General features: G+C 60.3%; 52 protein-coding genes, 3 pseudogenes and 1 other annotated feature. Of the genes and pseudogenes, 18 read left to right on the top strand and 37 right to left on the bottom strand.

From position 1 onward, the window contains the following. From DUT91_RS22150 to DUT91_RS25595, 3 genes and pseudogenes are all read right to left on the bottom strand, one after another. Positions 1–278: pseudogene (locus DUT91_RS22150) on the bottom strand (transposase); the annotation flags it as partial. Beyond that, the gene (locus DUT91_RS25600; protein WP_147272237.1) at positions 242–457 is read right to left on the bottom strand and encodes a hypothetical protein; all 216 of its coding nucleotides are present in this window, start codon (positions 455–457) and stop codon (positions 242–244) included. The pseudogene DUT91_RS22150 and the gene DUT91_RS25600, both read right to left, overlap by 37 nt. Before the next feature lie 313 nt (positions 458–770). Continuing rightward, the gene (locus tag DUT91_RS25595) at positions 771–1,139 is read right to left on the bottom strand and encodes a hypothetical protein (RefSeq protein WP_147272236.1); all 369 of its coding nucleotides are present in this window, start codon (positions 1,137–1,139) and stop codon (positions 771–773) included. 20 nt (positions 1,140–1,159) lie between these two features. Here DUT91_RS25595 and DUT91_RS26270 point away from each other — a divergent pair, with 20 nt between their 5' ends. Continuing rightward, the gene (locus DUT91_RS26270) at positions 1,160–1,549 is read left to right on the top strand and encodes a hypothetical protein (protein WP_200835056.1); all 390 of its coding nucleotides are present in this window, start codon (positions 1,160–1,162) and stop codon (positions 1,547–1,549) included. Further along, positions 1,524–1,973, top strand: a complete 450-nt coding sequence (locus DUT91_RS22145) for a hypothetical protein (RefSeq protein WP_200835055.1) — start codon at positions 1,524–1,526, stop codon at positions 1,971–1,973. The genes DUT91_RS26270 and DUT91_RS22145 overlap by 26 nt, the downstream gene beginning before the upstream one ends. 281 nt (positions 1,974–2,254) lie before the next feature. Here the strand turns inward: DUT91_RS22145 and DUT91_RS22140 are convergent, their stop codons facing one another. From DUT91_RS22140 to DUT91_RS22085, 12 genes are all read right to left on the bottom strand, one after another. Further along, positions 2,255–3,619, bottom strand: coding sequence for an amidase (locus DUT91_RS22140; RefSeq protein ID WP_114442642.1), 1,365 nt, complete (start codon positions 3,617–3,619; stop codon positions 2,255–2,257). Between the two features lie 12 nt (positions 3,620–3,631). Then, positions 3,632–4,849: an ABC transporter substrate-binding protein gene (locus DUT91_RS22135; RefSeq protein ID WP_114442641.1), complete on the bottom strand. Its 1,218-nt coding sequence runs from the start codon at positions 4,847–4,849 to the stop codon at positions 3,632–3,634. Between the two features lie 57 nt (positions 4,850–4,906). After that, positions 4,907–5,953: a CobW family GTP-binding protein gene (locus tag DUT91_RS22130; protein WP_114442640.1), complete on the bottom strand. Its 1,047-nt coding sequence runs from the start codon at positions 5,951–5,953 to the stop codon at positions 4,907–4,909. After that, the gene (locus DUT91_RS22125) at positions 5,946–6,278 is read right to left on the bottom strand and encodes a hypothetical protein (protein WP_114442639.1); all 333 of its coding nucleotides are present in this window, start codon (positions 6,276–6,278) and stop codon (positions 5,946–5,948) included. Before DUT91_RS22125 ends, DUT91_RS22130 begins: the two co-directional genes overlap by 8 nt. 65 nt (positions 6,279–6,343) lie before the next feature. After that, on the bottom strand, positions 6,344–7,222 hold the full coding sequence (locus tag DUT91_RS22120) for a polysaccharide deacetylase family protein (RefSeq protein WP_114442638.1): 879 nt from the start codon (positions 7,220–7,222) through the stop codon (positions 6,344–6,346). A gap of 29 nt (positions 7,223–7,251) precedes the next feature. Beyond that, complete coding sequence (locus DUT91_RS22115) at positions 7,252–8,370, bottom strand: ABC transporter ATP-binding protein (RefSeq protein ID WP_114442637.1); 1,119 nt, start codon at positions 8,368–8,370, stop codon at positions 7,252–7,254. Between the two features lie 73 nt (positions 8,371–8,443). Then, a complete protein-coding gene (locus DUT91_RS22110) occupies positions 8,444–9,676 on the bottom strand; it encodes an ABC transporter substrate-binding protein (protein ID WP_114442636.1) in 1,233 nt (410 codons plus the stop codon). Positions 9,677–9,786: 110 nt separating this feature from the next. Next, positions 9,787–10,554 carry an SDR family NAD(P)-dependent oxidoreductase gene (locus tag DUT91_RS22105; RefSeq protein ID WP_114442635.1) on the bottom strand — a complete coding sequence of 256 codons (768 nt, stop codon included), beginning with the start codon at positions 10,552–10,554 and terminating at the stop codon, positions 9,787–9,789. Positions 10,555–10,570: 16 nt separating this feature from the next. Continuing rightward, entirely contained in the window at positions 10,571–11,308 is a 738-nt protein-coding gene (locus DUT91_RS22100) for an SDR family NAD(P)-dependent oxidoreductase (RefSeq protein ID WP_114442634.1), read from the bottom strand. After that, on the bottom strand, positions 11,308–12,153 hold the full coding sequence (locus DUT91_RS22095) for an ABC transporter permease (protein ID WP_114442633.1): 846 nt from the start codon (positions 12,151–12,153) through the stop codon (positions 11,308–11,310). The genes DUT91_RS22100 and DUT91_RS22095 overlap by 1 nt, the downstream gene beginning before the upstream one ends. Positions 12,154–12,156: 3 nt before the next feature. Then, positions 12,157–13,050 carry an ABC transporter permease gene (locus tag DUT91_RS22090; protein WP_425373835.1) on the bottom strand — a complete coding sequence of 298 codons (894 nt, stop codon included), beginning with the start codon at positions 13,048–13,050 and terminating at the stop codon, positions 12,157–12,159. Between the two features lie 75 nt (positions 13,051–13,125). After that, entirely contained in the window at positions 13,126–14,199 is a 1,074-nt protein-coding gene (locus DUT91_RS22085; protein WP_114442648.1) for an ABC transporter ATP-binding protein, read from the bottom strand. A 606-nt stretch (positions 14,200–14,805) separates the two neighbouring features. On the opposite strand from DUT91_RS22085, the gene DUT91_RS22080 reads away from it, so the two are divergent. Next, complete coding sequence (locus DUT91_RS22080; RefSeq protein WP_114442632.1) at positions 14,806–15,816, top strand: GntR family transcriptional regulator; 1,011 nt, start codon at positions 14,806–14,808, stop codon at positions 15,814–15,816. Between the two features lie 41 nt (positions 15,817–15,857). Here the strand turns inward: DUT91_RS22080 and DUT91_RS22075 are convergent, their stop codons facing one another. The 5 genes and pseudogenes from DUT91_RS22075 to DUT91_RS22055 form a co-directional block, all read right to left on the bottom strand. Continuing rightward, the gene (locus tag DUT91_RS22075; protein ID WP_114442631.1) at positions 15,858–16,853 is read right to left on the bottom strand and encodes a 5-oxoprolinase subunit C family protein; all 996 of its coding nucleotides are present in this window, start codon (positions 16,851–16,853) and stop codon (positions 15,858–15,860) included. Then, the gene (locus tag DUT91_RS22070) at positions 16,843–17,718 is read right to left on the bottom strand and encodes a 5-oxoprolinase subunit B family protein (RefSeq protein ID WP_114442630.1); all 876 of its coding nucleotides are present in this window, start codon (positions 17,716–17,718) and stop codon (positions 16,843–16,845) included. The genes DUT91_RS22075 and DUT91_RS22070 overlap by 11 nt, the downstream gene beginning before the upstream one ends. Further along, positions 17,718–19,117: pseudogene (locus DUT91_RS22065) on the bottom strand (acetyl-CoA carboxylase biotin carboxylase subunit). The gene DUT91_RS22070 and the pseudogene DUT91_RS22065 overlap by 1 nt, the downstream one beginning before the upstream one ends. Next, positions 19,114–19,356 (bottom strand): acetyl-CoA carboxylase, encoded by a 243-nt coding sequence (locus DUT91_RS22060; RefSeq protein WP_114442629.1) that lies wholly within the window; start codon positions 19,354–19,356, stop codon positions 19,114–19,116. The pseudogene DUT91_RS22065 and the gene DUT91_RS22060 overlap by 4 nt, the downstream one beginning before the upstream one ends. Positions 19,357–19,390: 34 nt before the next feature. Further along, on the bottom strand, positions 19,391–20,167 hold the full coding sequence (locus DUT91_RS22055; protein ID WP_114442628.1) for a 5-oxoprolinase subunit PxpA: 777 nt from the start codon (positions 20,165–20,167) through the stop codon (positions 19,391–19,393). 275 nt (positions 20,168–20,442) lie between these two features. On the opposite strand from DUT91_RS22055, the gene DUT91_RS22050 reads away from it, so the two are divergent. Further along, positions 20,443–21,351 (top strand): LysR family transcriptional regulator, encoded by a 909-nt coding sequence (locus tag DUT91_RS22050; RefSeq protein ID WP_114442627.1) that lies wholly within the window; start codon positions 20,443–20,445, stop codon positions 21,349–21,351. A 91-nt stretch (positions 21,352–21,442) separates the two neighbouring features. Here DUT91_RS22050 and DUT91_RS22045 read toward each other — a convergent pair whose 3' ends face one another. Further along, positions 21,443–22,414, bottom strand: a complete 972-nt coding sequence (locus tag DUT91_RS22045) for a LysR family transcriptional regulator (RefSeq protein ID WP_114442647.1) — start codon at positions 22,412–22,414, stop codon at positions 21,443–21,445. An 89-nt stretch (positions 22,415–22,503) separates the two neighbouring features. Between DUT91_RS22045 and DUT91_RS22040 the strand changes: the two genes are divergently transcribed. Continuing rightward, positions 22,504–23,475, top strand: coding sequence for an MBL fold metallo-hydrolase (locus DUT91_RS22040; protein WP_114442626.1), 972 nt, complete (start codon positions 22,504–22,506; stop codon positions 23,473–23,475). 207 nt (positions 23,476–23,682) lie between these two features. Here DUT91_RS22040 and DUT91_RS22035 read toward each other — a convergent pair. From DUT91_RS22035 to DUT91_RS22015, 5 genes and pseudogenes are all read right to left on the bottom strand, one after another. Beyond that, positions 23,683–24,233, bottom strand: a pseudogene (locus DUT91_RS22035) (aldehyde dehydrogenase family protein); the annotation flags it as partial. Between the two features lie 70 nt (positions 24,234–24,303). Next, the gene (locus DUT91_RS22030) at positions 24,304–24,747 is read right to left on the bottom strand and encodes an SRPBCC family protein (protein WP_114442646.1); all 444 of its coding nucleotides are present in this window, start codon (positions 24,745–24,747) and stop codon (positions 24,304–24,306) included. Positions 24,748–24,790: 43 nt separating this feature from the next. After that, the gene (locus DUT91_RS22025) at positions 24,791–25,270 is read right to left on the bottom strand and encodes a VOC family protein (protein WP_114442625.1); all 480 of its coding nucleotides are present in this window, start codon (positions 25,268–25,270) and stop codon (positions 24,791–24,793) included. Between the two features lie 337 nt (positions 25,271–25,607). Next, complete coding sequence (locus tag DUT91_RS22020; RefSeq protein WP_114442624.1) at positions 25,608–26,219, bottom strand: dihydrofolate reductase family protein; 612 nt, start codon at positions 26,217–26,219, stop codon at positions 25,608–25,610. 262 nt (positions 26,220–26,481) lie between these two features. Then, on the bottom strand, positions 26,482–27,462 hold the full coding sequence (locus tag DUT91_RS22015) for a nucleoside recognition protein (RefSeq protein WP_114442623.1): 981 nt from the start codon (positions 27,460–27,462) through the stop codon (positions 26,482–26,484). Between the two features lie 119 nt (positions 27,463–27,581). On the opposite strand from DUT91_RS22015, the gene DUT91_RS22010 reads away from it, so the two are divergent. From DUT91_RS22010 to DUT91_RS21970, 9 genes are all read left to right on the top strand, one after another. Then, positions 27,582–28,034, top strand: a complete 453-nt coding sequence (locus DUT91_RS22010) for an Lrp/AsnC family transcriptional regulator (RefSeq protein ID WP_114442622.1) — start codon at positions 27,582–27,584, stop codon at positions 28,032–28,034. 195 nt (positions 28,035–28,229) lie between these two features. Continuing rightward, entirely contained in the window at positions 28,230–28,688 is a 459-nt protein-coding gene (locus DUT91_RS22005; RefSeq protein ID WP_114442621.1) for a metallophosphoesterase family protein, read from the top strand. A gap of 445 nt (positions 28,689–29,133) precedes the next feature. After that, on the top strand, positions 29,134–29,565 hold the full coding sequence (locus DUT91_RS22000; RefSeq protein ID WP_114442620.1) for a ParB N-terminal domain-containing protein: 432 nt from the start codon (positions 29,134–29,136) through the stop codon (positions 29,563–29,565). Then, positions 29,562–30,935: a Y4yA family PLP-dependent enzyme gene (locus tag DUT91_RS21995; protein WP_114442619.1), complete on the top strand. Its 1,374-nt coding sequence runs from the start codon at positions 29,562–29,564 to the stop codon at positions 30,933–30,935. Before DUT91_RS22000 ends, DUT91_RS21995 begins: the two co-directional genes overlap by 4 nt. After that, positions 30,936–31,946: a PLP-dependent cysteine synthase family protein gene (locus DUT91_RS21990; protein ID WP_114442618.1), complete on the top strand. Its 1,011-nt coding sequence runs from the start codon at positions 30,936–30,938 to the stop codon at positions 31,944–31,946. Then, complete coding sequence (locus DUT91_RS21985; protein ID WP_114442617.1) at positions 31,943–33,082, top strand: NAD/NADP octopine/nopaline dehydrogenase family protein; 1,140 nt, start codon at positions 31,943–31,945, stop codon at positions 33,080–33,082. The genes DUT91_RS21990 and DUT91_RS21985 overlap by 4 nt, the downstream gene beginning before the upstream one ends. Next, positions 33,082–34,968 carry an IucA/IucC family protein gene (locus DUT91_RS21980; protein WP_114442616.1) on the top strand — a complete coding sequence of 629 codons (1,887 nt, stop codon included), beginning with the start codon at positions 33,082–33,084 and terminating at the stop codon, positions 34,966–34,968. Before DUT91_RS21985 ends, DUT91_RS21980 begins: the two co-directional genes overlap by 1 nt. Further along, positions 34,965–36,194 carry an MFS transporter gene (locus DUT91_RS21975; protein WP_114442615.1) on the top strand — a complete coding sequence of 410 codons (1,230 nt, stop codon included), beginning with the start codon at positions 34,965–34,967 and terminating at the stop codon, positions 36,192–36,194. The genes DUT91_RS21980 and DUT91_RS21975 overlap by 4 nt, the downstream gene beginning before the upstream one ends. 14 nt (positions 36,195–36,208) lie before the next feature. Then, entirely contained in the window at positions 36,209–37,357 is a 1,149-nt protein-coding gene (locus tag DUT91_RS21970; protein WP_114442614.1) for an ABC transporter substrate-binding protein, read from the top strand. An 83-nt stretch (positions 37,358–37,440) separates the two neighbouring features. Here the strand turns inward: DUT91_RS21970 and DUT91_RS21965 are convergent, their stop codons facing one another. Both DUT91_RS21965 and DUT91_RS21960 read right to left on the bottom strand, forming a co-directional pair. Beyond that, positions 37,441–39,579 (bottom strand): TonB-dependent receptor, encoded by a 2,139-nt coding sequence (locus DUT91_RS21965; RefSeq protein WP_114442613.1) that lies wholly within the window; start codon positions 39,577–39,579, stop codon positions 37,441–37,443. Between the two features lie 436 nt (positions 39,580–40,015). Further along, positions 40,016–40,486, bottom strand: a complete 471-nt coding sequence (locus DUT91_RS21960) for a MarR family winged helix-turn-helix transcriptional regulator (RefSeq protein WP_114442612.1) — start codon at positions 40,484–40,486, stop codon at positions 40,016–40,018. Positions 40,487–40,627: 141 nt separating this feature from the next. On the opposite strand from DUT91_RS21960, the gene DUT91_RS21955 reads away from it, so the two are divergent. Both DUT91_RS21955 and DUT91_RS21950 read left to right on the top strand, forming a co-directional pair. Further along, a complete protein-coding gene (locus DUT91_RS21955; protein ID WP_114442611.1) occupies positions 40,628–41,053 on the top strand; it encodes an organic hydroperoxide resistance protein in 426 nt (141 codons plus the stop codon). 222 nt (positions 41,054–41,275) lie between these two features. Further along, positions 41,276–42,514 carry a winged helix-turn-helix domain-containing protein gene (locus DUT91_RS21950; RefSeq protein ID WP_114442645.1) on the top strand — a complete coding sequence of 413 codons (1,239 nt, stop codon included), beginning with the start codon at positions 41,276–41,278 and terminating at the stop codon, positions 42,512–42,514. A gap of 206 nt (positions 42,515–42,720) precedes the next feature. On the opposite strand, the gene DUT91_RS21945 is transcribed toward DUT91_RS21950, so the two are convergent. Then, positions 42,721–43,470, bottom strand: a complete 750-nt coding sequence (locus DUT91_RS21945; RefSeq protein WP_200835053.1) for a sulfite exporter TauE/SafE family protein — start codon at positions 43,468–43,470, stop codon at positions 42,721–42,723. A 79-nt stretch (positions 43,471–43,549) separates the two neighbouring features. On the opposite strand from DUT91_RS21945, the gene DUT91_RS21940 reads away from it, so the two are divergent. Next, the gene (locus tag DUT91_RS21940) at positions 43,550–44,461 is read left to right on the top strand and encodes a LysR family transcriptional regulator (protein WP_483466846.1); all 912 of its coding nucleotides are present in this window, start codon (positions 43,550–43,552) and stop codon (positions 44,459–44,461) included. Between the two features lie 334 nt (positions 44,462–44,795). Here the strand turns inward: DUT91_RS21940 and DUT91_RS21930 are convergent, their stop codons facing one another. The 3 genes from DUT91_RS21930 to DUT91_RS21920 form a co-directional block, all read right to left on the bottom strand. Continuing rightward, positions 44,796–45,344, bottom strand: coding sequence for a dihydrofolate reductase family protein (locus DUT91_RS21930; RefSeq protein ID WP_114442609.1), 549 nt, complete (start codon positions 45,342–45,344; stop codon positions 44,796–44,798). Between the two features lie 222 nt (positions 45,345–45,566). Further along, on the bottom strand, positions 45,567–46,493 hold the full coding sequence (locus tag DUT91_RS21925; protein ID WP_114442608.1) for an SRPBCC family protein: 927 nt from the start codon (positions 46,491–46,493) through the stop codon (positions 45,567–45,569). Next, on the bottom strand, positions 46,490–46,831 hold the full coding sequence (locus tag DUT91_RS21920; protein WP_200835052.1) for an ArsR/SmtB family transcription factor: 342 nt from the start codon (positions 46,829–46,831) through the stop codon (positions 46,490–46,492). The genes DUT91_RS21925 and DUT91_RS21920 overlap by 4 nt, the downstream gene beginning before the upstream one ends. Before the next feature lie 194 nt (positions 46,832–47,025). Next, positions 47,026–47,081: a sequence feature (sul1 is cis-regulatory element that is thought to sense ions involved in sulfur or methionine metabolism; They are found in Alphaproteobacteria), on the top strand. A 65-nt stretch (positions 47,082–47,146) separates the two neighbouring features. Between DUT91_RS21920 and DUT91_RS21915 the strand changes: the two genes are divergently transcribed. Next, on the top strand, positions 47,147–48,631 hold the full coding sequence (locus tag DUT91_RS21915; RefSeq protein WP_114442643.1) for a SulP family inorganic anion transporter: 1,485 nt from the start codon (positions 47,147–47,149) through the stop codon (positions 48,629–48,631). 141 nt (positions 48,632–48,772) lie between these two features. Here DUT91_RS21915 and DUT91_RS21910 read toward each other — a convergent pair whose 3' ends face one another. From DUT91_RS21910 to DUT91_RS21890, 5 genes are all read right to left on the bottom strand, one after another. Further along, entirely contained in the window at positions 48,773–50,200 is a 1,428-nt protein-coding gene (locus tag DUT91_RS21910; RefSeq protein WP_114442606.1) for an ABC transporter ATP-binding protein, read from the bottom strand. Next, positions 50,197–51,015: an ABC transporter permease gene (locus DUT91_RS21905; protein WP_114442605.1), complete on the bottom strand. Its 819-nt coding sequence runs from the start codon at positions 51,013–51,015 to the stop codon at positions 50,197–50,199. The genes DUT91_RS21910 and DUT91_RS21905 overlap by 4 nt, the downstream gene beginning before the upstream one ends. Beyond that, positions 51,012–51,947: an ABC transporter permease gene (locus DUT91_RS21900; protein ID WP_114442604.1), complete on the bottom strand. Its 936-nt coding sequence runs from the start codon at positions 51,945–51,947 to the stop codon at positions 51,012–51,014. Before DUT91_RS21900 ends, DUT91_RS21905 begins: the two co-directional genes overlap by 4 nt. Continuing rightward, positions 51,944–53,464 (bottom strand): ABC transporter substrate-binding protein, encoded by a 1,521-nt coding sequence (locus DUT91_RS21895; protein WP_114442603.1) that lies wholly within the window; start codon positions 53,462–53,464, stop codon positions 51,944–51,946. The genes DUT91_RS21900 and DUT91_RS21895 overlap by 4 nt, the downstream gene beginning before the upstream one ends. Before the next feature lie 295 nt (positions 53,465–53,759). Next, positions 53,760–54,028: transposase (locus DUT91_RS21890; RefSeq protein ID WP_200835051.1), on the bottom strand; the 269-nt coding region annotated here is incomplete at its 5' end.

The following is a 54,028-nucleotide window of genomic DNA, read 5'->3' as shown; positions in this document are numbered from 1 at the left end:
TCGCCCTCGATCGGCCGGTTCCGCCATTCCTCGATCTTCGCGTAGATCTTCTTGTTCAGGTTTGAAACCGTGCCAGGGCTGACCCGCGTGCCCCACAGCGCCTCGGTGATGTCCTCAACGCGCCGCATCGAGACACCGGCCAGATACATCTCGATCAAGGCCTCTTCGACCGAGCTCTCCCGCCGTCGGTAACGCTCGATGATGGCCCTCTCGAAGGTCTGGCGGCGCAACTTCGGCACCTTCAAAAGGACACGATGAAGCCAAGAGCGCCTGTAGTGATTCGGATCATCCATTGCCAATTCTCGGACATACCAGCTTCAATAGTGTAACCGCCAACAACAGTGGCGAGGAAACCAAGCAGAAAGCCAACAATGGAACCGGCAATAAACCAAGCCTCGGCTTCACGGACTCCAAATACGAATAATTCCCTCTGGCATTCGGTGATAAATTCCGCCAAAGCGACACGGTTTCGTTGCTAAAATCGAAATCCAAAGAACCAGCGGGGAAGGCCAATATAACGACCAATTGAAGTATTATCGCCGACGCATATAGTATCAAAAGCGTTTTGTGCAGACGGAACAGTCGGATGCTATCTGACCTGGAGATGATCATGTCATCCTGATGCCCGCGCCTTATTCTTTTCCAAGTCTCAAGCGTAGAAGCTAGCCAGGTCACGATCATCCCTTCTGGGAAAGGCTGCAATTACCACATCAGGCAAGCAGAATACCAATTAATTGGGGTGCGGAAAAAGGGGGGCCATCACCCCTATTTTAGGTCAGTAAACCCAGCCGTCCTTGGATTATCCCCGTAAAGACGCCTGGCGCTCTTCCTCCCCAGCCGACCGATGCACAGCCCCGCCAGATGAGTCCATTGGCATAACCGGTGCTTTCCGAACCACGGCCGCCATTGCCGGTGCCGCGACTGCGGCCGCCACCGCGACTGCCCGAATAGCCCGACTTGCCGCCGCTAAGTCCAACGCCATTGCGCGACGAGGAACCGGAGCCCTGTGAAAGCCCCGGGTTCTGGGCTAGGCCATGCACCGATGGCGGCGCAGGCGGCGTCGGCAATGCGGAAGCGGGCGGCGACCCGCCGAACATCGGCGGCTCAATCACCGCCGACCAGGACGCTGCTGTCGGCACGCGGTCCGCACCAGCGCCTGATGGAAGGAATGCTTGCGGCCGGCCCGATCGCCGATCTCAACGAAGACCCGATGTGGGTTGAGTGGGTGGCTGCCTATCGCAAGCCCTTCCCGGATGATTTCGACTTGCCCTCGATCCACGCCTTCAACTACTACACCAACACCAAGGCCGTGCTTCTGGACGAACCCTCCGAAGGGCTCGCACCTGTCATCGTCGATCATCTCATCAAGACTTTCCGCCAGGGGGCCGCCACGCGCCTCGACCACGTGCTCAGCCCCCGCATTCGAATTGACGTGATGCGGCGGCCAGGCGGAGGCGTTCGCAAGTGCGATGACCGAAACGCTGCGTGGCAGCGGCCTGCGGTACAACGATTTGGTGTCCGCATTGGCGCCACGGATCAGCCCGCGTGAACTGCTGGGAGCCGTCGACAATAACGATTTCGACCTGATCGCAACCAGGGGTTCGATGACCATCGACCGGGCGGCCAAAGTCGTCGTCGCGCTCAAGGATGCGGACCTTGGTAGCATCGCGACCGTTCGCGACCTGCTGGTGTCGGCCCTGACCAGCCAGGGTGTGGACGAAGCCGAGGTCCGCGAAGAGTGCGTCATCGGTGACCTGATGCGCCTCGGTTATTTCCGTAGCCAGCTGTGGGTGGCGGCCGAGGTGACCGGTCGGTCATTTGCCGACATGAAAAATGTGTCGATGAACCTGATCCCGAGCTTCGCGATTGAGGAGGCGATCCAGGCGCATCGTCAGCCGAGGGAGAAGCTGCCGGGCAGCGACCTGCACGATCGTCATCTGGCGGTGCTCGCCGCCTATTGCGACGTGCTGTAAGTAGATAGGCGGACGTCTGAAGACCTGCTGCGGGTCCGGAGGAAGGAGCCCATCCTCGACGCCTTGATGGGCGAGGTCCGCAAGGCGGCCGATTTCGAAGCGCTACTGGAGAAGCAGTGAACGCCTGCACGACATGAACGAACGTCGGTTTTTGGAATCAGCCACGTGATGTCTGTATGACCGAGAGGCCGGCGCTAAGTCGCCGTTCTATAATGTAATGACCCACCCTTGCGACTAATCATCTCTCGCCTCGATGAGATCGATCCGATGATCCATACGAGTCAGCTGCCAAGCAACTGTTCCACGGCGAGCGACGCGCCAAGCACCGGTTCGTCGCGATTGGGCAGGCCTGATAGCAGAAGCCCGATCGGCATCCCCGCAATTCCAGGGCCAATGGGCAGAGAAACACCACACCAGTCGAGGAAATTGCCGATCAATGTGTTGCGCAGCGTCTTGGCGTTCATTGCAAAGAAGGCATCGTCACTTTCAAGCAACGGAGCAACATGCGGTGCAACATGCGGCACCGTCGGCGAGAGCAGCAGTTCGTCGCTTGCGATCTCCTGCTCCATCCGGGAGATCATGCGGCGGCGGGTCGCCAGCGTGGTGACATAGTCGACCATCGAGATCTTTTCACCGAGCCGTGCACGGGCAACGACACGGTGATCCATTCGGCGCGAGGCCTCGCCCTTCAGGCGCTCTTCGTGAAGCGCATAGGCTTCCGCGGTGACGAGTGCGCCGCGCTTTGCCATCATGGCGAAAAGCTCGTCAAATTGCGGGAAAGCCTGCCGGCGGACCCTCGCACCCGCCTTGACGAGGCGAGCGACGACAGCCTCGAAGCTTGCGATGACCTCCGGCCCCGCATCGTCGAAAAAGATGGTCTCGGGAATGACGAAGCGAAGGTCACTGATCGCAGCCCTCCTCACCTGGGGCGCGGTGAAGCCGCGCATGGCGGCATCGACCCAGACGGCGTCCTGCACGGTGCGGCAGAGGGGACCAAGCGAATCGAGGCTGGTAGCGAGCGGATAGACGCCCTCCATGCTGTAGCGCCCGCGCGTCGCCTTGTAGCCGACGATGCCATTGAAGGCAGCGGGAATGCGGATCGAGCCACCCGTATCGCTGCCGATCGAGACAGGCACGAGGCCTGCCGCGACGGCGACGCCCGAACCGGAGGACGAGCCGCCCGGCAGGCGATGGCCATCGGTGCTGTTCGGGTTTTTCGGGGTGCCATAATGCGGGTTGATGCCGAGGCCGGAAAAGGCGAATTCGCTCATGTTGAGCCGGCCGATTGCTATCATGCCGGCCGCCTTCAGCGCCGCCACGACAGCGGCATCGGCCCTGGCCGGAGCGTTATCTGATAACACGACGGAGCCGGCGGTGGTGACCGTGCCTTCGATATCGAACAAGTCCTTCCAGGCAATCGGGATGCCGTCGAGCAGGCCGAGCGAGCGCCCGGCTTTCAGCCGAGCGGCGGCGGCGCGCGCTTCTACATAGGCGCGTTCTTCCGTGAGGCTGACGAAAATGGCCGGATCGTCATGGGCGCGGATCGCCGCGAAGGTTTCCTCGGCCAGCATGACCGGATCAATAGCGCCGGATTGCAGGCCAGGCGCCAGCGAAGCGATGGAATGGCCACGGATAGGGATGGACATCTGCATTCTCCTTCACGACCGCCCAACGAGCTTCATCCAGCGCCGGACGAGATAATTGTGTTCATCCATGGTGGTGTTCCAGACGGCTATGTTGTTGGCCCGCTGCCAATAGGAGCCACCGCTGCGCACCCAACCCTTCTTGATGCGGATCGAGCCGTCGGGGCCAGGGAGATCGGCCCAGGCCGGCAAACCGCAATACCAGTAATCCCACTCCTCCGCCGTCATAAAAGCGCGGGAGCGCTCCGGCGTCGAGATGTAATAGCCTTGACGGGCCACCACGGCGCCGGGCCAGCCGGAGATCCACCAGTTGAGATACTCATAGGCGACATCCATCATGCGGCCGTCGAGATGGCGGGACAGACAGAGGCCGCCATGCCAGGCGCGATAACCTTCCGCCGGCACGGCCTGCTCCACCGGCACACCTTGCCCGGAGAGGATGTTGATGCCGGTCGACCACATGCTTTGGATATCGGTCTGGCCCTGCACCATCAGCTTGGCGGCATCCTCGGCGGTGCGCCAGAAGCTGCGGAAGAAGCCGGCTCGCTTGTGCTCTTCGAGAATGTCGATCAGACGATCGATCTCATCGACGGTCATGTTGCCGAGATTGCGGAAACTCATGAGGCCGGCGGCGCGGGCGGCGAGCGCCGCATCGAAGATGCCGATCGCCGGCTCGTCGACGAGGGCCGCACGCCCAGCCCATTTCTCGTCCAGCAGGCTCGCCCAACTCGACATCTCCGCCGCGTTGGAAACGGCATCGGTGCGATAGGCGAAACTGTCAAAATTATGAGTGGTCGGCAGCATCGAGATCATACCGGTCGGCTGGTCGCCGAGCGCAAGATTGGGCTGCACGAACAGCTTCTTCACTGGTACATCGCCCTGCCCCATGCGTGGGTTCGGGCCGATATGGCCGGCCTTGGTCAGGTCATTGACCTCGCCCCACAGGGTTATGCGGCGCAGGTCGATCGGCTGCACGGCACGCCAATACCAGACGATATCGAGATTATGGAAGCACTGGTCGTAGATATCGTAGCTCGCCGGGTCCTGCGCCGCCTTATGCTGGGTGGTGAGGAAATCGTTATTATCGAAAACGACATCAATGCCGAGATCGGCCTGCGAGCGCAGGCGCAGCTCCTCGAGCAGCGAAATGGCGGTGCCGAGCACGCGCAGGACCGGACGGCCCTTGGTGTTCAGCGCCGGTGCGGCAAGCTCTGACCGGGAATGCTTGTTCATTGCGGAGTATCATTGTCCTTGATCAGCAGCTGCGCGCCTGTCATCTCGCCGAGGCGCTCATGCGACTTCAGCCGCGCGGCGCGCGACGGCGAAGGCTTCGAAAGATCGTTTCAGCAAATTGCCATCGAGCCCGTCAACAATAAAGACGATCTTCGACCTGCGATCGTCGCCCGGCCAGGCCTGCATGTGCACCGGCGTATGGACAAGATGCTGGACACCATGGATAGCGACGGGCGTTTCCTCGCCCTCGATATTGAGGATGCCCTTGACGCGGATCACCTTGTCGCCATGGCGGTTGAGCAGCATCGTCATCCACAGACCGAAGGCCGTCCAGTCGACCGGCTGATCGACAATGATGAACAGCGAGCGGAAATCGGCGCTGTGGGCGCGGCCGGCGGCGGGGAGCGACTGCTGCGCATCGCAGTAGAAGCCCGAGGATGACTGCAGGGTAGCCGCGCGCGGCACGTCATCCTCGATGACCAAGGCGGCGAGATCGAGCGCGCCATCGCAGGCATCGACGACTGGCGCATCGGGGTTCAACACCGCGAGCCGTGCGATAAGATCGCTGCATGCATCCTCGCCGGCGAGGTCGATCTTGGTGATCACCAGCCGGTCGGCAATCGCCGCCTGCCTGTTCGATTCCACGTAGGTGTCGAACTGGCTGAGGCCGTTTACCGCATCGACGGTGGTGATGACATTGCCGGGGCGGAAATGATGGCGCAGGACCGGATCGGCCTTGATGGTGGAGAGCACCGGAAAGGGGTCGGCAAGGCCCGTGCTCTCGACGACGATGCGGCGGAAGGGCGGGATCTCCCCTCGCTCACGCCTGGCATGCAGGTCGCGGATGGCGTCGGCCAGTTCGCCGCGCACCGTACAGCAAAGACAGCCCGATTGCAGCAGCACCATATTGTCATCCAGCCGCTCAACGAGATGATGATCGAGCCCGACTTCACCGAATTCGTTGATCAGCACCGCGGCATCGCCGAGCGCGGGGTCCTTCAGCAGGCGGGAGAGCAGCGTCGTCTTGCCGGAGCCGAGAAAGCCTGTGAGCAGGTTGACGGGCGTAAAGGCGGGAATCGCGACGGCATCGAACAGATCAGCCATGTCGCAGGCCCTCCATGCGTTCGATTAGAGCTTCGTCCAGCGGATCGCAGCCACGGCCGATCATCGCCTCAGCAGCCGGCCAGAGATGGCCGAGCTCCTCGATGACATCGGTCTTGCCTGTGCGCGAGGAGAGCAGGAAGGCAGCGCCCTGCCAGTCAGAAAGCTGCAGGGCGAAGGAGGCGAGAATGATATTGGCCGCGCTGACGCGACGGGCCCGCTCGCGACGGCGATCGACCCGCTCATGGTTGCGCGTATAGACACCCGGACGCGCCACGGCGTCGGCCCAATGTTCGTTGCCGCCGAGAATACCGCAGAGGGAGCACATGATTCCGCCTTTCCAGGAGCCGGTCGGAGCGCGGCCAATACCGGCATGCGCCCTGACCGGGAGTGTCACTTGCGTGGGAGGCGCGCATTGAAGTCGTCGGCGATCTCGTTCATCGTCGCGAACTTCACGCCGGGATGTTTGATCATATAGCCGTAGAGTCGTTCGAGCATCATCAAAACCTGCGGACGACCGGCGACATCAGGGTGGATGGTGATTGGAAACACCGCATAGTCCATTTCACGATAGACCCAATCGAACTGGTCTCGCCACATTTGTTCTATGTCATGCGGGTTCACGAAGCCGTGGCTGTTCGGCGCCTTCTTGATGAACATCATCGGCGGCAGATCGTCGAGATACCAGGAGGCGGGGATTTCGATGAGATCGGTTTCCCGTCCCCGCTTCAATGGCACCATCCATTCCGAGGGCTTCCTAGAATAGTCGATCTTGGTCCAGCGGTCGCCGACCCGCACGCGATAGGGCGTGAAGTCATTGTGCATCAGCGAGTGGTCGTATTTGATGCCGCGTTCGAGCAGCAGCTCGTTGGTGACATTCGAGAATTCCCACCACGGCGCCACGTAGCCGGTCGGGCGCTTGCCGGAGAGCTTGGTGACGAGATCGATGCATTTGTCGAGAACTTCGGTTTCCTGTTCGCGAGTCATCGCGATCGGATTTTCATGAGTATAGCCATGAATGCCGATTTCGTGACCGGCATCGGCGACAGCCTGCATCTGCTCGGGGAAGGTCTCGATCGAGTGGCCGGGAATGAACCAGGTCGTCTTGATGCCGAAGCGTTGGAACAGCTTCAACAGGCGCGGGCTGCCGACTTCACCGGCAAACAGGCCGCGCGAGATATCGTCCGGCGAATCCTCGCCGCCATAGGAGCCGAGCCAGCCGGCGACGGCATCGACGTCGATGCCGAAACTGCAGAAGATTTCCTTTGCCATGGTGCAATGTCTCCGTTTGTGAATGAGGATCAGGGGGCCGGGATAACCGTGGCTTCGGTCGGGTTCCACGACAGGACGATGCGGGACCCGACAGCGAAGCGTCCGGGCTGGTATTTGTCGATATGCGCCTCGAGCGACACCTGCCGACCGTCGTCGAGCGTGGCGGTGAGATGCGAGACATGGCCGACGACGGCGAAGCCGGTGAGCTTCGCATCGATGAGGTTGCCGTCATATCTGAGGGCGATCTCCTCACGGGCGGTACCCTCGCCAGCATGCACTTCGATTGCTTCCGCCGGGACGACGAGATTGACCCTGCCGCCCCGGATGCAACCGCCGCCCTGGCCATTCCAGCGACCGCAGAGCGTGCCGGCCAGGGTCGAGATCCGCGCCACATCGCCCTGACGGTCATCGATGGCGCCTGAGAAGATCGTGTTGCGGCCAATGAACTGGGCAACGAAGGGCGTGTCCGGCCGTGTATAGAGCTGGTGCGGCGGGCTGATCTGCTCGACGCGGCCCTGGTTCATCACCACCACACGATCGGAAAGCGCTAGCGCTTCCGATTGGGCATGGGTGACGAAGATAAAGGTAACGTTGAGCGTCTTTTGCAGGAGCTTGAGTTCGCTCTGGATCGCCTTGCGCAAATTGGCGTCGAGCGCGCCGAGCGGCTCGTCGAGGAGCAGGATATCCGGCTCCACCACGAGGCCGCGGGCGAGCGCGATGCGCTGGCGCTGTCCACCGGAGAGCTTTTCCGGCTTGCGTTCGGCAATGTCCTCGAGCCCGAGGGTGGCGATGATGCGGTCCACCTTGGCGTCGCGCTCGGCTTTGGACATGCCCTTCACCTCCAGCCCGTAGCCGATATTGCGGCGTACGCTCATATGCGGGAACAGGGCGTAGTTCTGGAAAATCGTCGAAGTCGGGCGATGCTGGGGAGGAATGTCGTTCATCCGCACGCCCTTGATCATCATGTCGCCGGAGGTGATGCTCTCGAAACCGGCGATCATGCGCAGCGTCGTCGTCTTCCCGCAGCCGGAAGGTCCAAGGAAGGCGATGAACTCGCCCCTGGTGATGGCGAGGCTGAATTCGCTGACGGCAGTGGTGCCATTGTCATAGACCTTGCCGACATCGATCAGTTCGAGGTCGTAGCTCATGGATTCTTGTCTCCGGTCGGGCGGTCGTAAGGCATCCGGGTCGCCCGAAGACAGCCCGGATGAAGGCTTTCGATCAGGCGTTCAGGAATTCGTCCCACTTCTGGATGAGGTGGTCGTATTCAACCGGCCACTGATGCCAGTAGGCGACGTTCTTGGCGCGGTCTTCCAGCGAGCCGCCATCGCGCAGATCGCCTTCCTTGATGCCGCGCTCCTCCGCGCCGACCCATGGCTTGCCTTCGTACCAGAAGGCGTATTTTTCCGGGGCCATGACATTCTGGATGTTGGTCGACGGCGAGTAGTAGCCCTGCTCCGACACCGTGATGCCCGGCTCGCCCGAAAGCCAGTAGTCGGCATAGGCGATAACGGCATCCTTGTTGGTGGTGCCCGCGATCATCGACGGACCGATGGCCCAGCCGCGATAGCCTTCTTTCGGTACGGCATATTTGCAGGGCTTGCCCTGCGCCTTGACGGCCATGACGGCCGGTTGCCAGGCGTCGCAGACCACCATTTCGCCCGAGGCCATCAGATTGACGAGTTCACCGAAATCGCCCCAGAGTGCACGGAACTGGCCTTCCTTCTTCTTTGAAACGAGGAAGGCTGCGGCTTCGTCGATTTCGGCTATGGTCGGGTTACCCGGATTGGCGACGTTGGAGAGGCCGAGGGAGTTCATCGCCATGATGGCCTGGCCAAAGGCGATGAGGGGATCGGTGTTGAGACCCGACTTGCCCTTCCATTTGGGATCGAAGATCGATGCCCAGGTGTTTGCTTCCTCGGCCGAAACCACATCCGGGTTGTAGCCGATGGAGTCGTAGTTATAGACGGCCGGAACCATGTTCAGCGTGGTCTGGCCTTCGTCGACCCAGATCTGGCCGACGATCTGCGACTTGCGATCCCATTTGTCGGATGGGGTGGTAAAGGTATCGCGGATATTGGCCCAGTTCTTCAACGAGGCGGCTGGAAGCGGCTCGACATTGTTGGTCATTACGATGGCCGGCAAACGCTCGGCGATGATTTCCCAGCAGTCATAATCCTTGGAGCCCGACAGGATCTTGGTCTGGGCATCCGGGAAAGTCGCGGCGGTGCCGGACGTCATGCCGACGCCGGAGGCTGCCTTGAACTGCTCGAGGATACGTTCCTGCACCGTCACCGAAAGGCCGATGGTGCGCAACTGCTGGTGGGCGAGATCGGCAGCCTGGGCATAGGCATTGCGCGAGGATAAGAAGGGGGTGCCGCCGCCGATGGCCAGTGCCATCATGCCGGCGGACCGCTTCAGAAGCGAGCGGCGATTGAGTTCCATGTTCGACATTTTCTTCTCTCCAGTTTTTTGGTTCCCCATAGCTCCGGCGGTGCCGAAGCTTCCTGTCGTCAACGCGCGTCGCCGTCGCAGGCCCCATTCGCCGCGGCGGAAATCAAGCGTCAGTAGCGCCCCACGAGGAGGCCTCCGTCCACGACCAGTACCTGGCCGGTCATGTATCTCGCGCCGTTCGACGCCAGAAATGCGATGACATCCGCGATGTCCGAGGGAGTGCCTAGACGGCCCATCGGGATGAAGGCCGCGGCCTTTTCCGCGCCTTCCGGGCCCAGTGAGTTTTCCCTGGACAGGAGCTGCGCCGTGCGGATGTAACCCGGCGCCACGCCGTTGACCCGGATGCCGTCGGCTGCAAGCTCCACCGCGAGACCTCGCACGAGGCCGACCACGCCGGACTTGGCGGCGGAATAATGCACATGCTCGTCCCAGCCATAGGCGACGCCCATGATCGAGGAGAGCGCGATGATCGCGCCACGCTTGCGCACCCGCATTGACGGGGCGGCTGCACGGGCGAGCCGGAAGATGCCCTTGAGATCGATATCGAAGGTCATGTCCCACTTGTCGTCGCTCAGTTCGTCAAGCCGAGCGCGATGGGCAATGCCGGCATTGGCGACGATGACGTCGATCTGGCCGTGGCGGGCAAGGATGTCGGAGACGAGCCTCTCGGTCGCTTCCGTCGAGCGCACGTCATAGGCGTGGAATTCGGCCGAACCGCCGCAGGCGCGGATCGCTTCGGCAACGGCCGCGCCCTCATCCTTCAGCACGTCGGTGACGACGACATGATCGCCCGAAGCGCCGAAGGCGCTCGCCGTCGCTTCGCCGATGCCGATGCCCGCTCCGGTGACAATGACGATGCGCTTGCTGGCTTCACTCATGGCATCCTGATCCTTCTCACAGCATGACGTCGCCGGAATTTGGTCCGAGGGTCTGTCCGACAAAAAGGGAGGCCTCCTCTGAGGCAAGGAAGGCGACTGTGGCAGCCACTTCGCACGGTTCGCCGAAGCGTCCGAGCGGCAGCTCGGCCTTCTTGGCGGCGCGCCATTCCTCGGAGAGTTCCATCACCAGCGGCGTGTTGATCGGCCCCGGCGCCACTGCATTGACCCGCACGCCGCGTGACGAGACCTCGCGGGCCAGCGCCTTGGTCATGCCGATGATGGCGGCCTTGGCACTGGAATAATGGACAAGCTCGATGCCGCCGATCTGGCCGAGTTGCGACGCGACATTGACGACGACGCCCCTGCCTGCCGAAAGCATTGCCGGCAGCACGGCCTTGGTCATCAGGAACGTGCCGCGGACGTGCACGTTGAACATGCGATCGAAATCGGCGACGCTCAGGTTTTCAAAGAGCGCCTGGTGGGCGATCCCGGCATTGTTGACCAGCAGCGCGACCGGGCCATGGGCGGCAATGGCTGCGGCATGGACACGCGCCACATCCGCCTCGGATCCCACATCGCCGGCACCGAAGGCGGCCGTGCCGCCGGCAGCGCGAATTTCAGCCGCCACAGCTTCGGCGCGCGCCGCCGAGAGATCGTTGACGAATACGGCATACCCATCCGCAGCGAGCCGGAACCCGATGGCGCGGCCGATGCCGGAGCCGGCGCCGGTGACGAGAGCGGAAACCGCAGCCACTACGCTTCCTCCTGCACAGCGACGCGACGGGCGCGGCGCACCGTCAGCGACATCAGCACGGCATAGGTGCCGAGCAGCGCGAAGGAGAACAGTGTCGTCAGTACTCCGAAGGCAAAGACATTCGGATGCACTTCGACCGAGAAGGTGCCGTAGATTGCCAGCGGCAGGGTGAGATCACGGCCGGAGGCGAAGAGCGTGCGCGAGAACTCGTCATAAGAGAGGGTGAAGGCGAAGAGCATAGCCGAAAGCACGCCTGGAAAGATCAACGGGAAGGTGATCTTGCGGAAGGTGCGCGCCGGTGTGACGCCCAGCGACCAGGCAGCTTCTTCCACCGACGGGTCGAAGCGGTTGAAGATCGCCAGCATGACCAGGAAGGCGAAGGGATAGGTGTAGACGACGTGCAGCACGAAGGCGGTACCCCACCAATGGCGATCGATGCCGAACGCGTTGGCGACCAGCGCCATGCCAAGACCGACGAGCACGCCGGGAACCATCATGCCGAGCACGATGAGATAGAAGACGATGCCGGACCCCTTGAAGCGTGAACGAAAAGCCTGCGCGGAGGCAACGCCGAGCACGGTTGACACGACCATGGTCATCACCGCCAGCACCAGCGAGCGGACGAGCCCGTCCTCGATGGGCAGCGGTGCGATGCGCGAGGGCGGCGTCAGGCCGAAGAGATGCTTGTACCAGTAGGTCGACCATTCGATGATCGGGAACTGCGGACCGCCTTCCGGCCCCGTCTGGAATGACAGGATGGCGAGCACGACGAGCGGGCCGTAGAGGAAGACGATGAAAAGGGTCGTGTAGAAGGCGAGGCCGAGTTTGATGCCATTGGCGTTCATGGTTCAAAGCTCCTTGCGAAGGTCGACGACACGCAGCAGCACGGCGACGACGGCACCCATCAAAATGGTCAGGATCACGCCGGCCACCGCCGCGAAAGCCCATTTCAACGACCCGACCTGGGTGACGATGATATTGCCGAGAAGATTGACCTTACGGCCCGACAAAGCGGCCGAGGTGGCGAATTCGCCGAGCACCATCACCGAGACGAAGATGGCGCCGACCACCACGCCGGGCATCGAGAGCGGCAGGATGATGGTGCGGAAGATGCGCCAGAAGCCGGCACCGAGATCCTGCGCAGCCTCGATGATCGACGGATCGATGCGGCCCAGCATGAAGGCGATCGGGCCGACCATGAAGACGCAATAGATCTGCGTCATGCCGATGATGACCGAGAGCTCCGAGAAGAGCAGCACTTCGATCGGCTGGCTGACGATGCCGAGCTTCATCAGGATCAGGTTGATCGCGCCTTCCTTGCCGAGCATCGGGCGCCAGGCGAGAACACGGATGAGAAACGAGGTCCAGAAGGGGATGACACAGAGCACGAGAAGCACGGTCTGCAGCGTCTTGTTCTTGACGAAGAGGCCGACGAAGAGCGCAGCCGGATAACCGACGAGGAGCGTGGTGGCGAGCACGATCAGCCAGATGCGGATCGTCGTCCACAGCGCGCCAAGATAGGTGTCGCTCGAGAAGAAGGTGATCCAGCTCTGCAGCGTCAGCGTCGGCTCGATCTTGAAGGTGGTCTGGGTCCAAAAGGAGACATATACCATCATGGCGATCGGAAGGACGAGGAACAGCACCATCCAGAGAACGCCGGGGGCAACGAGCCACAGATTGCCGGCCCTGGCCCTGGGCAGGGCGACCGCCACGGGCGCGGTGTCTTCAGCGAGATGGGGCATGGTCATGGTGCGGATCTCCGGGCGAGGATCGGCTTTTCGGCGGCAGAACGGCGCGTGTTCAGGGACAAGGGACGATCAGGAATAGACAAGCGCATCCTCCCGGTTCCAAGCGAGACGGTACGCCGTCTGCGGCTCATAGCTGGACGGGGCGGCATGGCTCAGATGCTGCTCCACTTCGAAGACGCTACCGTCGGCAAGCGTGAAGAAGGAATTGATCGCCGCGCCCGTATATTCGCTGGCAATGAAGGTGGCCTCGACGCCGGCCTCATCGACGCCGGGCGCGGCGTCCTGCGGGCGGATCGAGACGCGGTCATAGCGGATCGCATAAACCGGGTTTTCCGAGGACTGACGCAGGCCGCCGAGCGGAAGGCTGCCGGCGGCTGTCTCGAACGCTTCGCCGGAGATGCGGCCGGGCAGCAGATTGTAGCAATTGAGGAAGCGGGCGACGGCCGGCGAGCAGGGCCGGTTGTAGATCGTGTCGGCATCGCCATGCTGGGCGATGCGGTTGCGGTCGAGCACCAGCACGGTATCGCCCATAGCCAGCGCTTCCGTCTCGCTGCCGGTCACATGCAGAAAGGTCACACCACAGCGCTCGCGGATGGAGCGGAGTTCCGAGCGCATGCGCATGCGCAGATTGGCATCGAGCGCGCCGAGCGGCTCATCGAGCAGCACCATTTTCGGCTCGGTAACAAGTGTGCGGGCCAGCGCCACGCGCTGCTTTTGACCGCCGGATATCTGTGAAACGCCACGGTCCTCCAGCCCCGTCAAACCGACGAGCGCGATAATGTCCCGCACCCGACGTTTGACGACACCGGGATCGGTGACGGGGTTGATGGCGGAATTCTTCAGGCCGAAAGCGATATTGTCCTCGACCGACAGATGCGGGAAGAGGGCGAAATTCTGGAAGACAAAGCCTATCCCGCGCGCATGCGGCGGCAAGGTGTCGATGCGGCTGCCCTGGAAGCTGATTTCCCCTGCTTCCAGCCGCTCGAAGCCGGCGATCACCCGCAGAAGGGTCGTCTTGCCGGATCCGCTCGGACCTAGCAGTGAAATATAGGCATCGCTGGGAAGCGACAGGTTGATCCTGTCCAGGGCGCGCGTGTCGCCATAGTGTTTTACAACGTCCCTGAGGTGCAGCACAGCCGTCACTGATATTCCTGCCATCTTCCGGTCGACCCGGCATTTCCTGTGGTTCGACGGCTCCCCCGCAGCAGCAGCGCCACCCGCAGAAGGACAGCCGACGCCGTTCGTGCTGGAGCTTCAGCCCGCCAGAAATGTCGTCCGAAACGTTTTCAATAGAGCTTGTTGTCTGTTCCCGCGCTTCTGTCTGGCGCTATCCCTAAATCATTGCATAAATGATTTTTGCATTCAATAGACTTTTTAGAAAAATGTGCTGTCGACTTTAGCGGCGCAGGAAAGGTCGATCACGGTCACGCCCCTACCCCTGCGGGGTGCCGAAGGAAGAGTTGACTGCGACTCGAGGCCGGCACAATATATACACTGAAAGCGTGCATTTTACCCGTTTCTCCTGGCCTTTGGGTTGCGAGTCGCACGCTCACACGCCTTAACGACCTAGCTGGATCGGCAGCCCCGGCGACAAGCCACCCTAGGAAAGAATGCACCTCATTTCTCGACAAGTTTCAAAATTTATGCGCATGTTGTGTGCAATATGCATTTTGTTTGATCTAGGAGCCGGGCTGCGAATTGACTAAAAGAGAAGCATACGTCACCTCCTTCCCGAGGAAAGATCGCCCCATGACCGAGAGCCTGACTGGACAGAACACGCGACGGCGCTATGAGATCGCCGAGGACGTGCTGCGCCGGAACATTTCCGGCGGCCTCTTGCCGAAGGGGCTGGTTCTGCTCGAAGGGCCTATCGCCGAAATCCTGCAGATTTCGCGCGCGCCGGTGCAGCGCGCCCTGCAGGCGCTCGAGAGCGACGGACTGGTGCATCGCTTCAAAGGACGCGGCTATCTGGTCGGCCCGCCGGGTACCGGCATCGAGCCGGACCGCACGGATATCAAGAGCCTCGGCCTCATCATTCCCGAGCATGCCGACGAGGCCCTGCAGAGCCGGTCTTCCTGGGAGCGAATCTACAATACGGTCGAAAGCGATGTCGCCGGGTGCGTCGTCTTCGGCCAATACCGCATCATCGAAATCGAGCTCGCCAACCATTTCAGGGTCAGCCGCACCATCGTGCGCGACATTCTGACAAGACTGCGTGAGCGGGGGCTCGTGCGCAAGAACCAGAGCTCGCACTGGATCGCCGGCCCGCTGACCGCCCAGACGGTGAAGGACCATTTCGTTCTGCGCCGCATGCTGGAGCCGCAGGCGCTGGTGAGCGGTGCAAACGATATCGACCGCGACGCCCTTTCCGGCCTGTTGGACCGGCTCGTGACTTTGGAGCGCCGCGATGTACGGGACTATCTCGACGATCTCGAGGATATCCAGGCCCGCTTCATCGCAACCTGCATTCTTGCTACCCCGAACGAAAAGCTTCAGGATCTGATCCGCAACAATCTCCTGCCCGTCACCGCCACAGAGCGGCTGCTGCGCCGGCTCGGCCTGCCGGGCGACCCGATGCTGATCACCGAGCTTCGCCTTGTCGTCGAGCTTTTGATGCGCGGCGCGCCGGCGGCGGCGGCCGCCATGCTGGAAAGTCATCTCGATGCCGCCGTGAACCGGACGATCGCCCAGATGAAGATCGTCGCGATCATCCCCGGTCCCGGCGAGACCGCCGCTTATCTGACCCGCGTTCAGGAGTAAGCCGGAACCAGAGGAGGCGAAAGGCACGGTGTTCAGCATCATTACCTCCTGTTGCGTCCCATCCCACTCAGCCCAGAGGCCCGCATCCGCTCGATCAGCGCCCGGCGCTGCGCGCGCGCCGCCAGTGCCTCGTCCATCGTCACCTTGACGAAGCGGGCGGACATGTGCGGCTGCAACTGACCGATCAGGTCCATGTCGGCCGAGATCACCGTACCGACCATGAAATAGCCGCCCCCTGATACCGCATCGCGGTGCAGAATGATCGGCTCCGTGCCGCCGGGAATCTGGATGGACCCGTAGGGATAGCAGCTGTCGACAATATTGGACGGATCGGAGCCGGCGCCGAAGGGTTGCTTTCGATCGACAAAGCTCATCTTGCGTCCGCCGCGGAAGCGATAGCCCATGCGGTCCGCTTCGGGCGCGACCTTCCACTCATCGGCAAAAAAATTGACCTTCGCCTCGTCGGTCAACCGATCCCAATAAAGGCCCGACAGCACCCGAAGTTCGGCCGGACTACCCGGACCGCGGCGGAATTCGGGAGCGATGCTGCGCCCGGGGCGCACCGCGCCGGCGGCACCGACCGGCAATTCGTCACCAGCGGCGAGCGGACGGCCCTTGTGGCCGCCGAGGGCGCCGATTGCATAGGTCGAGCGGCTGCCAAGCGCCAGCGGCACATCGATGCCGCCCGAGACGGCGATATAAAGGCGTGCCCCGGATTTGAGAAAGTCGAATGTCAGTTCCTGCCCCGCCTTCACCGAAAACGAGGTCCAGCCCGGATGAACGACGCCATCGACCTTGGCTGGCATGTCGGCGCCGGTGACGGCGACGATCGCATCCTCGGTGAACAGCAGCTTCGGTCCCATGAATACGGCTTCGAGACCGGCAGCGTTTTCACTGTTGCCGACCAGCAGGTTGGCTGCGCGCATTGCCAGTCGATCCATGGCGCCGCCGAGCGGGATGCCGAGATGGAAATATCCCGGACGGCCGAGATCCTGAACGCTCGTCGCCAGACCGTGATGCAGGACTTTAATGGCCATTGATCATCCCCTCCAGCCTGGCGTTATAGCCGTCGATATCCCTGCGGAACTCACGAAGATCGAAGCTCACCTCGCGGCTCGGCGGGGTAAAGCGGCCCTTGTCGACATCCTCGACCGCCTGATCGTAGGCATCGCGATCGATCGGCTTGAACTTGACGATGTCGCCGGGGCGGAAGAACACCATGAAATCGCGCAGGTAGCTGGTGGTCTGGGTCGGATCGAAGATCGGCATCGGCGTGATGCCGAACATCTGGTAGCCGCCGGCCCCGCGCACCGAATAGATGCATCCGAAGCAGCCGCCGTGGCCGACAGTAAGCTTCGGCGTATCGGTGCGGGGCCGCAGATATTTCGGCACCTCGATCTGCCGCTGACGCTCGACCATCTGGTGCATGAAAGGCAGGCCGGCGACGAAGCCAACCATCGACACGAACCACGGCGAGCCGGAATGGGCGGCGATGAAATCGTCGACCGAGCCGTAATCATTGATCCGCGCAGCATAATCGAGATCCGTGCCGCTCGGGTCCTGATGGCGCTCACGGAAGCGCATCAGCGTCTCGTGCGTCCACGGGTCGTTGTAATAGACGGGGATTTCAACGATGCGGGTCTTGATCACCGGCTCGGCCTTTTCGGCAGCACCCTCGATTGCCCGGACCTCGGCCAGAACATCGTCCGGCTTGATGACATCAGGATCGAACTTGATCTGGAAGGAAGCATTGGCCGGGCAGATTTCGGTCACGCCCCGGATGTTGCTTTCCCCGACACCCTTCGCCATTGACAGGCTCTTGAAGAAGGCTTCGAGCGACATCTCGTCGCTGCATTCCACAAAGAGGTGTTCGTCACCACCAAACGAATACCGGGCACTCATCAGGCTTGTCCCTCCGTTTCGACACCGCCAAGGGCGGCGATCTTGACCTCGCCACCATCCAGGAGCCACGGCTCGAGGAAGCGGGTATGAAAGTCCCCGCGCCGGACGGCCTCGTCTCTGGCAAGCGCGATATGCAAGGGAATGGTCGTGCGGACGCCGCTGATCTCCAACGCCCGAGCGCCTTCGAGAGCAGCGCGATGGCACTGGCGCGGTCCTCGGCATGGACGATCAACTTGCCGAGCAGCGAGTCGTAGAAAGGCGGGATCGTGTAACCCTCGTAGAGCATCGTGTCGAAACGCACGCCTTCAGCCTTGGGAACGAAGAGCGCCGTAACCTTGCCGGGCACGGGGGCAAAGCCGCGGGCCGGATCCTCCGCATTGATGCGGCATTCGACAGCATGGCCGCTGACGTGGATATCCTCCTGCCGAAACGAAAGCTTTTCGCCACCGGCGATCCGGATCATTTCCTGCACCAGATCGATGCCGGTAATCATCTCGGTGACGGGGTGCTCCACCTGGATGCGGGTGTTGACCTCAATGAAATAGAAGGTGCCGGCATCCTCGTCATAGAGATACTCGACCGTCCCGACACCGCGATACTTCACCTCGCGCGCCAGAGCGACAGCGCTTTCGCAAAGACGGGCGCGAATATCGGCCGGGAGGCCGACGGCAGGCGCTTCTTCCCATACCTTCTGGCGGCGGCGCTGCAACGAGCATTCGCGCTCATAGCAATGAACGAAGTTTTCGCCGTCACCGAGGATCTGCACCTCAACATGGCGGGCTCTGGTGATGACCTTTTCCAGATAGAGGCCGCCATCGCCGAAGGCGGCGGCGGCCTCGGCCGAAGCCTGGGGAAACTGCCGCTCGAGTTCCGCCACGGATTGGACAATGCGAATGCCGCGCCCGCCACCGCCGGCAGCGGCCTTGATCATCACCGGAAAGCCGATGCTCTCTGCAATGCGGCAGGCCTGCGCCACATCATCGATGCGGCCGGCGCTGCCGGGCACGATCGGAACGCCGGCTCTTTCCGCGACGGCACGGGCGGCGACCTTGTCGCCCAGAAGTCGGATCGCGTCGCCCGACGGGCCGACGAAGACGAGGCCGGCATGGACCACCTCGTCGGCGAAGTCGCCGTTTTCCGAAAGGAAGCCATAGCCCGGATGAACGGCATCGACGCCGGTTGCCTTGGCGGCGGCGATCATCGCCTCGATGTTCAGATAGCTCTTCTTGGCCGCCGGCGGGCCAATGTTCACGGCTTCATCAGCAAGGTGGACCGCCAGCATGTCGGCATCGGCGGCACTGTGGACCTGCACGGTCCGGATCCCGAGCGCCTTGGCGGCGCGGATGATGCGGACGGCGATCTCGCCCCGGTTCGCGACAAGCAGACTACGAATCGTCATGCCGTGACCTCGGCAATAACCTGGCCGGCCATAACCGGCTCTTCATTGTCGACAAGGAAGCGGATGGCGCCGCCGGAAACGCCGGCCGGGATTTCCTGGAACGTTTTCATCACCTCGATGAGGCCGATAATATTGCCCTCGGCCACGGTATCGCCATCGGCCTTGAAGGGCGGCGTATCGGGAGAAGAGGCCCGGTAGAAGGTGCCTGGCAGGGGCGACTTGATCTCGATCGTACGCATGAATGATCTCCAGAACCTCGGTGTCGTTTACGTGTCAGGACGTCAATATCTTGGAAACCGGGGCAATGCGGATCCCCTCGGCAGTCAGCGCCTCGCGCATGTTGCGGGCGATGTCCAGCGCGCCAAGCGTATCGGAATGGAAGCAGATCGATTCGAATTCGATGTCGATATCGCCGCCCGCCACGGTCTTCACGCGCCCTTCCTTGCAGGCGCGCACGACCTTGCGGGCGATCGCCACCGGATCAAGCCTGCCCGTATCGCGGGTGAAGACGATGGAGCCGGAGTCGTCATAATCCCGGTCGGCATAGAATTCCCGGACCACCGGATGGCCGGCTTCATGCGCGGCAAGGTGGGTCGCCGACTTGCCCATGCAGAAGATGAAGGTATCGGCCGCGACGGTGCGCATATAGGTGACGAAAATCTGCGACAGCTCCGGATTGGCGGCCATCTCCATGTAGAGCGCGCCATGCGGCTTCACATGTTGCAACCGGACGCCGTGGCGGCGGGCGAATTCGCGCAGCGCACCGACCTGGTAGACGACGTCGTTGATCAGTTCCTTGGCCGTGCCGTTGATCTTGCGGCGTCCAAAGCCCTGCAGATCGTTATAGCCCGGATGGGCACCGACCTCGACACCATGTTCGGCGGCCAGCTGGACGGTCTCGTTCATCAGGTTGGGATCGCCCGCATGAAAGCCGGTGGCGACATTGGCGGAACTGATCAGCCCCATCAGCGCCGCATCCTCAGTATCGCCCACGCGCCAGCGGCCGAAAGCCTCGCCCATATCGCAATTAATATCGACTATTTCGAGCAAAGCATGTCCCTCTTCACAATCTTCCCGACGATACCGTCGGCATCCGATTTCTTGCCCCGAAACGCTAGGAGAAAACGTACCCTTTGAGAAATTCTATTTTCTGCTATGCATTATCTGAAAATCAAAAGAGCGAGGGGCAGGCTCACCCTCGTCTTCGGGGTGTGATTTCAAGCTCTTGGCATCATCGCCCGCGATTTACGCAGGACCGCGCCCAGGAATATGGCAGGGCTTCTGAAAATCAGAGGGGAAAGGCTTTGGTTATGGGAAGGGCTCGCATGGCTTTCAGTCTCCGCCAGCTTCGCTATTTTGTCGCCACAGCTGAACTCGGCCAGATCTCGCAAGCGGCCGTCAACTTGTCCATCTCGCAATCAGCCATCACCACTGCGATTAAGGAACTGGAGCAGATACTTGGCGTCGGCCTCTTCCTTCGTACCCCGCACGGCATGGACCTGACCGAAGCCGGCCGGCAGTTTCTCTCGCATGCCTACGACATTCTCAATAAGGTCGACGAGGCCATGCGGCTCGACTTCGTCTCAAGCGAGGTGGAGGGCACGCTGATGGTTGCGGCCACATATACGGTGATCGGCTATTTTCTGCCGGTGCACATTGAAAGGCTGCGCCGGCTCTTCCCCAACCTGGAAATCCTGCTCTTCGAGCAGAACCGCGAGTCGATCGAAGAAGGTCTGTTGGCCAATCGCTATGACATCTCTGTCCTGCTGACGTCGAACATCGTCAACCCGCAGCTGGCGACAGAGACCCTGCTGGGTTCCACCCGTCGCCTCTGGGTGCCGGCGCAGCATCAGCTGTTGCAGCGTGAGGATGTCGGTTTGCGCGAGATCGCCGAGGAGCCCTACATCATGCTGACTGTCGATGAGGCGGCGTATTCCTCCCTGAAATATTGGAGCAATTCGCCATACCAGCCAAGGGTGATTCTGCGCACCTCCTCGATCGAGGCCGTCCGCTCGATGGTGGCCAATGGTCTCGGTGTAGCAATCCTTTCCGATATGGTGCACCGTCCGTGGTCGCTGGAAGGTCGGCGCATCGAGACGATAAACGTCAAGGATACAATTCCGGCCATGAATATCGGACTTGCCTGGCGCAAGGGCGCGGAATTGACCCCTGCGGCCAAAGCTTTCCGCGTTTACTACCGAAACCTCAACCACTTCACCGCGATGAACGTCTGATGGAATTCGGACGGACGTCCGTTTGAATGGGCTAACGCGTCGGCGACCTTGGCTGCATCGGCAAATTCTTCTTTTCCGCATCCCCGCCCATTCAACCGGATCGGGCGTCGACTTGCTCCAGTTTGAGCAGCGGCGTTGGTTCTTGACGTTCTATGATCCGCTCGATCCATTCACGCAGCCATGTGACGGCGGGGTCGCGATCGCTCTGCGCCGACCAGATCATCGACACCGGCGGAATATCGAGGTCGAGCGGTACGGGGCTCGTCGTAAGCCCGAACATCGGCCCGTAGCGCGACGCAAGACGGTTCGGCACCGTCGTGATCAACGGCGCCGCCGAGGCGGCGGCAAACAGGGTGAGAAACTCCGAACCGGCCAAGACCACATTCAGCTGCGCTTGCGCCCTGCCAAGCGCATTATCGAGACAGCCCTGCAAGGTGTTGTTCAGGCTGATAAGGGCATGTTCGGTCAGAAGATATGCATCGGTGCCGATCGGTACCTCGAGATCCAGAAGGTCGCGATTGAAGCAGCATGCAAGCGATTGATCGAACAGCTTTCGTCCGCGATGCCGGGACGCCGAATAGTCGAAGCACCCCACGGCAACATCTATGGCGCCGTTGTCGAGTAGATCATGCACTTCGCCGTCAGCGATCGGCCGGCCCAGCAACTTGAGACCCGGCGCAACCCGGCGGAGCACGACCGCAAGTTCTGGCATCACCAACAGCTCGAGCTCGCTGGAGAAGCCTAGCCGGAAGGTGCGCTGCTGAACAGCCGGATCAAAGCTCTCCTCCCAGTGCAGCACGTCCTGCATGTGCTGCAGCGCCAGGCGCACTCTCGGCGCAAGCAGGTGCGCGCGTGCCGTCGGTTGCATGGTTTGCCCAACGCGTACGAACAATTCGTCCTGCAGGAGCACACGCAAGGTGGCGAGGCTATGGCTCATCGCCGGCTGGCGAATCTTGAGGCGGGTCGCGGCCCGCGTGACGTTCCGCTCCTGTATGAGCGCGTCGAACGCAACGAGCAGATTGAGATCGAAGGATCTTAAATCGAAATGATCGATGGAGCTCATGATTGATATCGATTTGAACATTGACTGACAGATACGTAGCTGAGGCGGGCAGCGCAAGCCGCGCCCAATCCAACAGTAGAGATAAACCAATGGACCGACGCAATTTCCTAAAAACGATTCCGGCCGCAGCCCTTGCACTGAGTGGACCGGCCCTGCTGAACAATAGCGCCGCAGAGGCGGCCGCCCCCTTCGCCAAGAACCGGGCGCCAGGCTTCTACCGCATGCCTCTCGGCGATTATGAGATCACCGCCCTGTCGGACGGCACCATCCCCCTTCCGCTCGATAAACTCTATCGTGGAACCACGCCCGAGCATGTGGAAGAGGCGTTGGGAGAGGTATTTCTGAAGTTGCCGGCCCAGGTTTCAGTGAACGCCTATCTCGTGAATACCGGCGACAGGCTCGTGCTGATCGACGCGGGGACGGGGTCTTTGCTCGGCCCTTCCCTTGGAAAGGTGCCGCAGGCATTGGCCGCAGCCGGCTATAGACCGGAACAGGTCGATGCTGTCATCCTGACGCATATCCACACAGATCATTCGGGCGGCCTGATGCTCGATGGAGCGCGCGTTTTCCCCAACGCGACCGTGCACGTCAACAGGCGTGAAGTGGATTATTGGCTGGATGCGGCCCGACGCGCCGCCGCGCCGGAAGCCAAAAGAAGCATGTTCGACGAAGCCGCCGCATCCGTAAAATCCTACGAGAAAGCCGGCCGCCTCAAGACATTTGGCGATAATGAAGACCCGATCCCCGGTTTCCGCAGCATCTGGCGCCCCGGACACACGCCCGGCCACAGCTCGATCGTCGTGGAAAGCGGCGGCGAGACATTCGTTGCCTGGGGCGACATCACGCATGGCGACGTGCTCCAGTTCGACGAGCCGAAAGTCACCATCGATTTCGACGAGGATCCGGTCCAGGCGGCAAACAACCGGAAAGCCGCATTCGCAGAGGCGGTTGAACAGCGCTATTGGGTAGCTGGAGCTCACATTGCTTTTCCTGGAATCGGGCACGTGCGGACGGACAGCACCGAGTATGACTGGGTGCCCGCAAACTACAGGGCGGGCTGATGCCTACGCTGTCGTACCGGATCGAGCGGTGTTCCCGAAGGATTGCAGAATCGCCCGCGCCGATGCCGGTGAGAAACGATCAATGCCTTCGCATAGTTTTTTGCCGCCTTTCGGCTGGGTCGGCCACTCATCTCGCGCCTTGAGGGGCCGGAGCCATCGGCCACGCTCATCCGGTCGTGTGGGATAGGAAGGGTTTCTTCGCGCTGGCTAGACGCCGGTCCCAATATCGAGACAGAGGTATTTTACCTCAACATAGTCCTCGATTCCGTATTTCGAGCCCTCGCGGCCCTGACCGGATTGCTTGATGCCGCCGAACGGCACTACCTCAGTGGAGATCATTCCCGTATTGATGCCGACCATGCCATATTCCAGCGCCTCGGCCAATTGTCGGCTGAAAAAACAGCCCGCCTCTGTCAGCCCTCTTTCCGCCAACAATGATCGCGCCGCCCTTATCAAGGGCCTCCGGCAATGTGCTCTTCCACCTTTTCAACCGCTTTTTCGGTGATCAGCGGTCCCCGCAACGACGTCCGGCTCAAAACCGTCGCCAACCTTCATCGCGGAAACTTTGACGGCCAGCTTTTCCGCAAAAGCATCATAGACGTCAGCTGCACATAGAGCCGGTTGGCACAGACGAAGGTCTGACCATTGTTGCGATATTTTGAGATCATCGCGACTTCGACGGCAGCACTGAGATCGGCATCGTCAAAGACAATGAATGGCGCATTGCCGCCGAGTTCCAGGCCGAGCTTCATGATCTGCTTGGTGAATCTGCTGGTAAGTCACATTTAGTTTTCTTGGTGTCGCAGTTCGATGAGTTGCACCCACGGCTCATTGCGTGATTTCTGGCTCAACCAGCTTGGCAAGCTTGCGCAGCGACTCCTGCCAACCGAGATAACATGCCTCGACCGGAATCAGATCGGGTATGTTCTCCTGAACCACAATCATCTCCGTTCCAACGGAAACGGTCCTTAGCGTGACGGTTACCTTCATTTCGCCGGGAAGGTTCGGATCATCGAATATATCGCTGTAGACAAGCGTCTCACCGGGCACGAGTTTCAGATAGGTGCCGCCAAAGGAATGGCTTTGCCCGGTCGTGAAGTTTCGGAAGGACATTTTGTGCTTGCCACCTTCCTTCGCCTCAAGCTCATGCACCGTGCAGGTAAAACCGAAGGGCGGGAGCCAACTCGCGACCGCGTCAGGTTCAAGAAATGCCCGGTAGACCTTTTCGGGTTTCGTGGCGAAGACTCGGTGAAGTTTTACAGTATTTGGCATGATCATTCCTTTCATTGATCTCATAAAGGCGCTGTTGATCGGGCTAGCTTGCTACCGCGGCTTCAAGCGCCGCAATATCGATCTTCCTCATCGTCATCATCGCCTCCATGGCACGCTTCGCCTTAACGCGGTCGGGGCTAGTCGTCAGCTCCATCAGCAACCTCGGCGTGATCTGCCAGGAGAAGCCCCACCGGTCCTTGCACCAGCCGCAGGCGTTTTCGCGGCCGCCGTTGCCGACAATGGCGTTCCAATAGCGGTCCGTCTCTTCCTGATCTTCGGTCAGCACCATGAAGCTGACCGTTTCGTTCGCCTGGAAATTGGGGCCGCCGTTCAGACCCAGGAAAGCCTGACCGAGCACGGTGAACTCGACGGTCAGTTCATTACCTTCCTTGCCGCCGGGATAGTCGGATGCGGCGGCATTCACCCGGTCCACATGGCTGTCCGGAAAGGTGGCGGCATAGAACGCCGCCGCCTTGCTTGCTTCGCCGTGGTCGAACCACAGGCAGGTCACGAGTCTGGTCATATCTAATCTCCTGTTCTTGGGGGTCCTGGGCTGGCGCTCTTGCAAAGGAGCTTCGGGGCAATTGGCTGCATCCCAGTTTCCGTTTTTCATTACGTTGGCCGGGCGACTTCCCTTAGGACGAACGACTGACACACCTCCCGACACGCGCGACAAAAAAATTCAACCGGCCATTCGAGTACACGTTGCCCATCCACAGAACGGCGGGGGCACGCGCCGTGATTGGCGCAACCTTGAGAAATCTGCGAGACATTCCGCTCCCTGGTTGAATTGGTATCGCCGCCTCAACTTGACGTGCAATCCGGTTTCCCATGATGCCTTCGGAGACTCAGGCGGCCGTTCAGGCAGGCGGCTTTGCAAAGGATCCGGTCCTCAGCGATCCAGCGGGTCTATACAGGTTCATGAGCACGCCCGACGACGCGGCCTTCGTGCTGACAAGGGCGAGTTCGCGCGGGTCGATATTGTCCGAAAAGAAGCGTTTGCCCCGGCCCAGCAAGACCGGATAGACGAGGAGCAGGACCTCGTCGGCCAGTCCCTGTTCGAGCAGAACGGACGTCAGCGTTGAGCTTCCCCAGACGATCAGGTCAGGGCCGTCCTTGGACTTGACGCCGCGAATGCCCTCCACAATGTCCGCGCCAAGATCTTCGACCGGACCCCATCCGAGGCTGTCCGGCCTGTGGGTCGCGACATATTTCGTCGCGGCGTTTAAACTGTCCGCCAACGGATTGTTCTTGATCTTCGGCCAATAGCCGCTCCAGATATCATAGGTGCGGCGACCAAGCAGCAGATCGAAGATCTTGCCGTGAGCTGCATCAATTGCTTCTCTCACAGCCAGATCGGAATGGGGCACAATCCAACCACCATATTCGTAATCGCCATCTTCGTCCCGTCCACCGGGCGCCTGGATCACGCCGTCCAGAGAGATATGTTCAATGATCCTGATCCTTCTCATAGATATTTGTCCTGGAATTGTTGCTCGTTTCCCCAGGACGAACAAGTCGCCCGTCTCCCGACAACCGATATCTTCCTTTCGCGTCTTTCGGATCCGGCCCCTTATCGGACCCCGCGGGATCGCTAATGTTTGAGCTGTATCGCGACGACACTGGGTCATGCCTTCCGCCGCAGCTCCCACTGAACGAAAGCCGCCATTCGTTAAGGCGGCGCCAATTTCAGCGGCACAGCGGGCCAAAAGCGCAACAACACCTCATTCGCATCTACCCGCCGGCCGCCGCCGGGCAGTTCGCTCGCCGAAACACCCATCCAAAAAATTGCTCATCCGGAATGGAGCGAATGAGACACGCAATCAGAGCGGTCGCGGCGACCGCGAAAATGAGCCGTCCAACAAGCACACTGATAAGATCAGCGCCCAACGCCAATACAATCAAGGTGTCCTCGATAATGCTATGTGCAAATCCCATAAAGATGCATGAAACAAATATCTGGCGGGGTGGTATGTCGCCTGATCGCGCTTCGCGGATCAGCAATCCGCCTCCATAGGAAATGCCCAAAAACAACCCGACGGCGCTGAATTGTCCTGCCTCGCCCTTTATTCCTGCGAGACGCAGCAAAGGCGTGAGAATCTTCATCAACAAAGCCATGAGACCGGACACTTTCAGAATTGCCAGCCCCAGGACGAGGGCCATGAGAATGACGAGCATGAAGACAAGAGCTTCAATCAGCCCGCCGAGGAAACCCACCCAATCAGCGGAGGCGGCCACCGGTATCCAGGCCGGATCCAGCGTCTCCGATAGCCATCCGGTGGCTGTAAACAGGTGATGGAGCATCATGGCATAGAGTACGCCGCCAGCAATGCGGATCAGCGTTGTGACGGTAAATCCCGGACCGGCCCTTTCAATAATCTTCTGCTCGATCGGCAGACCATGCGCGAAAAGCAGAAGTGCTGAGAAAACGGTTATATCGGCGACGCTCATCGATGCCACTGGCACAAGCGTGAATATCATGGGGATCGCCCCCCATATGCCCAAAAGCATTCCTGTGAGCCAGGCCAAGCCCAGTTCCGGCGGTAAACCGAAAATCCCCATGACTGGCGTCAGGGCCGGAGAGACGGCTTCGATCAATCCGGTCCGAAACGCCAACTCGGTCATGACCGTGACCGGAACGATGATGCGAACAAGTTCCCAATAGATTTGCAATGTTTCCCGAACCGTTTGGACGAGGAATCTGACTGCGGACATCGTGAGGTTCTCCTGAGTTTGCCGTCATTCTCTAGCGCGACACGATTTGCATTTTCGGTCAAACATTGCACTTTCATGCAATTTTGTTGCACATTCATCTCGCAAATTGGGAGAGGCATATGGACCGCATCGACAGGAAACTGCTGAACCTTCTGCAACACGACGCGTCGCGAACGAATGTTGCGATGGCCGACGAAGTCGGACTGTCCCCTTCGAGTTGTCTGCGTCGCATCCGGCGATTGCGACGCAACGGTGTCATCCAGCGGATTGTCGCGATTCTGAATCCCGCCAAGACCGGGCGCGTGTTGAAAGCCCTGGTAACAGTCGAGCTGAAACTTCACGGCGAGCAGCATATGCGCCAGTTTCTCAATCTTGCTATTGGAGAAGACGCGGTGGCACAGGCTTATGCCGTTACAGGGGGAGTCGATGTCGTCTTGATGCTACAGCTCCGCGATATGGAGGAATTCGATGCACTTTGTGACAGGTTGTTCCGTGATCAGACGAATGTAGCGCGGTTCTTCACCATGATGGTGATTCGTACTGCAAAGAACGAAACAGCTGTCCCGCTATGATCGAAGTGCCCGGTTGGCGCTTTGCTGAACGACCGCCTCTCTGGCACATCCAGCTAAGTGATAGGCGGCGCGGCCATCGCTCCGAATTCTCATTGATTCAGGCCCCCTGCCAGGCTGACCACGCGGGCAGCTTCTGATAGCTCAGCCTATTTTGATATCGCACCGCCTCTCAGAAGCTGATATTGGTGGAATGCGATGCATACCCTTGGCGTTATCTCTGACATCCACGGCCTCTTTCGCGATGAGACCGTCAAACTCCTGGATGGTGTCGATCACATCGTCCACGCGGGTGACATTGGAGATCCCAAGATCATCGAAAGGCTGGAGGCGACCGCGCCAGTTTCGGCGATCCGCGGGAATATCGATGGCGAAGCACGGGCAGCGATATACCCCGACACCCTCCGCCTGACGTTGTTCGGTCATGAAATTTTCCTCATCCACGATCGTAACGACCTGCGATCTGGGCTGATCGAGAAGAGTGTTAGCATCGTGATATCGGGGCATTCCCATCGCGCCAGCATCGAGACCCTCGACGGCGTTGTTTACCTGAACCCCGGAAGTGCGGGACCTCGCCGCTTCAAGCTCCCCGCGACCTTGGCCACAGTGCACATCTGTAAAGAAAAGCTGGTTCCAACCATTCATCCGATCATCTAGCGCAACGCGCCGCAGCCCTCCGGAAATACGATTAGGAATTATTCCTCTTCTCCTCAACTCTTATGCCGACTCAGAACAAAATAGGAACATAAGTGGACCAATCCCGTCGCATTCCATCAGCCAAAGTGGCAAATCGCAACTTTGAGATGAGGTAAGGGCGCACGTCCGGTGATAGCGGAGAGAAAATGTGAGGTCCTCATCATGCAAAGCGGACGACGTGGCAGAGGACCAACTTGGTACGGCGGCAGTGTGCGTTGCATCGCAGCCCTCGAGGTCGTGGCTTTTCGCCCGTGAGCTAGAAACCGTTCTACTTCGCTGCCCCGGAAACGTCGCCGAGAGTCCTCGGTCAGCTTGACCATAAGGTCAAAACTGTCTAGCCACTGTCATAAACATGATTAAAAGAATCAAGTATTATGCCGTGACATCACTCATGAGAGGTAGCCGCATGGATTATTGTTTTGTTTCCCCGGACTGCTTTATATCCACCGAAGAGGTGGATCTCGAAAGAGTTAATGAGCTGCAGGGGCAGATCCTGCATGCGGGCTCATGGACCGCGCCGATAACAGCTGAGAAGGATGCCATGTTCGTAATGGATGGTCATCATCGGCTAAGGGTTGCCCATCGTCTCGGGCTAGGCGCGATACCGGTGATCCTGCTCGACTACAGCAACGTACGCGTGGAGAGCTGGCGCCCGGGTGAAACGATCACGCCTGCTAGCATCTTCGCTATGGCGCGCAGTGGCCGAAAGTTCCCCTGTAAGACGACGCGGCACATTTTCGATCAGGCTTTGCCGAGTTGCGACGTGCCTTTGCAGCTTTTGTATCGGCTCAAGCCGGATGAAACTGCGCCGGCACATGCCATAGGAGCGTGGTCATGACACTCCATTGCCACAAGCTTGGCGCTGACCTGCCACCAATTCTGCGGTCGCAAATCGCGGAGGTTCTTGCTCAGGAAAGTTCACTGCTTTTTGACTGGGTCGCGCGTTACGGTTCTCCGCTTAATCTGATCTGGCCCGAAGCCTTACAGGAAAATCTGGCTGCGTTAAGGGACGTACTGGCTGATCATGGCATTGAGCATGCGCTTTATTATGGGGCGAAGGTCAACAAATCGCCCGGCCTTCTTTGGGCTGCGCTCCGCGCAGGCGCTGGTATCGACGTCTCCAGCTTGTACGAACTTCGAGACGCCAGACGGCTCGGCGCCGATGGTCTTAAACTCGTGGCAACCGGACCGGCGAAGACCCCCGCGTTCCACAAAGAGCTTATCGCCTGCAATGCGCTGATATCCGTGGATTCTCCGGAGGAACTGGAGGATCTCATCAATGGCCCCTTATCAGAAACGAGCGCCCAGCCTGTCCTGCTGCGTCTGCGGCCGACGAACCAGGGCAATAGCCGCTTCGGCATGCCGGCGGAAGCAGTCATTCACTGCCTTACCCGCATTGCTCAAGAAGGCAGACTGCACTTTGACGGACTGCATTTCCATCTTAACGGCTATCGTTGGGAGGATCGTGCCGCAGCCTTGAGGGAGGCTGCAGATCTTGTTGCCCAGGCCCGCAGGATGGGCTTTTCCCCCGGCATGATCGATATTGGCGGCGGATTGCCCATACGATATGTCGATCAGCAACAATTCCAGGCGCATCTGGCAACGCAGATGCCCGACGATTACCGCACCGGAAAAGTACCCGGCTCCTTTTATCCCTATGGCAGTGCGCTTTCAGCGGCTGAATGGCTGCGCCAGCTCTTGCGGGCAGAAATAGGCAAAGGGTGCACTGTTGCAGATTATGTCGCGCGGGAGGGCCTGGTCCTCGCGATGGAGCCGGGGCGCGCCCTGGCGGACCAGGCGGCCATCACCGCCTTCCGGATCACGCGGGTAAAGGCTTTGGGCCAAGACACGCATGTCATCTTCGTCGAAGGCAGCAGCTTCAGCGCTTGCGAAACCTGGTTTGCCTCCGAGTTTCTGATTGATCCCATTCTCATCCCAGCCGCGCGATCGCCCTCCACATCACCTCCGGTCCGCGCCTATCTGGCTGGTCACAGCTGTTTGGGCGAGGACGTCCTCAGCAACAGATGGTTGACCTTTCCCGTCGCACCGCAAGCTGGCGATCTGTTGGTTTATGCCAATACCGGCGGTTACCAGATGGACCTCCTCGAAAATGAATTTCATCGCCACCCCATGCCGGCCCGCTTACGCGTGATGCGGGGCGCAGAAGGACAACTCACACTGTCTTCCGACACCATTGAAGAGGTATAGATGATGCACATGTCCATAACTCAGTTGATTGGCCAGACGCCGGTCATGTCGATCGCCGTTCCCCATCGCGACAGCACTTTGGTCCTGAAGATCGAGAAGAATAATCCGGGGGGCTCCATGAAAGATCGCATGGCGCATAGCATGGTCGTCGCCGCGCTTCAGGATGGACGTCTTGCGCCTGGCGGAACGATTGTCGAATCCTCGTCCGGCAATACCGGCACCGGCCTTGCGCTCGCAGCGCTGGAATTCGGCCTACGCTTCATTGCAGTCGTGGATCATCATGCGGCGCCGGACAAGATCCGGATGATGCGCGCGCTCGGCGCTGAAATCCGATACGTCGAAGGCGATTTTCGCGAAGACGAAGTGGCTGTGGTGGAAAGGCAGCGACTGGCGGCACAGCTTGGCGCCCAGCTCCCGGGAGCATTGTTCATGAACCAGTCGGACAATCCGGCAAATCCTGAAGGTTATGCCGGCTATGTCGACGAGCTGCTGTCCCAGATCCCGGACAGCATCGACGCATTTGTCGGCTGTGTTGGCACCGGTGGATCCATGACCGGCATATCCCAGCGCCTCAAGCGTCACAATCCGGCGATCCGCACCATCGCCGTGGAGCCCGCCGGTTCGATCGTTTTCGGCAAGCCCGGGCACCCTTACTACCAATCGGGAACCGGTACGCCTGCGGGAGACGAAGTCGGCAACGTGCTGGACTATAGCTGCATCGACGAAGGCGTGCAGGTAACCGACACGCAGGCCTTCGAGACGGCGCGCTATATCGCCCGGCGAAGAGGCCTTCTCGTGGGCGGCTCGACGGGCGGCGCCATCTACAAGGCACTGGAGTTCATCGCGTCAGGTAAGCTCAGCGGCACGGTCGTGACGACGGTCGCGGATGGCGGCGAGAAATATCTAAGCACGATATTCGACGACGAGTGGATGGAAAAACGCAATCTGTTCGATCCGGCAATTGCCGCGCAGCTCGATGGCTGGCTGATGGAAAAGGCGCGGGCCGCATGAAGGTGACAATCTGTGGCGCGGGCCGTACCGGCCATCTCAACGCGGTCCTCTTCAAGCAGAACCCGGACGTCGAGGTTTCCGTCCTGACCAATTCCACCGCAATCGCGGGACTATGGGCGGAAGGCGACGGTCTGTGGCAGGCCGAAACCCGGGACGGCCGCGTCCTGAGCGCCAGGCCCGACCATGTCGGGACCAACCCGGGCGAGGCGCTCGAGAACGCTGAGATGGTGATTATAACGCAGCCCGCCCAGGCGAGGCCTGCACTGCTGCAGCGGATAGCGCCGCATGTGATGCGCGACCGGCGCGTTTTTATCGGGGCCATTCCCGGCTTTTGTGGCTTCGACTGGCTTGCCGCAAAGGCTCTGTCGAGCCACGACAATGTGGTGGTCTGGGGTATGAAGGATGTGCCTCATATCGCCTTCGATCTGATCGCCGGCCGGAGCGTTCGGATGGGAGGCGTGAAGGCGGAGCTCTATGTCGCTCTTCATGATCGCGAGAGCACTGCGAGTGGCACGGCGCTTTTGACGATGTTGAACGCCCTCTACGATGCCCCCGTCACCCTGCTGCAGGACTATCTCGAAATCACCCTGACGCCGGGCAACGCCCTGATGCATCCGGCTGTGCTCTACGCGCTCGTAGGCCCCGGCGCCCCTTGGGAAAACAGGCCTTTTGACGGTCCCCTGTGCTGGTGGAGTGACTGCCCAAAGGCCGGGGCGGAGCTGCTGGAAACCTGTGATGCGGAAAACCAGGCAATCCGGCGGGCGAGCGAAGCGCGTCTCGGTGTCGATCTGCGTTCTGTAAAACCCCTCCGTCAGGAATTGATCGAGGCCTATGGCCACCAGATCGAAGACAGTCGAACCATGCACACGCTTTTACGCACCAATCGCGCCTATGCTGGCATTCGTGCGCCGCTCATTCCCAATCGGAACGGACACGGTTTCGTCATCGATCGCGAAAGCCGCGCCTTCCATGAGGATATCGCCTTCGGACAGGCGCTGCTCGTCACGATGGCGGAACGGCTCGGCGTGGCGGTTCCAGCCATCGCCAGAACATATCAATGGGCCCGCGATTATCACGGCGAACTGGCGGACAGCGTTCCCGATTATATTCCATCAGACTGGCCGGAGGCCGCGTAATGGATGAGAGATTGATTTCCCCGATAGATCACGACCAGGAGGAGGATGCAAAGCTTCTGGTCGGTGCCAGGTACAACGCAATCCACAGGCTCGTGCGCTGCCTTTTCGCCGAGCGTCTGCTGGACCCTGACGCGATATTGTGGGCGAGTGACGGGCGTCAGGCGTGGTTCCCTCTTTGGCCATCCCGCCGCGTGCTGCGTTTTACCTGCCTTAGCCCCGGACCTGCCGGAACATTGCAAAATCGTGGGCAGATCGAGGTGCTGGATGGCATGGGCATGCGGCAAGCGATTGACGATCCAGCCGCGTTGATGAAAGAGGTCGCACCTTGTCTCACGATTTCTCTGGCACCTGATGGTCTGGAGCATCTGCTGCGCGACATAGAAAACAGCATGCATAATGACATGCTCGCGCGTCGCCACAGGCAAAACTGGAGTGCTGAACTGCGCCGGAAAATAGTCACGGCGCATGCCCCTGGCTTCCTTGACTATCTGGAAGGAAATATGCCGTCGCACCTGGCTGCCATGACCCTCGACCAGTGGGGCGCACTCGAAGGACATCCCTTTTATCCGACATGGAAAGCCAAACCCGGCCTGTCGCCGCAGGACGTGGTTGCGCTGTCGCCAGAGTTCGGCGCCCGGGTACACCTACGTATCGCAGCGCTGCGCAGCGACTGGGCTTATGTCGAGATGATGCCGCATGTCGGTAGCTATTCGGCGTGGTTTTCGAAGCACTTCCCCGATTTATGGCGAGGCTGGAGCGAGGGTCTGAAGGAGCGTGGTAAATCACCCGAGAATTGGCTTCCCCTCCCCGTTCACGCATGGCATCTGGAGAATTTCGTGCGTCGGGAATTCGCGCCCGAGATCGACGCCGGTATCTTCGATCCGGCTGGGCCGGAAATCGAGACACTGCCATCCATGTCCTTTCGAACGATGCTGCCGGAAACACAGGAACCCAAGCCCTTCATCAAGCTGCCGGTCGCCATCTGGCTGACGAGCGAGCAGCGCACGTTGCAGGGGAAGTCTATCCATATGGGGCCACGCCTCAGCACGCTGATTTCAGACATTTTGTCGAAAGAAGACGATCTCAATGACGGGCTGGAGATCTTCGTCGAGGAATTGGGTGCGATTCTCCACCATCCCGATACCGGCGATGAGCATCCCGGCCGGTTTCTTTCGGTCGTCTATCGCAATGCTGATGCCTTGGCACGCGCGGACGGACTTCTGCCCATCACCGTCGCGGCCCTTTTAACGGCGAGCCCCGTCGACGACCGCCCGCTTCTTTGCGAACTCATCGCCAGAAAAGGCAGCGAAACCGAAGCAGATGTTGCGGCGTTCTTTAGAGCTTATGCGCGCACCGTGATCCGACCTGCGCTCGCCATGTATCTGCTCTATGGGATTGCCTTCGAGGCCCATCAGCAAAACAGCACCATTCTGTTCGACCATGAGGGGCAGCCGCGCAAGCTGCTTATCCGCGATTTCGGTGACGGCCGCAGTTTCGCACCATTGTTCAAGGAACGGGGGTACGATCTCAAGCCGTTCAGCCGCGAAGGGATTTTACCCACGACCTTCGATGATGATATCAGCCTGGTACGTTCCTTCGTGATCGACGCCTGCCTCGTCTGTCACCTGCACGAGATCGCCCTGTGTCTGAGCGAGCAATATGCGCTGACTGACTTCAGGCTGTGGAATATTCTTCGCGAAGAAACCGAGCAGGCATTCGATGCGTTGCGACCACGCATGTTTTCCGATGCATTTTGGGCCGAGGAGCGTAAGGCCTTTCTCGAAGATCCCTGGCCAACGCGTTCGGTGCTCCGGATGCATCTGGAGTGCTATCGTGATTACCGGGTCGAACATCAATTGCCCAATCCGCTGGTGCGCGCGCAATGACCAGCGCAGTTACCGCGCTTCGCGGCTTTGGACCCATCTTCCTGCTCCTGTTCGGCCTGCAATTCGCTTCCATGGGGGCGATGGAGATGAGCGGTCCCTTTTGGCCGATTCAGATCAAGGCACTCAGCACGTCCGAAGGCATCTTTAGCCTTGCCGGAATTGGGGTCTATGTCTGTCCGATGCTTGGCATCTCGCTGACAAGCGCGTTCTGGGGACGTATGGGCGATCGCCACGGCAATCGGCTGATGATGGTTCGGGCGCTGATAGGGCTGGCGGTCACGCAATTGCTTGTCGCCTTTGCCCAGGACGTCTGGACAATTCTGGCATTGCGTTTCCTGCAGGGCGCCTGCGCCGGCTATATCGCCCCGGCGCAGGCCTACGGCGTGCAGATCACCGGAGGCCGGGACCGTGCCGGCCTCTTTGCATGGCTGCAGGTGGCAACCAATGTCGGCTCGCTCGGCGGCGCCTTCCTGGGCGGCCTTATTCTGGATGCTTTGCCTTTCACCGCCGTCAATCTCACCGCGGGCGTTATCTGCGGGTTCTGTGCGGTCATTGCATGGTTCAGCCTGCCAGCACCCTCTTCCCGGTTGGAAACGCTGCAGCCGCCAAAGGAAAGAACAATATCTCAAGGACCGCAAACGGACACACCTGTTTCGGGTCTACTTGCACTCATGGGGATGCTGCTCGCAAGCAGGATGGTCCTGCAGGTACCCTTCTCACTCTACATGACGGAAGTGTTCGGGGCGCACCATGCGATGGCCGGGTTGAGTTACGGCCTGCTCGCCCTTGGATTTGTCGTCGGGGCTCCTATATGGGCTCGCTTCTTTGAGGGACGCGCATTATCCCATGTATTGGGATGGAGCGCCTTGATTTCGGCAGCATGTTTGATCGCAACCGGATTGGCGGGTCTTACCAGCAGCATCGGGCTGTTCATGACGCTCTATTTTGTCTGGGGGGCTCTCTTGGGAGGAACAACCCCGGTGCTCCTGGCGCTCATTTCAGCAGCGACGAGGAACGATCAGCAAGGGTCGGCATTGGGGCTTGCCCAGACCTGCCAGCAAGGCGCCTCTGTTGCAGGAATCATCGCAGGTGTTATAGCGACCCAATGCCTTGGCCTGAAAGCGGCGTTTCCGCTCGTCGCAAGCCTGTACGGTGTGTCGCTGCTGGTTGCGGTAGGCTTGTGGCTCAAGTCGCGCCAGCCAATCGGCAAAGGAGTGTTGTTGTGAAGAAAGGACGCTTGATGTTGCGTATCGTGATCGCAATCCTGATCGCATTGGTCCCGGCGGTGGCGTTTGGCGGGGAACAAGCTGCTGGCGATAAACAGGCCCCGACGATCGTCACGGATATAGCGGGTCGCGAGGTGCGGGTGAACGCGCCGGTCAAACGTATCCTCCTGGGAGAGGGACGGCAACTTTATCTCATCGCTTCGCTGGAATCGAAGGACCCCTTGGCCCGCATCGTCGCCTGGCGCAACGATCTGATCGAGGCCGATCCAGCTACTTATGCGCAATATCTTCAAGCCTTTCCCAGGCTGGCCGACGTTCCTGCGTTCAAAGGTCAGGAAAACGGTTTGATCGACATAGAATCGACCATTGTTCTGAAGCCTGATGTCGTTCTGCTCAATCTCGAGGCAAAGCGCGCCAATGAGGATGCTGAATATGTCGAGAAGCTCGCGGAGCTCAATATTCCCGTCCTTTACATCGACTTCCGCCACTATCCACTGCAAAATACCGAAAAAACCATTCGCCTCCTGGGCAAGATCATGGGACGGGAAGCGCGTGCGGAGGAGATCATAGCTTTTCGCCACCAGGCCATGGCTCGGGTTAGCGACGTCCTCGACAGGGCCAGGCCACCGCGCCCCAGGGTCTTCATCGAACGCATCGGGGGCTATGCCGACGATTGCTGTCTGTCATTCGGCGCGGAAAATTTCGGAAACTATGTCGAGCTCGCCGGCGGCCATAATATCGGCAGCGACTTCATTCCCACCACATTCGGCCAGCTCAATCCGGAACAGGTAATTGCTTCCAATCCCGAGCATGTCGTCATTACCAGCGCCGACTGGGCGGCCTATGTGCCCGGCGGCCACTGGATTCCGCTTGGCCCGGGCGCGGATCCAGATGTGACGCGGAAAAAGCTCGAATGGTTCACCGAGCGTAGCGCCTATACCGACATCGCAGCCCAGAAAACGCGGAATTTTCACGCCATCTGGCACCAGTTTTACAACAGCCCCTATGAATTTATCGCTGTCCAGCAACTGGCGAAATGGTTCCATCCGGACCTGTTTGCCGATCTCGACCCGGACGCAACATTTGCGGAATATCATCGCCGCTTCCTGCCGATAGAGTTTCGGCCTGGCTACGCGATAAGCCTTTCCGACAGCCCGTCCTAAGGCGGGCGATGGAAGTCCTTCGGGAGGCGAAATTAAAAAATCCCGTGCCGGCCACCTGGCAGCAGTGACCGGCACGCGTCTGGTCAGAAATCCGTCGTCATCGACAGCTTCACCGTTAAAGGCGCGCCTTGCGAAAGAGTGCCGAAACTTGCGACGCCGGACCAGTAATCAAGATCGAAGACATTCTCGACTTCGGCCCGGAAAGTGACGGGTCTCTTGCTGATCTCGGTGTGATAGCGTGCTCCAAGGTCGAGCCGGGTCCATGAAGGGATCTCCATGGTGTTCGCGGTGTTGACGGATTGCTTGCTGGTGTGAACGACATTGCCGGCGAGCGTCAGTCCAGGCAGGAACGGCGCATCCCACTCCGCGCCCAGATTGACCTGTAGCGACGGAACACCGATCGGCTTGTTACCGCGTATCGCGGCGTTCGCCGTTTCCGTCAGTTCGCCCCGCAGGAACGTCACGCCGCCGAGCAGCCGGAGCTCCGGCGTCACTTCGCCGAAAATATTGAGTTCGACACCGCGATTGCGCTGTTCTCCTCCTTCGACAAAGACGAGATCGCCTCCGCGGGTTTGCAACTCCCCAAAAGGCTTTTCGATCTGGAAGACACTGAGGGTCATGGCAATCTGGCCAAGATCGACTTTCGTGCCGACTTCATATTGCCGCGAGCGATAGGGAGGCAGGGTTTCTCCCGCATTGATGGCCGTTGTCGGGGCACTGTCGCCGACACTGAGGCCTTCGGCGTAATTGGCGTAAAACGAAACATTTTCCCATGGCTTGACGACAATGCCGGCCAGCGGCGTGAATGCGCCTTCATCGGAAGAGGTGGTGACGGCGCCCGAAGTCGCGTTGAAGTTTTCGGAATTAATGTGCTGCCAGCGTCCTCCCAGCGTGACCAGCAGGCGGTCGTCCATCATGGAAAGCGTGTCGGAAAGAGCAAGTCCGTAGAACGTGTTTTCGGAGACCTTCGGAACGCGAGCCGGTTCCGGCACGTTTTGGTCGGGGCGTGGAAAAGGATCATAGAGATTGGTGAATTGCACTGTCCCGGAGTTGATGCCTCTGTCAAGCCTTTGGCGAAGGCCGCTTGCCTGCAATGTAACCGTATGATCTATGCCGGCCGTCTCGAACTTGGCGCGTACGCCTGTCTCCGCTGTCGTCCTGCCGACGTCGAAAATAGCATTCTGCGGCGTAACGCTGACATCGCCCCGCGAATTGAGGAGCGTCGGAGTGCCAAAAAGCCGCTCGACACGGGAGTTGCCGCCGCCAACCGCAGCAAACCATGTGACATTGTCGGTCAGATCATATTCGACCCGCCCCAGCCATGAGAAGTCCTGGCTCTTCGACCATTCCCAGGGTCGCTGAATATTGAGGCGACCATCGGGCGCCTCCGGAATCGTTATGCCGGCGAGCGGGAAGAAAGGACGTTGCGGCGCGTCGAAATCCTCCCTCTGGCCGATGATATCAAGCGTCGCCCTCAGCCCCTCGCCCTCATAGTCGAGCCCCAGGGCACCAACCGCGACCTTGCGCGTCTGATCGTCGATCGGCGTATCGCCACCATGGTAGCTGCCGTTGAAGCGCACGCCGAACTGGCGATCCGCGCCGAAGCGACGGCTAACATCGAGATGGGTGCCTCCGTAGAGGTCCGACATGTAATCCGTGGTAATTCGCGTCAGATCGACATCCCCAGCCCGCTTTGGCACGATATTGATCGTGCCGCCTACGCTGCTGTTCGGCGAAATGCCGTAAAGGAGTGCCGTTGGTCCCTTGAGCACCTCGACGCGTTCGGCATAATCCGTGAACAGGCGATAGGTCGGCGCAACGCCATATACGCCATCGAAGGCGATTTCGCCGAAGTTCCCCTCACCAAGGGGAAAGCCCCTGACGTAGAAGGAATCGAGCATGCCGCCGGATGCATGCGTGCTTCGCACGGACGGATCGTTGGCCAGCACGTCGGCAACGGTCTTTGCACCCTGGTTTTCGATCGTCTCGGCGGTGTAGCCGGTGATATTGAACGGCGTGTTCATGAAGTCCTGGTTGCCGAGCAATCCCAGACGAGCGCCACGAGCCACCTGTCCTCCCGAATATTCTCCCGGCAAGGTGGTTATCGTTGAGGTCGATGAGCCTGTGTTTACGGTAATCTGCTCCAGCACGATATCCTGCGCGGCGGCAGCACGACTCACCGTCAGAGCCAAGACGGTTATCAGTCCAAAACGCAGTTCCATAAAGCCCCCTCAAAAAATAGCGATCACTCTTGCTCGCACGACCAAGAGCTCATGCAGCCGGTTCGAGGGTGTTAGATAACATGAGAATTGTTGTCAACAAATTGCTGCAGGGCTTCTACGGGAATTCGCATTGGAGCCTGCAGGCGTTTGTCGGGTAGCGTGGCGCCTTGATATTGGGAGATTTGACCTCGTGAAGGCGCCGGAGTGCGGCCCACGCAGTGACGCCTTGGGTCAGGCTGCCCGCAGTGATGTCGGTTGCTATATCGTCGAGAAGCCTGAGCGGATCATCTCGATCAGTCCGGGAGCGAAGGAATAGTCCAGCCAGCGCCCAAAATGGGTGGCTTTATACACCGCAAGCGGGGCCCGTGGTGAAAGATAGAGAGCCTCTGCTCCACCAGGCGAGGGCCGCCTTCCGCCTGCTCCATTATCTCGCCGGTCACGCTGGTGCGCTCCAGCCGCCGGTATGGACATAAAGCGCATCGCGAAGCGCTCTCACGTCCCTGTTAAGGGCGCCTAATTGTGCCGGGCTCTGCCCGGAAGCGGAGAGCAATGCCTCGCCAAGGCAGCCGACCCGTGACCTGAGCGCGCGACCTTTGTCGCTCAGCGCCACGACGACCTGCCGCTCATTATCCGGATTCCGCGTGCGGCGCACGAGACCCGCGGCTTCAAGCCGCTTGAGCAGAGGCGTCAGCGTGCTCGATTCCAGCGCCAGCTTTTCGGCAATACCGCCGACCGTTTGCTCATCATCGCGCCACAGCACGTTGAGCACGAGATATTGCGGATAGGTCAGTCCCATCTCGTCGAGCAAGGGCTTATAGACGCGCTGGATGGCAATGCCCGTCGAGTAAATGGCGTAGCAGAGCTGGTCATCCAGCGGCATGGGATTGCTCTCTTTACTTCGGGTCATGCCAGTCTCCTTGGTCCTTATATAGCTGTCTCAACCGCGAAAATAAATATCGCGATAAGAATTATGCTGGACAAGCGAATGGCATTTGCGATAAATAGAATTATCGCGATAATAGTTATTGTGCTTAACAAGGAGCTCCCAATGAACATCCTCTACCGTACCGAAGCCTCCGCCACGGGCGGCCGTACCGGCAAAGCTTCCACCACCGATGGCGCATTCAGCGTCACGCTTGTCACACCGAAGGAACTCGGCGGTCCCGGCGGCGACGGCAACAACCCCGAGCAATTGTTTGCGTCCGGCTATGCTGCCTGCTTCCTCGGCGCACTCAAATTCGTTGCCGGCCAGCGCAAGATAAAGATCGCCGACAACAGCAGCGTCACCGCTGCGGTCGGCATCGGTAAGCGCGATGACGGCCAGGGCTTCGGCCTCGATGTCGCGCTCACCATCGCCCTGCCCGGCATCGATCCCGACATGGCCCGTGAACTCATCGAGCAGGCACATATTGTGTGTCCCTACTCGCACGCCACCCGCAACGGTCTCGACGTCCGCCTGTCGTTGGCCGCCTGACCCGCCATGCGGCGGTGACTTTCCGGCAGTTGACAATCAACGACCACAACGATCTGCTTGGGTGCCTCTTTGCTTCAGCAACTTGTGAAAAGCAGCAGATGATACGGCGAATTGTTACCTATACCGCACTTGCAACAATCCCCCTGTCGCGGCTCCGGAAGAGCCGAAACTGATGCTGGACGTTCTGAGGACCTTGATCGCCAAGATATCGGGAGAGCGGCCCTGAGGTCAGAAATCTCCCTCTCCGAGGCGCGGCGCATCGCGCTGACAGCGCAGGGCTTCAATGCCCTGCGCCGGGACGGTAATATCGGCGCGGCGCACCTGCGGAGATCAATCGATCGGCTCGGCCTCCTCCAGATCGACAGCGTGAACGTCCTCGTGCGTGCGCATTACCTGCCGCTCTTCTCTCGGCTGGGCTCATACGACCTCACGTTGCTGGATGCCGTGGTGGCCGCCAAGCCAAAGCGCTTCTTCGAATATTGGGGGCATGAGGCGTCGGTACTGCCCATTGATTGCCAGCCCTTGTTGCGCTGGCGCATGGCCCGCGCTCTTCGCGGCCAGGGCGTTTGGAAGCAGCTCGAATCGTTCGCAAGCGCAAAACGGGCGCAAGCAGATGCCATGCTCAGTCGCATCAGCGCCGAAGGGGCGCTCGCCGCCTCCGATGTGGCGGGTAGCCGGGCCTCAAAGGGCATGTGGGTGTGGAGTGATGCGAAGCACGTCCTCGAATGGCTGTTCTGGGCTGGCTTGGTCGCCGCGACACACCGCCGGGGTAGCTTCGAGCGCGTCTATGACCTGCCAGAGCGGGTTTTGCCCCGTGCCATCCTTCAGCTCCCCACGCCATGCGGCGTGGATGCGCGACGGGCGCTTCTCGCCAGATCGGCCGAGGCGCTCGGCATCGCAACTGCGGATGATTTGCGCGATTACTATCGTATCCCCGCCGCAGACGTGCACCTGCCAATCCAGCAATTGATCGAGGCGGGGACGATCATCCCCACGCGGGTGCGCGGGTGGAAGCAACAGGTCTATCTGCACAAGGATGCGCGCGCTGGCCGCAAGATGGAGGGTGCAGCGCTGCTCTCTCCCTTTGATCCGCTCGTCTGGCACCGTCCGCGGACGGAGAGACTGTTCGGCTTCCGCTATCGGCTCGAGATCTACACGCCCGCCCACAAGCGAGAGCACGGCTATTACGTACTGCCGTTCCTGCTCGACGGGGAGCTCGTCGCTCGGGTGGACCTGAAGGCGGATCGCAAGGCCGGCATCCTTATCGTCCAGCGCGCGCATGTTGAGCCCGACGCACCTGGACACACGATTGAGCGACTGATCGAAGAGCTTCGCCTGATGGCGCCATGGCTGGGATTGTCGAGCGTTGCCGTCACAGCTGCTGCTGCGATCGATCCTCTCCTCGCGACCCTGCAAGCCGGGACCCGGCTGGTGTCTGTGGAGCCGCCAGCCCAGCACTGAGACCGGGCGTGCGAATGAGTAATTCGTAGATGCATCGACCAAGAGCTGCGGGCAGCCTATGCCGATTACGTCCTCCAGGGCACCCAGAATAAGATTGCTCCCCGTGTCCTTCACCGGGGATTCCGGACGGGTGCCAGGCGATAATTTGAGAAAGTCTGACGTTCATTTATCTCGGCGGGTATGTCGAACTGGCTTATCTCAAGCGTTCAGTGGACACTGCGAAGGACCATTTCTCCACCCAGCACCGCCAAAGCGAGCAGGAACCAGCGCCGAAAGGTGACCGGGCTGATGGTCTGTCGCAGCAATTGTCCCAGCCACATCCCGATTAGAGCCGGGGCGACCGCCAGCGCGGATAGTGCGAGCTGGTCCACCGACCATGCCTGCCGCAAGACCAGCCCGAACGCCAGCGCGATCGTCGATGTCGTGAACGACATGCCAAGCGCCTGGACCAGATCGTCCTTTTCCAGCCCGAGCGCTTGCAGATAGGGCACCGCCGGGATCACGAAAACCCCCGTTGCTCCTGCAATCAGACCGGTGACAAAGCCGATCAGGGGCGACATCCAGCGCTCGCCGGCCGCAGGCACCTTTAGCGGACAGGCCAGCAGGGTGTAGAACGCGTAGGCGACCAGTGTCGCGCCAAGCGCCAGCGTCATCATCTCGATGTTGCCTCCCGTCAGCAGCGGCGCTGTGATCAAGGTGCCCGCCATGCTGGCCATCAGCATGGGCCATATCCGCCGAGCCAGCGTGGTAAAGCGTGGACCGGCCATAAGCTGCCAGAGATTGGTGACCATTGACGGCACGATCAGCAGGCTCGCCGCGGCCAGCGGCGACAGCAAGGCGCCGAGGATGCCCATGGCCACGGTGGGCAATCCCATGCCGGTGACGCCCTTTACGATGCCCGCCGCAATAAAGGTGGCGACGATGGTGATGAGGAATGCAAAGTTAAGGTCCAACATGTCCCCTGCATAAGCCGATGCGGGCATTCGGCAATGCGGATTTTCCGCAATCAGGCTTCGGCTGTTCCGGAGGCTTAAAGTGGGATATGTTGCAGGCATGCGCTTCGACCTGACTGACCTTCGTTTGTTCCTTGCCGTGGCTGGCGCCGGCAGCATCACCCATGGAGCGATGGATGCCGGCCTGTCCTTGCCCGCCGCCAGTGAACGTCTGCGCGACATGGAACTGGCCGGCGGCGTCCGCCTGATGGAGCGGGGCCGTCGCGGCGTGACGCTGACCGAGGCGGGCGAAGCGCTGGCTCATCACGCGCGTCTGATCCATCAGCAGATGTCTGCCATGCGCGGAGAACTCAGCGAATATGCCATCGCCCTGCGCTCCAGACTGCAGGTTCTGTCGAATACCGCCTCTCTTGTAGAACTACTGCCGCAGCGGCTTGCGCCATGGATGGCCGCCAACCCGCGGATCGACATCGATCTGAAGGAACGTCAGAGCATCGAAATCGCCCGCAGCGTGGCGGCGGGCTTCGCGGACATCGGCATTCTCTCCGATGCAGCGGTGCAGGAAGGGCTGATCCTGCTCCCCTTCGCCCGGGACCGGCTGGTCGTTGTCACCGCGCGGGGGGACGATCTGACCGGGCTGCGGCAGGTTCGGCTGACCGAGATGGCGGATCGGTATTTCCTGGGCCTTTTGGACGGGGCGCTTCACGATCACATCGCCGCACAGGCAGCGGCGGCGGGCCTGCGGCTGAAGTATCGGGTCAAGCTGCGCAGCTTCGACGCGATTTGCCAGATGGCCGGCGCAGGCGTCGGCATCGGGATTGTTCCCGAGACGGCCGCCCGGCGGCTCAAACGCGCGGCTGATATCGCCGTTATCCGGCTTGCCGACGAGTGGGCGGAGCGGCGGCTGTCGGTCTGCGTCAAGGCTGACGCCCATTTGTCTGCTCCGGTGCAGAGCCTGTTTCAGCATTTGGCTAAGGCGCGACCCGGGAGATGACGCGTTGCGGCCAGGGATTGCGTTTATCTGGCCGCCGTCTCCAGTCAGGAGCCATTGCGCATGACCGCAGCGGCGCTAAACTCCACTTAGAAGGTTCCATATCCTGCATATTGCCTGCTGCCATTGCGAATAGAGCTCCGCTGCCCGCATGCGCCCGTGGGCTTAGGGGCCAGTCCATCCGGTCGTGCCTTAAAACAATCGCGGATCAAGCGAGAACGACTCCTCGCCGACGATACGGACTTCGCCAGCAGTTGGATGACTGTGGTTGATCAGTACGTTCAGGTCGCGGCCAGGGATTTCGACAAGCCTGGTTGACCAAAAGAATGATCGATCGTCATTGTCTGCTCTCCGGCGCATATTGGAGGATGACAACACCTGACTTGAGCGTCCTCGTCTCCAGATGCTTCAGGGGTATCCGGTTCTGGCCGCTCTTGAAGAGTGGCGAGCCTTTCCCGAGAATGACGGGGTTGATCCCGAAATGATACTCGTCGATCAGGCCGTGCTCCATCAGGGTCGCCGTGAGGTCGGCGCTGCCGAACACGAAGATGTCTCCGCCGTCTCTGCCCTTCAGCTTGGAGACTTCTTCCACGACATTGCCGTTGAAGAGCTTCGTGTTGTTCCAGTCGGCGCTTTTCAGCGTGCGCGAGAAGACCACCTTCTCGATCTTGTTCATGAAGTCCGCGATCCAGCCTTGCTCGGACGGCCAATAGGCGGCCATGAGCTCGTAGGTCACGCGGCCGAAGATCAGCGTGCCGGCGTTTTCCTGGGTCTCACGAATGTAGTTTTCAAGTTCTTCTTCGAAGACGAACCAACTGATGTCCCTGTCCGGACCTTCGAAGAAGCCGTCGACAGTCACCATGTCCCATATGATCAGTTTTCTCATAGAACCTCCTCGTCGTGTATCCCTTTGTGAATTCCCGGCCTGCAAAACGGAAGCGCATGTTGATGATCTGCCCGCTTCGAGACCTCGGTCTTTTTCCAGCCTGAACTGCTCCATGAACCTTCTGACTGAAGAGGCGGATGCCATCACCGATGAGGATGGGCCCCACATGGATGAGAACTTCGCACACAGGCCCTAATTCAGCCGCGGAGATGTCACGGCATTTCAGCGGGACACGACGAAGCGTTCCAGTTTGCCCAGAGTTTGCAGTCCCAGTTCCAAGGCGCCGAAGCCCTTCGCCTCCTGGAACTCAGCGGCCGTGCTGAACACCATGCCGAGCGTTACCTTCGTTGCCCCGTCCTGATCCTCGAACAAGGCCCAGGCGTCGGCATGTTTAGGCCCGTTCTCGCCCGAATGCAGGGTATAGCCGATCCTCTCCTCGGGACGGACTTCATAATAGAGATGGTGGTTCGGGAAAACCGTGCCGTCAGGCGCAATCATATCGAAGACCCATTCGCCCCCCGTTTGCAGGTCTATCCTCTTCGTCCGACAGGAGAACCCGTCCGGTCCCCACCATTGCGGCAGCGTCTCAGGGTTCATCCACGCGCTCCAGACCATGGTTCTCGGAGCCCGTATCACGCGCTGCAGCACCATGGTCCGCTCAGCCACGGCTGCAAGATTGTCCAGTCCCGCTCCGAAGCCCCGCCGGTAACCCGCTTCCATCTCCCCGGCCAACGAGGAAAGCTGTACCGTCACGACCAGCCGGCTGCGCTCGTCCTCGCCTGAAAAATCGGCGGTTACCAGCGCCGCCGATTGCGTCACTCCACGGGACGAGACCACCTCATAGTTCACGCTGCGCGCCGCCGTCTGCAACTCAAGCCAACCATTCTCGCAACGGATGTCTGGCTGACCCTTTACCTTGCAGAGCGATACCTCGCGTCCACCCACCCTGGTATCGGCTTCCAGAAACTCCACAGTCACGGAAGGCGTGGGAGCAGACCAGACCGCCCGCGCGGCGGGAACCGTCCAGGCCTGCCAAAGCACCGACAAGGGCGCGGCCACGTCGCGCTCGAAAGTCAGCGTCGCAAAACGGTCGCTCCTATCATCCGGCGCCGTAGGGGTCGTGCTGTCTGAATTCAGGTTCAGTGTCATTCTGCGCGTTCCTTCATCACGTTCATCACAAATGCGTCCAACCGATCAAGCCGAGCCTCCCAGATGACCCGCTGTTCATCGAGCCATGTCCGCACCGGGTCCAGAGCCTCGGGTACGACGGCGCAGGTACGTATCCGCCCGTCTTTGGAGGTGGAGATCAACCCCGCCTCCTCCAGCACGGAAAGGTGTCGCATCACAGTAGGCAGACGCAATCCCGTGGGGGCAGCCAAATCCGTCACCCGCGCGGGTTCTTCGGCGAGACGCGTCAGGATCGACCGGCGGGTCGGGTCAGCCAGAGCGTGGAAGAGCTGCGAGAGATCGGGATCATGCTTAGCCATAATGCTAACTATCACCCGATTGACGGCAGTGCAATTGAAAACTTAGTTAAATTGCTAAGTTTTTTCCGCTCAAACATATGTCTCCGTTCCTACCCGGCTGCAGGTTACAGGCACATGTTTCAAATCGGTTCACGCATGCAGCTCACGCCTGTGTTGCATCACAGCAATCATCTGCTATAAGCCCGATCAGTGTTTCTGGACCCGGTGCAATCCCGGGTGGCTCTTCCGGCCGCCGATCCGCCGGACAACCTGCAAAGCCATTGTTTCTTGTCGCCGCCGGGCGAACTGCTTTGCTGTGCCTTTTCGGACCCCTTGATGTTTTCACTTGATACCTTCCGACGTGACTGGCTTTCCAACATTCGGGGCGATGTGCTCGCCGGCATCGTTGTCGCTCTCGCTCTGATACCTGAAGCAATCGGCTTCTCCATCATCGCCGGCGTTGACCCAAAAGTCGGACTTTATGCGTCCTTCTCGATCGCCGTCATTATCTCCATCACCGGTGGGCGGCCGGGGATGATTTCGGCGGCAACAGCCGCCACCGCCGTGCTCATGGTCTCGCTCGTTCGGGATCACGGCCTGCAATATTTGCTGGCCGCGACCATCCTGGCGGGCGTGCTCCAGGTGCTCGCCGGCTTTGCGCGGCTTGGCTACGTTATGCGTTTCGTATCGCGCTCGGTCCTGACGGGTTTCGTCAATGCGCTCGCCATCCTCATCTTCATGGCCCAATTGCCTGAACTGATCGGGATGCCGTGGGAAACCTACGCCATGATCGCGGCGGGCCTCGCCATCATCTATTTGTTTCCCCGTATCACCAAAGCGGTGCCTTCTCCGCTGGTCTGTATCGTCGTGCTGACCGCCGCAACGCTCGCGCTCGGCCTCGATGTGCGCACGGTCGGCGACCTGGGCGAACTGCCCTCCAGCCTGCCCACCTTCCTCATCCCGAACGTGCCCCTCACGTGGGAGACGCTCTGGATCATCCTGCCCTATTCGGTCGGAGTGGCGGCCGTCGGCCTTCTGGAAAGCCTGCTGACAGCCTCGATCGTCGATCAGATGACCGACACAAAGAGCGACAAGAACCGCGAATGCGTCGGCCAGGGCATTGCCAATTTCTTCACTGGCTTCCTCGGCGGCATGGCGGGCTGCGCCATGATCGGACAGTCGGTCATCAACATAAAATCAGGTGGGCGCGGGCGCCTTTCCGCCTTTGTCGCGGGCGCTTTCCTTCTCGTGCTTCTTCTCCTGCTCAATGACTGGGTACGCGTCATCCCGATGCCCGCACTGGTCGCCATCATGATCATGGTTTCGATAGGCACTTTTTCCTGGTCCTCGCTCAACGACCTTCGCAAGCACCCACGCCGTTCCAGCATCGTGATGCTCGCAACGGTGATCACCGTCGTCGGCACTCACAATCTGGCCCTTGGCGTCGGCGTCGGCGTGCTGCTTTCCGGGATCTTTTTCGCCTGGAAGGTCGCGCAGATCTTCCGGGTCAGCTCGCAATTGTCGGCAGACGGGCGTACGCGCACATATACCGTTGCGGGCCAACTGTTTTTTGCCACAGCGGACGAATTCCTTGAGGCTTTCGACTTTGGCGAAGGCTTGGACTACGTCCGCATCGATGTCTCCCACGCCCATATCTGGGACCTGACCGGCGTCGGCGCGGTCGACAGAGCGGTTTTGAAATTCCGGAGGGCCGGCGTGGAAACCGAGGTGGTCGGCATAAACGAAGCCAGTGCCACGATCATGGACAAGTTCGCCGTTCACAACGATCCGGCCGCGTTGGAGCGGGCGTTCGGCCATTGAATTGCGAAAGGGCCGCTCACTTCGCGGACCTGAGCCCACAGCGTTGACCTAAAGCTTCAAGCTTTGCGAGGCATGCGAACGGGTCTGTCTTGCCATGGCGGCAGGTAGCGCTGGAAATGGCAGTCGTCCTTCAGACATGGGTCAGGCGACGGAGGCTTCTGCGCCTCCTTTTTCACCAATCTCGATGCGCCTGTCGCAGGTTTTCTCGATCAATGCCGTATCATGGCTGACGATCAACACAGCACAATCCTGTTCGCGCGCTAGTTCCACCAGAAGCTCGATCGTCTCCTGTTGGGTGATGAGATCCAGGCGGGACGTCGGCTCGTCCGCAAACAGGAAGACCGGATCAAGCAACAGAACCCGAAGCAGAGCAAAACGCTGCAATTCCCCACCCGAAACTTCGGTCGGCAAACGGTGGAGGAGTTCGGGCGCCAGCTTTAGACGCTTCATCAGCGGAGCGATGCGGCCGACGTCCAGCCGATGCAGATGTACGAGATCGGACACATTAGCGCCGATGGTAATCCTGCCTGGAAAGGCAGACGGAGGGTCCTGGTAGATTTTCTGATAGCGGACCGGCGCTACGCCGAGCGCCCGGGCGACCGTCCCCGCATCGGGCTTCAGAAGACCGAGCAGTATATCGCCCAGCGAACTCTTGCCTGATCCACTCGCTCCCGTGACGCCAACGATCTCGCCCTTATGCAGACGAAGACCCTGACCGGAAAAAAGCAATCGCCCTCCCCGTGCCTTGGCCAGATCTTCAGCGACGAGCACGATATCGTCCCGCTTGCCTGCGGGCACTTTCCGTTCATTCCAATTTTCCGGATCAGCCGCAATCAGCTGCTTGGTGTAATCATGCGAGGGGGCGGAAAGCACCATATCCGCCTCGCCCTGTTCGACGATCGACCCGTCGAACATCACCGCGAAATCGCCGCCCATCTGGCGTGCGAGCGCCAGATCATGGGTGATCGTCAGAACCGCGCCGCCGGCCTCGACTTCCTTCATCAGGAGCGCGATGACCTCGTCGCGGCGGGCGACATCCAGACCCTTGGTTGGCTCATCGGCGATGATAATGCGGGCGCCGCCCGCCCGTGCCGCGGCAAAGGCCACGCGCTGTGCCATGCCGCCCGAGAGTTCCCCCGGCAGTTTTCGGCCCGCGCCGGCAACGCCGAGGGCTGTCAGATCATCCGCGGCAGCCTTCATCGCAGCCGCCGCTTCCAGCCGCCGGATGAATCGATGACCGTCCGCGACCTGCCTGGCAACCCGCATGGTCGGGTCGAGCGCCAGCCAGGGTTCCTGCGGCAGGATACCGACCTGACGCCCCCAAAGCGGTCTATGGCTGGCGGGATCAGCCAGATCGAGCACCTGTCCATCAATGATAACGCGGCCCGAGGCTGTCAGTCCGACCGGCAAAAGGCCCATGATCGCCTGGGCGAACAGGCTTTTGCCGGAACCTGTTTCACCCAGAATGGTGAAGGGGCGTCCAGCCTGAAGCGTTAGCGATACCGGAGCGACGATCCTGCCTGTGGCACTCTCGACCGTTGCATTCTCGACTGTCAGGAGCGGGGTCATGGCTTGTCTTTCCTGGCGATGAGTTGCAGGGCGAGCACCAGCAGGAAGATGACCGCGATCGGCTGCAGCAACGCATGGGGAGCCTCTTCATAATAGGGGAGCAGTTCGATCATCATCGAGCCGAGTTCGGGCGTCGGCGGCCGCACCCCGACACTGACGAAGCCAAGGGCTGCAATCGCCATAATCGCGCTTGCGGCGCCATAGGCGCCTATCGTGAGCAGCATCGGCGCGATCTCCGGCCATAAATGCCGGCGGATAATATAGGCCGGTCCGAAACCCAGAAGCTGCGATGCCTGGACAGCAGGGGCATTCAGCAAGGGACGCGCCAGCGCGCGGGTGATGCGGAAATACTCGACCCACAGGACCAGCGAGATGCCGATATAAAGCATCGCCGCATTGTCCGGCACGATAGCGGTCAGCATCAGCACGAGAAGCAGGCCGGGAAGTGCAAGGAAAGTGTCTGAAAGGCCGGACACCACCCGATCGATCAACCCGCCGCGCCATGCGGCAAGAATCCCGAGCAAGAGGCCGGGGATCATGGCCGTGATCACCGAAAGCGAGGCGAGCCCCAGCGACAGCCGGAGTGCGGCCGTCAGACGGGCATACATCGAGCGGCCGAGATGGTCATAACCAAACCAATCGGCAGCGCCCGGCGGCTGGAGCGTGAGCCGTAGCGTCTGTTTCAATGGATCCGGTGCGCCCAGCACCAGCGGCAGAAAAGCGAAGGCCAGAAGCGCCATGAGGATGGCGATGCCCGATACACGGCGGGCCGGCCAGCGCACCGGGCGTGGAGTGATATAGTCAAACGCCGTCATGCTGCACGTCTCCGCGGATCGATCAGATGGCAAAGCGTGTCGACCAGGGCATTGAGGGCAACGAACATCAGCCCCATCACAAGCGCGGCTCCCTGGATCATCGGCACATCCCGACCGAATATGGCGTGGACGAGTGCATGGCCAATGCCCGGCCAGGCAAACAGTGTTTCCACGACGACCACGCCCTCGACCAGAGAGACGAACTGGATGCCGAGATAGGTGACGATCGGAACCGCGACATTGCGCAGACCATGGCGGGAAAACACCTGCCATTCGCTCAGTCCCTTGGTTCGGCCAAAGGCATAATAGGGAGCGCGTGAAACAGCGACCATGGCGTCGCGCGCCACGCGGTTGGACACTGCCGCAAGGCTCAGCGCCAGCGTCAGCGCCGGCAGGATCAGATGACTGCCATGATCATGACCAGCCGTCGGCAGAAGCTTGAGCGTCAGGCCGAAGATGATGATCAGGCCAAGCCCGACGACAAATTGCGGCAGTGCCCGCAGCGCGGTCGATACCAGCATAAGGCTGCGGTCGAGCCATCCGCCGGGATGCAGACCGGCGAGAATGCCAAGCGGCGGGCCGATCAGCAGCGACAGCAAAATCGCTGCGATTGAAAGTTTCAGCGTATGACCGAGATGGCGGCCGATTGCCTCAATGACTGGAGCACCAGTGATCAGCGATGCGCCGAGATCGAGGCGAATCAGGTCGAAAAACCACCAGCCCAGGCCTGTCAGGGCCGACTGGTCGAGATTGAGCTCGGCTGCGACCTTTGCCGCAGCTGCGGTGTCGACAAGATCATAACCATAGCGGCCTGCTGCGATACGATAGGCGACATCGCCGGGCAGCAACCATGCCATCGCGAAAGTCAGAAGCCCCACCAGCAGTGCGACCAGAACCGCCTGCAACAGGCGGCTGAGGATCGCCTTGATCATTTTGGCCACCGCATGGTTTCAAGACCGAAGCTGCGTTCGAAGGGATCGATCGTAGCGCCCTCCAGCTTCGGCGATACCGCCACGGTTTGCTGATACCAGGCGATCGGGATGACCGGCAGGTCGGCCTGAACGGCCTCGACTGCCTTGCGGCGCAGTGCTTCACCGGCCGCCGGATCAGCGGTCCGCGTCAAATCATCGAGCGCTCTTTCGAATTCCGGATTGGACCAGTTCATCGCGCCCCAGTCCCCGCCTTGCGGGCCATAATCCGTGAGCATGGTGCCGATCGGATCGGGCACAAGAGCAAAATTGCGCGCCATCAACGCAAGTTCGAGGCTGCCATCCTGGTGCTTGGCTGGAATTTCACTGGAATTGGTGGAATTGATCGTCAGATCGATTCCTGCTTCCTTCAGCATGTCCTGCAGGACAGCCGCGATGAGGGGCAATTCCGGCCTGTCTGGATAGGTGGTGAGCGTGAGGGCGAAACGTTTGCCGTCCCTTTCGAGAATGCCATCGGCGCCGGGTGTCCAGCCCAGTTCGGCAAGCTTGGCCTTGGCCTGATCCACGTCATAGGACAGAGGCGCCAGATTTCGGTCGTGCCAGATGGCAAGGCTTGGCGGGAAGAGTTGGGTGGCGGCAGCCGGATAGCGGAGGATCGCAACGGCAAGGCCTTCACGGTCGATCGCAAGACTAAGCGCTTCGCGCGCCCGCACATCTTTCAGAAATTCGTGGCCGGCATTCACCTTTAGCAGAACGCTGCGGGGAATCGAAACCGAGAGAAGGTTTACGGCGTCGTTCTTCGCAAGCCGCGTGCGGCTGGCTGGATCGAGGTTGAAGACATAATCGGCGTCACCGCTTTCCGCCATCAATGCCCTCGTTTCGGCACGGCCTACCGAGAGGTATCGGGCTTTCTGGATTTCGGGCCTCGCGCCCCAATAGTCGCCGTACCGCTCGACCGACAGGCTCTGCGGGGCCTCCAACGTCGTCAGCTTGAACGGACCGCTGCCGATGATTGCCTTCACATTCAAACCCTCATAAGCCGCCGGTGCGAGAATCTGGGCCCGACTTTCCGCGAGGAAGGCAAGGAGCGGCACGAAGGGCTTCGCGAGAGCGACGACCACGGCGTCAGGTCCATCGGCGGCAATTGCCTCGATCGGCGCCTTGCTCAACAGGCCGGGTTTGCCGCGCGCGATTTCCAGCGCCTTGGCGACTGCATCCGCCGTTAGCCGCGAGCCATCGTGGAATTTGACGTCCGGCTGCAGCGCAAAGCGCCAGGTTCTACCATCCTCCGATACGGTCCATGCCTTAGCAAGCGCCGGCAGCGGATTGCCATCCTTGTCGGCTCCGACCAGCGTCTCGACAATGCCCATGCGCTGGAAAATATCGCCTGACTTTGCCGGATCGAGGCCCGTGATCTCGAAGGGGGCAACGATGTCGACAACATCGCCACCGGCGGCGTGTGCGGGAAAGGGTCCGAGCAGGAGGAGCGCTACCGAAACAGCGATAAGTTTGTTGAGCATGTAACCACCATAATGTTATACAGTTACATGCTCATACCGAGCCGAATTCCCGTTGTCCAGCCCATCAAGAATGGCAATCCGCCATCAATGTTGCAAATCGCAATTCAACTCGACGTCACCGGCTCGCCGATAGCAATTCCCTTCCCTGCTGTATCTGGCCCTTTGAATGCGAACTTTCAGCGCCAAGACAGATGATCCTTCAGCGGTCACTGCGTGGCATCCGAAATCGCGATCGGTGGGAAGTAATGACGAGCGCAACTCTTGCCGCCCTTCGTGCGCCTAGAGCGCGTCCACTTTACTCGGGGTCATATCCGCATGATTTGAAGTAGTTGGCGCATTCCTGCGGCTCGAACAGTGTGACGATCTGGCCGACGGTATTCCATAAGCCCTCGACCGTTCGCTCAGCTTTGGGGCGCAAGACAGCCTTGAGCTTGGCAAAGGCGTTCTCGATGGGGTTGAAGTCTGGGCTGTAGGGCGGGAGATAAAGCAAGCAGCATCCTGCACCTTCGATTGCATGCCGTACGCCTTCTGCCTTGTGTGCTGGCAGATTGTCCATGATGACGA

The sequence above is a fragment of the Paramesorhizobium salinisoli genome, from assembly GCF_003335045.1.
GTDB classification, from domain to species: domain Bacteria; phylum Pseudomonadota; class Alphaproteobacteria; order Rhizobiales; family Rhizobiaceae; genus Paramesorhizobium; species Paramesorhizobium salinisoli.
Note: the sequence above shows the minus strand (reverse complement) of the source record. Positions and strands in the feature narration are given on the sequence as shown.

Bases quoted from the DNA above. Each gene is read 5' to 3' on its own strand.
- DUT91_RS26270 (WP_200835056.1), top strand. From the start codon at position 1,160: ATGGAAGGAATGCTTGCGGCCGGCCCGATCGCCGATCTCAACGAAGAC.
- DUT91_RS22140 (WP_114442642.1), bottom strand. From the start codon at position 3,619: ATGTCCATCCCTATCCGTGGCCATTCCATCGCTTCGCTGGCGCCTGGC.
- DUT91_RS22135 (WP_114442641.1), bottom strand. From the start codon at position 4,849: ATGAACAAGCATTCCCGGTCAGAGCTTGCCGCACCGGCGCTGAACACC.
- DUT91_RS22130 (WP_114442640.1), bottom strand. From the start codon at position 5,953: ATGGCTGATCTGTTCGATGCCGTCGCGATTCCCGCCTTTACGCCCGTC.
- DUT91_RS22125 (WP_114442639.1), bottom strand. From the start codon at position 6,278: ATGTGCTCCCTCTGCGGTATTCTCGGCGGCAACGAACATTGGGCCGAC.
- DUT91_RS22120 (WP_114442638.1), bottom strand. From the start codon at position 7,222: ATGGCAAAGGAAATCTTCTGCAGTTTCGGCATCGACGTCGATGCCGTC.
- DUT91_RS22115 (WP_114442637.1), bottom strand. From the start codon at position 8,370: ATGAGCTACGACCTCGAACTGATCGATGTCGGCAAGGTCTATGACAAT.
- DUT91_RS22110 (WP_114442636.1), bottom strand. From the start codon at position 9,676: ATGTCGAACATGGAACTCAATCGCCGCTCGCTTCTGAAGCGGTCCGCC.
- DUT91_RS22105 (WP_114442635.1), bottom strand. From the start codon at position 10,554: ATGAGTGAAGCCAGCAAGCGCATCGTCATTGTCACCGGAGCGGGCATC.
- DUT91_RS22095 (WP_114442633.1), bottom strand. From the start codon at position 12,153: ATGAACGCCAATGGCATCAAACTCGGCCTCGCCTTCTACACGACCCTT.
- DUT91_RS22090 (WP_425373835.1), bottom strand. From the start codon at position 13,050: ATGCCCCATCTCGCTGAAGACACCGCGCCCGTGGCGGTCGCCCTGCCC.
- DUT91_RS22080 (WP_114442632.1), top strand. From the start codon at position 14,806: ATGACCGAGAGCCTGACTGGACAGAACACGCGACGGCGCTATGAGATC.
- DUT91_RS22075 (WP_114442631.1), bottom strand. From the start codon at position 16,853: ATGGCCATTAAAGTCCTGCATCACGGTCTGGCGACGAGCGTTCAGGAT.
- DUT91_RS22070 (WP_114442630.1), bottom strand. From the start codon at position 17,718: ATGAGTGCCCGGTATTCGTTTGGTGGTGACGAACACCTCTTTGTGGAA.
- DUT91_RS22060 (WP_114442629.1), bottom strand. From the start codon at position 19,356: ATGCGTACGATCGAGATCAAGTCGCCCCTGCCAGGCACCTTCTACCGG.
- DUT91_RS22050 (WP_114442627.1), top strand. From the start codon at position 20,443: ATGGCTTTCAGTCTCCGCCAGCTTCGCTATTTTGTCGCCACAGCTGAA.
- DUT91_RS22045 (WP_114442647.1), bottom strand. From the start codon at position 22,414: ATGAGCTCCATCGATCATTTCGATTTAAGATCCTTCGATCTCAATCTG.
- DUT91_RS22040 (WP_114442626.1), top strand. From the start codon at position 22,504: ATGGACCGACGCAATTTCCTAAAAACGATTCCGGCCGCAGCCCTTGCA.
- DUT91_RS22030 (WP_114442646.1), bottom strand. From the start codon at position 24,747: ATGCCAAATACTGTAAAACTTCACCGAGTCTTCGCCACGAAACCCGAA.
- DUT91_RS22025 (WP_114442625.1), bottom strand. From the start codon at position 25,270: ATGACCAGACTCGTGACCTGCCTGTGGTTCGACCACGGCGAAGCAAGC.
- DUT91_RS22020 (WP_114442624.1), bottom strand. From the start codon at position 26,219: ATGAGAAGGATCAGGATCATTGAACATATCTCTCTGGACGGCGTGATC.
- DUT91_RS22015 (WP_114442623.1), bottom strand. From the start codon at position 27,462: ATGTCCGCAGTCAGATTCCTCGTCCAAACGGTTCGGGAAACATTGCAA.
- DUT91_RS22010 (WP_114442622.1), top strand. From the start codon at position 27,582: ATGGACCGCATCGACAGGAAACTGCTGAACCTTCTGCAACACGACGCG.
- DUT91_RS22005 (WP_114442621.1), top strand. From the start codon at position 28,230: ATGCATACCCTTGGCGTTATCTCTGACATCCACGGCCTCTTTCGCGAT.
- DUT91_RS22000 (WP_114442620.1), top strand. From the start codon at position 29,134: ATGGATTATTGTTTTGTTTCCCCGGACTGCTTTATATCCACCGAAGAG.
- DUT91_RS21995 (WP_114442619.1), top strand. From the start codon at position 29,562: ATGACACTCCATTGCCACAAGCTTGGCGCTGACCTGCCACCAATTCTG.
- DUT91_RS21990 (WP_114442618.1), top strand. From the start codon at position 30,936: ATGATGCACATGTCCATAACTCAGTTGATTGGCCAGACGCCGGTCATG.
- DUT91_RS21985 (WP_114442617.1), top strand. From the start codon at position 31,943: ATGAAGGTGACAATCTGTGGCGCGGGCCGTACCGGCCATCTCAACGCG.
- DUT91_RS21980 (WP_114442616.1), top strand. From the start codon at position 33,082: ATGGATGAGAGATTGATTTCCCCGATAGATCACGACCAGGAGGAGGAT.
- DUT91_RS21975 (WP_114442615.1), top strand. From the start codon at position 34,965: ATGACCAGCGCAGTTACCGCGCTTCGCGGCTTTGGACCCATCTTCCTG.
- DUT91_RS21970 (WP_114442614.1), top strand. From the start codon at position 36,209: ATGTTGCGTATCGTGATCGCAATCCTGATCGCATTGGTCCCGGCGGTG.
- DUT91_RS21965 (WP_114442613.1), bottom strand. From the start codon at position 39,579: ATGGAACTGCGTTTTGGACTGATAACCGTCTTGGCTCTGACGGTGAGT.
- DUT91_RS21960 (WP_114442612.1), bottom strand. From the start codon at position 40,486: ATGACCCGAAGTAAAGAGAGCAATCCCATGCCGCTGGATGACCAGCTC.
- DUT91_RS21955 (WP_114442611.1), top strand. From the start codon at position 40,628: ATGAACATCCTCTACCGTACCGAAGCCTCCGCCACGGGCGGCCGTACC.
- DUT91_RS21945 (WP_200835053.1), bottom strand. From the start codon at position 43,470: ATGTTGGACCTTAACTTTGCATTCCTCATCACCATCGTCGCCACCTTT.
- DUT91_RS21930 (WP_114442609.1), bottom strand. From the start codon at position 45,344: ATGAGAAAACTGATCATATGGGACATGGTGACTGTCGACGGCTTCTTC.
- DUT91_RS21925 (WP_114442608.1), bottom strand. From the start codon at position 46,493: ATGACACTGAACCTGAATTCAGACAGCACGACCCCTACGGCGCCGGAT.
- DUT91_RS21920 (WP_200835052.1), bottom strand. From the start codon at position 46,831: ATGGCTAAGCATGATCCCGATCTCTCGCAGCTCTTCCACGCTCTGGCT.
- DUT91_RS21915 (WP_114442643.1), top strand. From the start codon at position 47,147: ATGTTTTCACTTGATACCTTCCGACGTGACTGGCTTTCCAACATTCGG.
- DUT91_RS21910 (WP_114442606.1), bottom strand. From the start codon at position 50,200: ATGACCCCGCTCCTGACAGTCGAGAATGCAACGGTCGAGAGTGCCACA.
- DUT91_RS21905 (WP_114442605.1), bottom strand. From the start codon at position 51,015: ATGACGGCGTTTGACTATATCACTCCACGCCCGGTGCGCTGGCCGGCC.
- DUT91_RS21900 (WP_114442604.1), bottom strand. From the start codon at position 51,947: ATGATCAAGGCGATCCTCAGCCGCCTGTTGCAGGCGGTTCTGGTCGCA.
- DUT91_RS21895 (WP_114442603.1), bottom strand. From the start codon at position 53,464: ATGCTCAACAAACTTATCGCTGTTTCGGTAGCGCTCCTCCTGCTCGGA.